Genomic DNA, 57671 nt, shown 5'->3' on the forward strand with positions numbered 1-57671 from the left:
CCCGCCCAGGTCGAATCGGGCTTCGACGTCGTCATCGAGTGCGTGGGCAAGCCGGGGATGATCGCCACTGCGCTGGACGCGGTCGCGACTCACGGCACCGTCGTCATCGCGGGCGTCTGCTTGAGCGACGACTCGTTCATGCCGGTCGCCGGGGTCGTGAAAGAGACCACGATGCACTTTGTCTCGTACTACACGGCGAGCGAGTTCCGCACCGCCGCAGCCGAGTTGAGCAAAGGCGCGATCGGGTCGTCGACGCTGGTCAGCGAGATCGTCGGGCTCGGCGAGGTGGACCGTGTCGTCCGGGAGCTCGCCGCGCCCAACGACCACCGGAAGGTGCTCATCGCGCCGGCGATGCCGGGCGTCCGCTGATCGGGACTCGCGGCCGGCGCCACACCCGGCGTACGGTCTCTGGGGTGAACAGTGCCGTTCCCGTGACCCCCGAGCCGTTCAGTACCGACGAGGCGCAGCGGGTGCGCGCGATCTGGTCAGACCTCGACCTGCCCGGCATCGTCGACGTGCACACCCACTTCATGCCGCGCCCGGTCATGGACAAGGTCTGGGCCTACTTCGACTCGGTCGGGCCACTGGTCGGACGCGAGTGGCCGATCACCTACCGCGCCGACGAGGACGTCCGGGTGTCCACGCTGCGGGACTTCGGGGTGCGGGCCTACTCGTCACTGGTGTACCCCCACAAACCGAACATGGCCGAGTGGCTGAACGGCTGGGCGCACGACTTCGCCGCGGGCCATGACGACTGCCTGCACACAGCGACGTTCTATCCGGAGGAGTCCGCCCACACCTATGTCTCCCGCGCCATCCAAGCGGGAACCCAGGTGTTCAAGTGCCACATCCAGGTCGGCGACTTCTCCCCCACCGATTCGCTTCTCGACGGCGTGTGGTCCCAGATCGCCGATTCGCAGGTCCCGGTCATCATCCACTGCGGGTCGGGGCCCGCGCCCGGCACCTTCACCGGACCCGAACCGATCCGCGAACTGCTGCACCGGTTTCCGTCGTTGCCGCTGATCGTCGCGCACATGGGGATGCCCGAGTACACCGCATTCCTCGACCTCGCGCTCGAGTACCCGAACGTGCACCTGGACACCACGATGGCGTTCACCGATTTCGCCGAGGAAGACGCCCCGTTCCCGGCGGACTACCTGCCGCGACTGGCCGACGCCGGCGAGAAGATCCTGTTCGGCAGCGACTTCCCGAACATCCCCTACGGCTATACCCACGCCCTCGAGGCGCTCATCCGCCTCGACCTCGGGGCCGACTGGCTCCGAGACGTGTTCTACCGCAACGGCTCCAGGCTCTTCGGGATCGGCTGACCCAGGCGGCCGGCGAGCGCTTACAGGACCTGGGACAGGAAGGTCCGCAGGCGGTCGGACTTCGCGTCGTCGAAGACTTGTTCCGGCCGGCCTGTCTCGACGACGGCTCCGTGATCCATGAACAGCACGTTGTCGGAGACGTTGCGCGCGAAGCCCATCTCGTGGGTGACGACCACCATGGTCATCCCCTGGGTGGCCAGGTCGGCCATCAGCGCGAGGACACCCTTGACGAGTTCGGGGTCGAGGGCGGACGTCGCCTCGTCGAAGAACATGACCTCGGGGGTCATGGCGAGCGCACGCGCGATGGCCACCCGCTGCTGCTGGCCGCCCGAAAGGCGTGCCGGGCGCACGTCGGCCTTGTTCGTCAGCCCGACGATCTCGAGCTGCCGCAGGGCGACCTCACGGGCCTCGTCCTTGCTCAGGCCCTTCAGCTTCCGCGGTCCGAGTGCGACGTTGTCGACGACGCTCTTGTGGGGGAAGAGGTTGAAGTGCTGGAACACCATGCCGATCCGGCGTCGGAGCTCGTCCGGGTTGTCCTTGAGCACGGACCTACCGTCGAGCAGGATGTCCCCCTGATCGGGTTCGTGTAGCCGGTTCAGCACCCGCAGGAGGGTCGACTTGCCCGATCCCGACGGCCCGATGACGGTCGTGGTGGTGCCGGCATCGACCTGGATGCCGACGCCCCGCAGCACGTGCTGCTTGCCGAACGACAGGTGCAGATCGGTGCCGGTCAGCGAGACGGCCTTCCGCGGGGTGGGCGCGGGCGAACCCGACGACGAGGCATTCGAGGCCTGGGAGTCGGACTTGTGGAGATCAGGCACGGGCCTATCCCTTCTCGACGACGGTCGGGGGCAGCGGGTCGTCCTGGACGTCGGCCGGTCGTCCGGTGCGCAGACGCCGGTCGATGTAGTTGACCAGGTGCGTCAGCGGGATGGTCAGGATCAGGTACATGATGCCCGCGGCGACGAGCGGCGAGAGATTGCCCGTCTGCGCGTTCAGATCGCGGCCCACGGCGAACAGCTCGCGCTGACTCGCCAGCAACCCGAGGAAGTACACCAGCGAGCTGTCCTTGATCAGACTGATGAACTGGTTCATCAGTGCCGGCAGCACCCGTCGGACGCCCTGCGGCACGACGACGAGCCGCATCGACTCGCGATAACTGAAGCCGATGGCCCGCGAGGCCTCGAGCTGACCGTCGTCGACGCTCTGGATCCCGGACCGGAAGATCTCACCGATGTAGGCCGCGGCCAGCAGGGCCAGCGCGACGGCACCCAGCCAGTACGGGTTGTTGCCGGTGATGCCCTTGACGACCGGGCCCACGCCGAGACCGACGATCAGGATGACGACCACCGCGGGCAATCCGCGGAAGATGTCTGTGTAGACCCGCGCCGGCCAGCGCAGCCAGCGCGAGCGCGAGATGCCGCAGATCGCCAGGATCATGCCGAGGATGGTGCCGAGGACTCCCGATACCAGCGACAGGATCAGGGTGTTGACCAGACCGGTCTTGATCAGCTCCGGGAATGACTCCTTGTAGAGATCCCAGTTGAAGAACGTGTCGCCGAGCTGCTGGAGCGTGCTCTTGGGCGCGGTCTCCTCTGCGGGCCCGGCCTTCTCGGCGTTCTCGGCCGCGATCGCGGCGATGTCGGGGAGCTCGGGCGTGGGAGCGGCCTTGCTGCCGGGCTTCCAGCCCTCGGGCAGTTCGCGGGGCACCCAGTCGACGTAGAGCTTCGCGTACGTGCCGTCGGCGATGATGGCGTCGAGTCCGGAGTTGAGGGCCTCGGTGAGCCGCGGCTTGTTCTTGCCGACCGCCCAGGCGACGAAGTTGTTGACGCTGAACGTGTTCTCGACGATCGCGGTGCCATCGCCTTCACGAACCGCACCCTCGGCCTGCTGAGACGGCGCGACCCAGGCGTCGACCTGGCCGCTCTTGAGGTTCGCGTAGGCGGTGGCGTAGTCGGGGAACTTGACCGGGTCGAGTCCGAGCGTGTTGACGACGTAGTCGTCCTGCACGGTGCCCTGGACGACGGCGATACGTGTGGACGCCGACAGGTCACCGAAGCTCTTGATGGAACCACTGGTCGGCGCGACGAGGGAGAAGTAGCCGAAGTCGTAACCGTTGGTGAAGTCGACGGTCTTGCGACGGTCGTCGGTGGTGGTGATCGAGGACGATCCGACGTCGAAGCGGTTGTTGGCCACCTGCGACAGCAGCCCCGCGAACTCGGTGCCGTTGAACTCGATCTGCAGACCCAGCTTCGCGGCGACGGCCTTGAGGAGTTCGTTGTCGAAGCCGGTGAAGTTGCCCGCGCTGTTCACGCAGATGCTCGGGCCCGCGTCCGACAGAGTGCCGACGGAGATCTTGCCGGGCGACAGCAGCTCCAGTTGGCCGACGTCGATCTGGTCGAGCGGTGTGGTCGACGCCGTGGTGTAGCGGTCTTCCCCGCCCTGATCCGCGGCGGCGAGGTTGACCGGAGCCGCCGACGCCGACGCGAGGCCGGCCGGTGCGCAGCTGTCGGCCGGAGCGGCCTGCGCACGGGGTGCGGGTCCGCCGAGGATGGTCAGCAGTCCGACGATGGCGGCCGCGAGGGCCAGCGCGACGACGCGGACGGCGCGCGGCGCGTCCCGTCGGGCGCTACGGGATCTGTGGTTGGACACCGTGTCGACACTATCCGCACGCGCAAGAGGTGTCCCAAATTTTTGCCCGCCGGTGAGTTTAACCCGGTTGACCAGGGGGTCGTCGTCGTAGCGGCGCCTGCGAGGCGTGCGTCGAGCGCGACCGTCGGCCACGTCCGCCCACGCCGATCGTCGAGGACGCCGTGCGGAGTGACCCCCGAGGATTCTCTATCCGGATGTACGAATTGCTTGTCGGAAAGCGGTGCTCGTGCTACCAATGATACAGGGATTCGGGATTTGTAACATCATTCTTCGCCGCGCCGGAAATCAACCCCCTCTTGAATCTCTGGCGCCCATCCCGCTATCCCACAGGCCGTCGACGTGCGGTTTTGTTGCGGCCTGCGTCCACTGTCGAATTCGAAGTGAAAGCGGGAAAAATCATGCTGTCTGCACTCTTCTACGCAATCGAGGCTTTCGACAACCTCTTGTGGGACATCGCCGAAACAATTGTCACCGGGAGCGACGAAGCCGCCGGCTCGTAGTCCCCCATCCAGTCAGGACGAGTTCAGCAGCGGGTATCGCCGGGCGATACCCACTGCTGAACCTATGTATGGACCGCTTAGACGCCGGCGCCCGACCACCCGGGGTACGACGGCCCAGGTGCCGTCAGGTCACCCATGTCGCCGCAGATACTGACGTCGGGCGAGGGCTCACCAGGACGCCCACCTGCGTCAAGAGCGAGGACTCTCCAGTCACCAAACACGTTGAACCCCGGGAACAGGCTGTCACCGGCCTCCGACCCGGGCGGCGCGGTCCCTCCGCTCTCAATGGTCAGCGACACCATGCCGACGCGCCCGAAGGCGCCTTGCGGCGGAAAATCCGCAGAGAAGTAGGGCGGGAAGGACGTCTCGCTGCTACTTGCTCGACCGAGATCGCAGACCTCAACCACCGTCTGATCGCCTGATAACGGCCGCACACTCGCGATTCGGAGAATCTTGTCCGCGGTGTTGTAGGGATCGTTGCTCGGCGCTGGGTCGAGGATGTCGGGTATCGGCACTGCCTCGCGAACCCCCGGGAACTCACCCTCGACGTCCCAATCGAAAAGCACGAGTAGATGGGACTCAGTGACCGCACGGACAAACGTACCCAGCGACGAATCAAGATCGACAACGCTGTCGTCCCGCCACCTCATTCTCCACTGCAAACCCTGTTCTGCTCGAGCCACCGATGGAGAAATGGCGGGGTTCGCCACCGATGCTTTCGCGCGTTCGTCCGGCCCCTCGGACGATTCGTTCATGCTGCACCCGAGTAACAACATGACGCACAGGGCGAGGATTGAAACTGCGCTAACGCGGCGCACTGTCTGAGACCTCAACTTCGTCTTTTGTTTCATCGATCGTCGGATCTTCAGCGGATTCATCGAAATGGTCGTTGTAGCGGTGCCGGATCGTTTCAGCACCAATGTCCCGCGAAAACTCTCGGAAGGCATCTCTGTTTTCTCGAACCATGTCCGTATCGATCGTTCCGTCCTCCAGCACGAAGGAGAACGTCGACCCGACTCGATTGGTCCACGGATTGCCCCAGAGATCGGGCCGGTCCTCGACGACACCAGAAGTCACTTGCACGACCCGGTCTGTGCCCGTAGTCATTTTGTCCAATCGCGTCTCCATGTCACGAATCTCGGTCCGCCAGGTGTTTTCGTCCTGCTGTGGGTCCGCAGTCGGAAGGCTGATCTCTTCGGCCTTCACGAGCGGCACCGTGAGTCCGGCGGCCTCGGAGAGACCCGGGATCCACAATCCACCCGCCCCCACCAGCGCACCCGCGGAGTCGATCAGGAACGTGTCCTCATTCCATTTGCGCAATCGTTCCCACTCGTCGTTGTCCGCCAGCGTCTCCAAGGCGTTGCTCAACCCGCCGCTCATCGAAGAATGGATCTTGCCCGCGGCAGTGGCGAGTTCGGTGTTGTCCGGGTCGCTCCCGAATTCATGGGCCAGGTAGTTCTCCCACTGGACGGCCGCAGTCAAGGCGATTCGGCCGGCCCCCGGATCCGTGGAAAGGACTCCGATCAGTTTCGAGAACTCGACGGTGTCTGCAAGCGGCCCGGCGGTGTGATTGGTCAAAACCTCGCTGGGCGCATCCGCGAAGTTGCCGAAGTAGGGGGCGAGATTCGCAGCGAGCACCTGTGAGAGATGGGGATTTCGCTCGCCGAGAGTCTCGTATTCGGTATTTCCGCTGTGGTCCTTGTCGACGTAAAGGGCGTCAAGCGTCTTTTCGTTCTCGATGAGCACACGCGCAAGCGCATCCGCCGACTTACCTCCGAGCTCACCCTCGTAGCCAGGCGCCGCTGCCGCTTCGCCAATCCAGTCGAACAGGTCCGTCGGTCCGCGCTGATCATCGGGGCTACACAGCTTCGGATCGACTTCCGACCAGTTCTCGGTGAGGACGTTCAGCACGTGCGCGTCTGCGTCGTACCGATGCCCTTCAGCGACCGTGACACCCATCCGCTCACCAGTGAGGAAGTCTGTCACCGCTTGGTGGTCGTGACTCGCGGTACTGAGCATCGAGCTGGCGACCTGGCGGACCTCGTCGAAAGTCTGATTCTCGTCGTAGAACCCGAACGGCGTGTCCTCGTCGTGCGGGAGCGCTCCGACGATTTCCGAAGCCTGTTTCAGCATTCCCCGATCGACATCAGTTCCCAGCTGCAGACTGCGGTCGGTGCGGTCACTGAGGATCGTATTGAGTGTCTTGAAATCGTCCAGGCGATTCACGCCTGTGAGCGAGTACAGCCGGCCACCGGACCCAACCATCTCCTGCTTGATCTGGTTTTCCCGCAGCAATGAGACAACAGTGCCGGGAAGCTGGTCGAGCCCGCCGGCGGACCCCGCCTTCGTCCGCACGTTCGGCGACGACATCACCCGTAGCGCGTTGCCGAGCACACCCGGCGCTTGTTCGTGAACGCGCAGCAATTCGTTCATGTCGGCCGAGCCGACCTCGGTCATGAATGTTCGCAGGTAGTCGTACTGCCCTTGCGGAATCTCGGTTGGCCGCCCTTGACGGAGGGATTCAAGTTGTTGGGGGGAGAAGTGCGTCGCATGGTTCAGTCGCGCGAGACCCGCAGGTGAAATAGTCCCTTCTCGTAAGGCTCTGACGTCGAGCTCAGCTTGGCGTGAACTCAAGCCCGCGGTGACCGGCGCCAGTGCGCGAATCAATTCCTCGGCTTGCGCGATTGCGCGTTTGGTGTCGACATCGGCGTCGTGCAGCTCACGAGCGAGTCGCTGGAGCCGCACAGTCTCGGTCTTCGACTCGTTTCCTCGCTCGGTGCGATCTCTCGCAATCTGAGCCAGCGCGGTCTCGTCGCCCTCATGGACCCGGGCTTCCGCCTGATAGTCGCGGAGGTCTCGGACAGTCCAGTCATCCTCCACCGAGAATCGATCACCCTCGAGATTGGTGGCCGTGGTATTCAAGGCTTCTACCATCGGCGTCATCCTGTTGGCACCCGATTTGAAGGCGTCAGCGAGTTGCTCGACACCGTCGGCGACGCGGGTCATCTGCGTCTTCTCCCACTCCGCTCGGGAGACGGCTCCGTCGTACGACCTGCCCTTCCAGTCGAGACCGGTCACCTTCGCGTACAAGTCCCCGGCTTTGCGCTCGATGGCAGTCCACACCGGCTTTAACGAGTCCGCGGCCTGGTGGAGCACCTCGGGATGGGCGACTCGGACAATCCTGCGTGGTTTGTCGGTCATCACTCGGGTCGCTGGTTGAGGTTGCCCAGCGACTGCAGAAGCCGAGCCGCCACGTCGTCCACATTCACCAAAACAGACGCCGCCGAGTCGAGCGCATCACCGAACTGCTCATGTCGCCCGGCTATTGTCGTCAGGGCCTGCTTGACGGAGGCATTTACGCTGTCGACCACAGAAGCGACCTCGAAACCGGTCATCGACATCTTGACAGCGCCGAAGGTCGGGGACTCCATCGTCCGGAGAGACATTCCGTACGTCGCCAGGTGGCGAGACGCGTCCGTCAGACTGCTCGGAGTCACCTCAACAGGTTTTGGTGCCATCGAATCCCCCAACCACTCACCGCACCCCTCCCGCAGGGGCACAGGCAACCACGTCGAGTGATAGTAGCGGCACTCGTGCTTGCAGCCGCGCGTCACTACACAGGAGGCGGCCGACCGGTCGACACGTTCGGCGGTAGGTATCCCCTGGCGATACCTACCGCTGAACCCGAATCGAGGCTCCTCAGCCTCGGACGGCGATGCGCGCCTGGACTTCGGGACGCCGCAGCGGGGGCACTGTCTTCGGCGGTTGACGACGCTCCGGCAGGACGTCGAGCAGGGTCCGCGTCGCCGCGGTGACCGCGGTGACCGCCGCCTCGAACGCCTCGACGTTCGCCGCCGATGGATGGCGGACCCCACTCACCTTGCGCACGTACTGCCGAGCCGCGGCCTCGATCTCGTCCCCCGTCGCCGGCGGTTCCAGACCACGGAGTTCGGTGATGTTGCGGCACATGGCAGATCCCTTCGGTCGGATGCTGGTGAGGGTCGCCGCCGGGACCGAACCGAGGTGGGGACCTCAGTCACCGATCTTGACGACCGCTTTGCCCAGGATCCGCCCTTCGGCCAGATCGGTCAACGCCTCGGGCAGCTGATCGAGCGTGTAGGTCACATTCACCTGCGGGGACATGCCGTCGGCGATCATCTGGGACAGCTCCTCGTGCAGGGTCGCGGGGAGGTTCAGCTCCGGGTGCGTGCGCACGTATTCGCCCCACGCGGCACCCACGACCGCGATGTTGCGGAACAGGACGCGGTTGAGTTTGACGGTCGGGATACCGCCCGCCGCGAAGCCGACCACCACGTACCGGCCGTCGGGCGCCACCTGGCGCAACGCCTCGTCGAACACCTCGCCGCCGGACGGATCGATCATCACGTCGACGCCCTTGGGGAAGATCTCCTTGAGCGCGGTCCCCCAGCCCTCTTCGAGCTGGACGATCTCGTCCGCCCCGGCACTGCGCAGCAGTTCTTCGGCGCCTTTGCGGTGGACGATCGCGACGACCTTTGCGCCGAGTGCCTTGGCGACCATGATCGACGCGGTGCCGACCCCACCGGCAGCACCGAGCACTCCCACGACCTCACCTTTCTGGAGGTGGGCGCGGGTCTTCAACGCGAACAGGGCCGTCTGATAGTTGATGCCCATCGCCGAGCCCTGTTCGAAGCTCAGCCCCTCCGGCAGCGGGAGCAGCTGTTCGGGTGCGGCCGCGACCTGTTCGGCGAAGCCCCCCACGATCGACGCGACGAGGACCTTGTCGCCGACCTTCACCGTCGATCCCTCGGGCGCCGAGCGCACCACCCCGGCCACCTCGGTTCCGGGCGTGAACGGAGTGGGGACGCGGAGCTGATACTTGCCCTGGCTCATCAGGACATCGGGGAAACACACCCCGCATGACTTCACATCGACGAGGACCTGACCGTCGGCGGGTACAGGGTCCGGGACGTCTTTCAGTTCGAGTCCGGAGGGGCCTGTCTCTGCATTGAGTACCTGAGCTTTCATACGGCTCACCCTACGCGGCGGCGCTCACAGACCCGATAGGATCTGGTGCCATGTCACACCCCACGGCCCAGCTGCCGAGCGCACCGTCCCCCGAACGCCTCCGAGTCGCCGAGGAGGCCCCCGGCTTCATGCCGCTCGACGAGGCGCAGACACTGTTCGAGATCGCCGGAGATTATCTGTCGCAACCGGATTCGACGAAGGTCGGCGTCGAGATCGGTACGTACTGCGGCAAGTCGACGGTGTTCCTCGGTTCCGCGGGCGAGGCGCACGACGCCGTCATCGTGACCGTCGATCACCATCGCGGTTCCGAGGAGCACCAGCCCGGGTGGGAGTACCACGACGAATCGCTCGTCGACGCGCACACCGGCACGCTGGACACCTCGGCACGCTTCCGCCGCACCATGTTCGACGCCGGGCTCGACCAGACCGTGGTGGGGGTGCTGGCACCGTCGACGGTCGCGGCGAAGGTCTGGGGCAAGCCGGCCGACTTCGTGTTCATCGACGGCGGCCACAGCATGGAGGCCGCACAGAACGACCTCGACGGATGGGCGCCATGGGTTCGCATCGGCGGCGCCCTGCTCATCCACGACGTCTTCCCCGACCCGGCCGACGGCGGGCGGCCGCCGTACGAGATCTACTGCCAGGCACTGGAAACCGGACAGTTCACCGAGGTCAGGGTCGAGGGATCGCTGCGCGTCCTGCGTCGCGATTCGGGTGACGTCGGTGCGCCCTTCGAGACGCCCTCCGCAAGCTCCGGGCTCCTCAGGGAGCAGTAAAAGCACCCGCGAGCTCCGAGAGGAGCGGGGCCCGGCGGCGGCTACGAGTCGCCGGCGAGCGCCCGCACCTTGCCCAGCACGTCGGGATAGCGCTTCAGGTGCGCACCACCGTTGACGTCGAACGCGGCGCCGGTGATCCATCGCGTCTTGTCGGAGGCGAGAAATGCGATGGCGTCGGCGATCTCGGACGTCTCACCGCTGCGGCCCAGCGGGGTGTTGTCGAGATAGTCCTCGGTGAGTCCCGGGACGAAACCGATCCCCTCGGTCAGCGGGGTCATCACCAGTCCCGGTGACACCGCGTTGACCCGGACCCCACGCTCGGCGAGTTCGAGGGCGGCGACCTCGACGAGCATCAGCACACCGGCTTTCGAGGCGCAGTACGCGCCCATCCCCGCACCGGGTTGCCGACCGTTGAGCGAGGCGATGCAGGTGATCGACCCACCGTCGACGATCCGTCGGCCGGCGTGTTTGACCACCAGGAACGTTCCGGTGAGACAGACGTCGACGGTGTGGCGCCACGCACTCAATTCGAGGTCGGTGAGCGGTCCGGGGTCGGAGAGGCCGGCACAGTTCACCGCGGTGTCGAACTCGCCCGCATCCTCGAAAACGGCTGCGACCGAGTCCTCGTCGGTGACGTCCAGCCGGACCGCGCGCACCGCATCGCCTCGTTCGGCGGCGACCGCCTCGGCGCGCACGAGGTCGACGTCGGCGACGACCACCTCTGAACCGGCGTCGACCAACGCATCGACGGTGGCGAGGCCGATACCCGAGGCGCCGCCGACGACGATCGCCCGACTCATCGGGCCCCGGCCTCGACGGGGTGGCCCTTGGTGACCAGATGCCGTGTCAGGAAACCGATCTCGTGCTTGACGCAGGGTTCGAACCAGTCGTTCCCGGCGAACACGTCGAAGTGGTCGCACGGGTAGTGCCGCACCTCGGCGCGTGCCTTGAAGGCCGTCTTCGACGCGGCGTATGGCGGTGCGACGGAGTCGAAGTCGGCGATCTGGAACAGCACCGGAGCGGAGACCCGATGCGCATACTTGTCCGCGCGGAAGCCCCCGATCTCCAGGCCGACCGAGGCGTCGACCTCGTTGCGCCAGGACGGGCCGGCAATCGCCTGGTAGCTCTCCTGATAACCGGGCGCCGTCAGCGCGGCGCCGGTGTCGCCGGGTTGCCCCACGACTCGCATCATCCTCGGGGCACGTCCGAGGCGTCGCGACACCGCACTGGCCACCGCGGTCGCGGTCGACTTCGCGATCGCCGCCCCGCCGTTCTGCGCGTAGGCGACCCGGCCGGCGGCCGGCCCGTTCACGAAGGGGATGACGGAGATGACCGCGGCAACGTCATCGCGGTCCGCGGCCACGGTCAGTGCATGGCCACCGGACTGCGAGACACCCCACAGGATGATCCGACCGGGATCGACGCCCGGCTGTTTCTTCGCGGCCACGATCGCGGCACGGTAGTCATCGGCCTGACGTTCCAACGAGATCTGTTGCCGTGGTTCTCCTCCCGACAACCCGAAGCCGCGATAGTCGAACGCCAGCACCGCCAGGCCCGCCTCGGCGAAGCGCTGGGCGTAGGGGCCCAGACCGGAGTCCTTGGTCCCGGCGAAGCCATGGGCCATCACGACGACGGGCCGTGTGCCGTCGACCTCGAAGGGCGACTCGGCCGCGCCCGGGAAGAACCAGGCGTCGCACTCGGCGTCCGACGAGGAGAAGCGCACGGTGGTCGCACCGTCCGGTGTGTTCATGCCGAGGCTCCCTTCGAGACCAGTTCGGAAGCGACGCCGGCCCATTCGGTCGGCCCCTGCTGTTCGGCCCGGCGGATACCCGCCGGGATCTCCTTGGTCCGCATGTTGTGTTCGTACAGATAGTGATCGAGCTGCTGGGTGTGCCGCGGCCGATCGAGCATGTGGCCGGTGTAGTACTGCATGTCGGCCTCGATCGTCTGCCGCATCTCCGGCACCGACGGGAGCCGGTAGTGCCCCGTGGCGTAGGCCCCGATCAGACGGGCCTGACATTCCACGAACGGGAACAGCGTCGGGACCGCCTGCGCGAAACCGGCGAAGACGAGGTCGTCGATCCCCGGATAGAACATCCGCTTGTACAGATCGATGCGATTGTCCGGGGCGCTGATGAAGTCGGGATCGAAGAACGGGAAGGTGATGTTGTATCCCGTTGCGTAGATGATGATGTCGAAATCGTCGGAGGTGCCGTCGTCGAAGTGGACCGTCGAGCCGTCGAATCGGTTGATGTTGGGCTTGGGGATGACATCACCGGAGCCGAGCCGGAGCGGCAGCTCGACCGACTGGGTCGGATGCGCTTCGAAGAACTTGTGATTGGGCGTCGGTAGTCCGTAGTCCTCGGGACGCCCTGCCGTCACCGGTTGCATGACCTGGACGAACTTCCGCTGCCACGACGTGGGCAGGTACGGCGTCGACCGGTAGTACTTGTCGGCCGGCTTGCCGCCGAAGTACTTCGGGACGATCCATGCACCCGACCGCGTGGACAGGGTCAGCTTGTTGTCCAGTGCCTTCGACGACAGCTCGACGGCGATGTCGGCCGCGCTGTTGCCGAGTCCGACCACCAGGATGCGCTTGCCCATGAAGTCGTGCGGGGTGCGCGGGTCGATGTAGTGATGGGCGTGCATCTCGATGCCGTCGAACTCGCCCGGGAAGTCCGGCCACCGGGGGTCCCAGTGGTGCCCGTTGGCGACGACGAGCAGATCGAACCGGCGTCGCTCGCCCTGCTGGGTCTGCAGTTCCCAGCCGCCGCCGTCGAGTCGGGTCGCGTGTTCGATGCCGTTGGTGAACTCGATCGACGAGTAGAGGTCGAAGGCCTCCGCGTACGAGTCGAGATAGGCCTTCACCTGGGTGTGGTGCGGGAAGTCCGGGTACTCGTCGGGCATCGGGAAGTCCCGGAACGACAGTTGGTGCTTGGAGGTGTCGATGTGCAACGAGCGGTATGCGCTGCTGTGGCCGTTCGGATTGCCGAACGCCCAGTTCCCGCCGACCCGGTCGGAACTCTCGAAGCATGTGTACGGAACGCCGTAATCGGTGAGCATCTTGCCTGCGGTCAGACCGCTGATGCCGGCCCCGATGATCGCGGTGGTTGGTAAAGGCACACTGCCCCCTCGTCGGACACGTCGTTGGTTCGGTCGTATGGGTCTCGGTCATGCGTGTAGACACATTCTGGTTTGTGTCTACACGATGCGACGTATCGTGTACACAGAATCCGCGAACTGTCTACGACGCCGTCGTCCGTTCGCCGGAACCGCCGACGAGTACGCAGCAATGCGCGCAGACCGTGACCGCAGGAGTGTCCGTGACCGAAGCCCCGACCACCACGGTCCAGGACCGCCTACTCGATGCGACGGAGAAGCTGCTCGCCGACAAGGGGATTCGCGCGACGACGATGCAGCAGGTGGCCGAGACGGCCGGGGTCTCGCGCGCGTGGCTCTATCGGCACTATCCCGACAAACCGTCCATGATCGGTGCCACCATCGTGCGCCTCACCGAGTCCTTCTGGCGGGACGCACGCGCCGAACTCGACGGGATCGACGACTTCGCGGGCCGGCTCACTGCCGGTGTGCGGATCGGCCGCGGCGCGTACGACGACCCCGGAACCCTGCTCATGCGGCTGCGCACCGACGAACCGACCGAGTTCGCCGAATGCGCCGGCGTGGGCGTCGTCAAGCTCGTCCCCGACCTCGCCGCGTTCTGGTTCCCGTTCGTCGAGCACGCCGCGCACCGGGGCGAGATCCATCCGGGTCATGACCTGCGCGAGGTGTCCGAATGGGTTGCCCGCGTGCTGATCAGCCTGGGTACGTCGCCGGGTGAGACCGTCGACATCGACGACGCATCCCAGGTCCGACGACACCTCGAGGTCTTCATCCTCCCCGGGTTCCGCACCGATCCACGCCACTGACCGCGTCCGAGCCCCGGTCCTCCTCTGGTCTGAGTGACGCCGATCACCTAGACTGGTGTCCAGTCAACCGTCCGGCCGCCCCGGGCGGCCGAACGACGCCGTCGGAGGGCACCATGGATTTCGGGATAGTGCAGTTCACCAGTGATCGCGGATTGAAGCCGCACGTCCTCGCCCCACTCATCGAGGACGCGGGATTCGCTTCCTACTACGTTCCCGAACACGGGCACATCCCCACCAGGCGCGACGCGGCGCACCCGCGCACCGGTGACGAGACCCTGCCCGACGAGCGGTACATGCGCACGCTCGACCCGTGGACATCGCTGGCCGCCGCCGCCGCGGTCACCGAACGCATCCGTCTGGCCACGGCGGTCGCCCTTCCGGTGCAATCGGATCCGATCACGCTGGCCAAGACCATCGCGACCCTCGATCACCTCTCGAACGGACGGGTGACCCTCGGCGTCGGATTCGGCTGGAATCTCGACGAACTCGCGGACCACAACGTGCCGCCGAAGCGCCGGCGCACCATGCTGCGCGAGTACCTCGAGGCGATGTCGACGCTGTGGTCGGAGGAAGAAGCCGAATACGACGGCGAATTCGTGCAATTCGGTCCCAGCTGGGCGTGGCCCAAGTCGACCCAGGCGCACATCCCGGTCCAGGTGGGTGCGGCGGGCAACGAGAAGAACTTCAAGTGGATCGCGCGCAGCGCGGACGGCTGGATCACCACCCCGGGCGAGGAGGACATCGAGGGTTCGGTGTCGCTGCTCAAGCAGATCTGGGCCGACGCGGGCCGCACCGGCGATCCCGAGATCGTCGTCCTCGACTTCCGACCGGTTCCCGAGAAACTCGAGAAGTGGCGCGAGATCGGTGTCACGACAGTGCTGTACGGCCTGCCCGACGACTCGGTGGAGCGCGCGACCGGGTATCTCGTGAAACTCGCGGGAAAGTTGGGTATCGCTCCGGCAGTCGTGTAGAGGCCCGAATCCCTCTGCTAGCCTGGTTGCGTTCTGACACGGGGTGCTCCGCGACTGCGGGGCTGAGATGAGACCCGAGAACCTGTCCAGGTAATGCTGACGAAGGGATGTCATGTCTTTGCATGCGCACACGCCGGATCCCGGCCGCTTCACCGACCACCTGTGGGAACAGACGACAGCTCTGCGAGCGTCGATCGACGATCTCGAATTCCTGCACCGCCTCGGAGACGGCACGCTGCCCCTCGAGGTGTTCCGCACCTACCTGGAGCAGGACTCGCTGTACCTGGCCGGGTACTCGAAAGCGCTCGCGATCCTGGCGTCGAAGTCGCCCGATCCGCAGACCGCGGCGTTCTGGGCGGACTCGTCGTCGACGGCGGCCACCGTCGAGGTCGCCCTGCACGGCGACCTGCTCGGGGGCGGCCAGTTGCCGCCGCGGCAGGGTGAGCCCGAGCCGTCGACCGCGTGCCTGGCCTATGTGTCCTACCTGATCGCCACCGCAGCGACCGAGTCGTACGCGGTCGGCGCCGCCGCGGCGCTGCCCTGCTTCTGGATCTACGCCGACGTCGGCCGTGGACTGGCGGCGAGCGCCGCCGAGGTCCTCGCCGCCGACCCGAAGCACCCGTATGCCCAGTGGGTGACCACCTACGACGCCCCGGAGTTCCAGGAATCCGCCGCCCGGGCAAGGGAACTGGTGGATGCGGCCGCGGCGTCGGCCGGCGCGCCGGAACAGGCTGCGATGTCCGCGGCGTTCACCATCGCCACCCGGTATGAGCTCATGTTCTGGGACACCGCGCTGAACCCCTACGCATGGCCCGCCGCATGACCGGCCGCGTGCGCCGCGTCCTGGCCTGCCTCGTTGCCACCGTCGCGGTGTTGTCGACGGCCACCGCGTGCGGGTCGGACACCGCCTCCGACAACACCATCCGGTTCGCGCTCGACTGGACCCCGAACACCAATCACACGGGCCTTTTCGTGGCGCAACAGCGCGGATACTTCGCCGAGTCCGGCCTGGACGTCGAGATCCTGCCCTACAACAACACCTCCGTCGACACCGTCGTGGACGCGGGGAACGCCGAATTCGGGATCAGCACCCACAGTTCGTCCACCTTCTCTCGGGCATCGGGCGCGCACACGATCTCCGTGCTGGCACCACTGCAGCGGTGGGCGACAGGTATCGGTGTCCGCGCCGACCGCGACGACATCACGAGCCCGAAGGACCTCGACGGCAAGACCTATGCCGGGTTCGGTGACCCCGGTGAGGTGGAGACACTCAAGCGGGTGATCCGAAACGACGGCGGCACAGGTGAATTCACCTCGGTCACCCTCGGCACCTCCGCATACGAGGCCGTCTATTCCGGGAAGGCGGACTTCACCGTCTCGTATCTCGCCTGGGAGGGCATCGAGGCCGAGCACCACGGAACGCCGATGAGGTATTTCCACTATACGGACTTCGGTTTCCCGGAGGCCTACGCGATCGTCGTCGACGCCAACGAGGACTGGCTGAACGAGAACCCGGAGCGTGCGGCGACGTTCGTACGGGCACTGCAACGCGGCTACCAGGCTGCGGCCGATGACCCGGATGCCGCCGCCCGCGACCTCATCGCCGCCAATCCGGGCGCGTTCAACGATGAGAAGCTGGTCGTCGAGAGCCAGCGGATGCTTGCCGCCCAGTACATGAAAGACGCGAACGGCCGGGTGGGCGGGCAGACGCTCGAGCAGTGGGCCGGGAACTCCGGGTTCCTCTACCGCAGTGGGCTTCTCACGGGTCCGGACGGGTCCGCGCTCACGACCGAGCCGGACTGGTCGACCTACTTCACCAATGATTACCTCGACGCGTCTCGCTAGCACCGGCCTCCGGCGGGCCGCGCCCGCGATCGTGGCGGTGGTGGTACTCGTCGCGGCCTGGCAGGTCTATGTCGACCTCAGCGGGGTCCGACCGCAACTGCTGCCGTCGCCGTCCCGGGTCGCGGCACAGGGGTGGGCGCATCGGGACGAGATCGGGGTGCACGCCGGGGCGACGCTTCAGGTCACCCTGATCGGCTTCGCGGTGTCACTGGTCCTGGCATGGGTACTGGCGATCATCGTCGACTTCTCCCCCACCCTGCGGCGAGCCTTCGTGCCCCTGTTCGTCGCGTCGCAGACATTGCCGATCATCGCGATCGCCCCGCTGATGATCATCTGGTTCGGCTTCGGCGTGCTCCCGAAGGTCCTCGTCATCGCCCTTGTCACCTTCTTCCCGATGGCGATCGGGTTGATCGAGGGGTTCGCGGCCGCCGATCGCGAGGCCGGCGCACTCCTGCGGAGCATGGGCGCCACCCGCCGGCAGATCTTCCGCTACGTGCGCCTGCCGTCCGCGCTCCCCCGGTTCTTCACGGCGCTGCGGATCGGCATCACCTACGCGGTGGTGGGTGCCGTGTTCGCCGAGTACGTCGGCGCCAGCCAGGGGCTCGGCATCTACATGAGCCTCCAGAAGAACTCGTTCCGCACCGACCTCGTGCTCGCGGCCGTGCTGGTGACGGCCGTCATCAGCGTCGGGCTGTATCTGCTGACATTCGCAATCGAACGCGTCGTCGTGCCGTGGGCTCGCGCCGAGAAGACCGAGCCCTCATGACCGACGACGCTCGCCGGCTCGTCGTGGACCGGCTGACGAAATCCTTCCCCCGGAGCGGCCGCGAGCAACCTCCGCGTCACGTGCTCGACGCGGTCTCGTTCACGGCGGAGCCCGGCGAGTTCGTCTCCGTCATCGGACCGAGTGGCTGCGGCAAGAGCACCATCTTCAGCATGCTCGCCGGGCTCGACGTACCCGACTCCGGCAGCGTCACCGTCGGCGGCGACGCCGCGATCGCCGGACACTGCGCGTACATGCCGCAGAAGGATCTGCTGTTCCCCTGGCGCACGATCCTCGACAACACGATCCTCGGCCTGCAGGTACAGGGTGTGCCGGCAGCCGATGCCCGTCGCCGGGCGGCGGAGCTCTTCCCCACCTTCGGGTTGTCCGGGTTCGAGGACGCGCGCCCGTCTCAGCTGTCCGGGGGGATGCGACAGCGGGCCGCCCTGCTCCGCACGGTCGTGCAGAACCGCGATCTGCTGCTGCTCGACGAACCGTTCGGCGCCCTGGACTCGTTGACCCGGACGGAGATGCAGTCGTGGCTGCAGTCGGTCTGGCAACGCTACCGGTGGACGGTGCTGATGATCACCCACGACATCCGTGAGGCCATCTACCTCTCGGACCGGGTCATCGCGTTGTCCGCCCGACCGGCGACCGTCGTCCGCCAAGCGCGCGTCGAGCTCCCGCGGCCGCGGGAACTCGCGGTCCTCACCTCACCGGAATTCGTTGCGCTCGAGAAGGATCTGCGAGCAGTGCTGCACGACGAGGCCCGGCGCGCCCTTGCCGAGCAGAGCGACTCGGGCTCGACGCTCGCGGAATGACCGCCCGCCGGGTCACCGGTCAGGGTGTCGGTGCGACCAGACGCTGACGGACATCCCGGAAGATCCCGTTCGCGACGCTCGTCCGGCTCACCGCGTCGGCCGCGAGGACGACGGCGGCCGAAGTCCAGCAACTCTTCTCGACCGGCCAGCGCTTGCCGTCGGCGAACACCAGCCCGGTCCAATACGATCCGTCTGGATCACGGAGGTGTTGGATCGAGGCGATGAGCTCGATGGCGTCGGCGGTGTCGCCGAGCGAGTCCAGAGCAAGGGCCAGCTCACAGGTCTCGGCACCGGTCACCCAGGGCCGATGGTCCACGCATCGGACACCCTTGCCGGGGACGACGAACTGTTCCCAGCGGCGAGCGATCAGTTCCTGACCTTCGCGACCCCGCACTGCTCCGCCGAGGATCGGATAGTACCAGTCCATCGAATGCTCGGACGGCGGGGTGAAGATCTGCCACTCCTCGCGCCCGACATCGGACCGGATGGCATCCCCGAGCAGGCTGTGTGCGGCTGTCCAGGTCTCGTCGGGCTGGTCCATCTCGCCCGCGATGCGTATCGCACAGTCCAGAGCCTGGAAGATGCTGGCGTTGCCGGTGATCAGGGCCTCGCCGAACATCGCTCCGGTGCGGTGGTCGCCACCCCAGCGAAACGCCCCGTCCTCCCGCTGGAAACGCAGGACACAGTCGATTGCCGACCAGACGACCGGCCACATCTTCTGCAGGAACGCGTCGTCACCGGTGATCAGGTAGTGGTGCCACACCCCGACCGCGATGTACGCGCAGAAGTTGCTGTCGGTCCCGGCGTCCTCGACCTTGCCGCAGACCGTACGGATCGGCCAGGACCCGTCGTCGCGCTGCTTACGTCGCGACCAGTCGTAGGCGGCCTCGGCCTCGGCGTGAAAACCCGTGACCGACAGCGCCATCGCCGATTCGATGTGATCCCACGGATCGGTCTGCCCGCCGGGGAACCAGGGCAGCGCCCCCGACTCCTCCTGCATGCCGACGATCGCGGCGCCGGTGGCGTGCATCTGCTCACCCGTGACCACACCGGGGACCGCCGGAGCGGTCGTCATGCGACTCCCTTCCTGGAGGGCCTCGTCATGAAGACGCGGTGGCGGTCTCGGGCTTGCGCAGGTACAGGGCCACCGACTTGCCGATGAGCGGGTTGAGCACCTGCTCCCCGACGCGGGTGAGCCACGGCTTGCTCATCATGTCCCAGACGAGCAGCTGGTGATAACCCTTCACCAGGACATTGTCCTTGTTCTCAACGCCCACAGCACATTTCAGCCACCAGTACGGTGCGTGCAGTGCGTGCGCGTGGTCCGTGCCGGTGACCTCGAGTCCGGCGCGCTGCAGCTTGCCCGCGAGTTCGGATGCCTTGTAGATGCGGACGTGCCCGCCCTCGACCTCGTGGTACTCGTCGGACAGGGCCCAGCACACCTTCTCCGGCCAGTAGCGCGGCACGGTGACCGCGGCGACTCCCCCCGGCTTCAGGACACGCACCATCTCGGTGATCGCGCCTTCGTCGGTCGGGATGTGCTCGAGGATCTCGCTCATCAGGACCACATCGAAGCTGTTGTCCGAGTAGGGAAGCCGGAGCGCGTCCCCGACCTCGGCGCGGGCCTTGGCCGATGCCGGCACGTGCCCCTCGGCCATCATCGCGTCGAACATCTCGCCGACGTCCGACATGTCGCTCTCGGACATGTCGAAGGCGATGACCTCGGCGCCGCGACGGAACATCTCGAACGAGTGCCTACCCTGCCCCGCCCCGATGTCGATCGCCTTGGTGCCCGGTCCAACGCCAAGCCGGTCGAAATCAACTGTGAGCACTCGTCGTCCCTTCTGTTGCCCGCCGGTGTCCGGCGAACACGGTTTCATAGTGAGCCGCCGTCTTCGCGGCCACCGCTGCCCAGCTGTAGTTCTCCTCGGCTCGACGACGGCCGCCGTCGCCGAGACGTGCCCGCAGGTCCGCGTCGTCGAGCAGACGGCCGATCGCCTGCGCGAGGCGCCCGGAATCCCTCGGCGGCACCAACAGTGCGGCCTCTTCGGCGGTTCCGACGACCTCCGGGATCGCGCCCGCCCGGGTGGCGACCAGCGGTGTACCGCAACTCATCGCCTCGACCGCGGGTAGGGAGAAACCCTCGTAGAGCGAGGGCACACACGCGACCTCGGCCGAGGCGAGCAGACCGGCGATCTCCTCGTCCTCGAGTCCGGACACCACCGAGACGCGGTCGGCGATCGCCAGATCGTCGATCATCTTCGCGGACGGGCCGTTCGGGTCCAACTTGGACACCAGTACCAATTCGACGTCCCGCTCGGAGGACAGCTTCGCAACCGCCTCCAACAGGTACGACACCCCCTTCAACGGCGCATCGGCACTGGCGACGCACACGATGCGACCGGGCACCCGGGTTGCGGCCGGCGTGAAGATCTCGGTGTCGACGCCCAACGGGATCGTCGTGATGCGACCCGACGGGATGTCGAACGCCTTGCGGATGTCGACCTCACTGCTCCGGGAAACGGTGAGCAGCTCCGGAATCCGCCGCGAGACCCGACCCTGCATACGCAGGAACGAATGCCACCGCCACGCGCTGATCTTTCGCCATCCCTTTGCCGCCTTCACCGCGAGCGTGCGGTCGCGCGTGATGGGGTGATGGATCGTCGCGATCAGCGGGAAGCCCGCCTTCTGGATGTCGAGCAATCCGTAACCGAGACACTGGTTGTCGTGGACGATGTCGAAGTCGTCGCGCCTCTCCTTGAGGAGCCTGGCCACTCGGAGGCTGAACGTCAGCGGTTCGCCGAAGCTCGCCGTCCACATCGAGCCCACCTCGAGAACGTCGATCCAGTCGCGGTATTCGCCCGGGCGAGGCGTGCGAAACGGATCCGGCTCGTCGTAGAGGCCCAGGCTCGGCACCTTGGTGACGGTGACGCCGGCGTCGATCGCGACCTGGTCGAGCTCGGGATAGGGCTGCCCCGAGAAGATCTCGACGCTGTGGCCGAGGAGGGCGAGTTCGCGGGACAGATGACGGACGTAGACGCCCTGTCCGCCGCAGTGGGGCTTGCTGCGGTAGGACAGCAGTGCGATCCGCATCACTGAGCTCCGGCGGTGGCAGCCGCCTCGAACTCGGCGACATTGACGAACTTCGCGCGGACCCGGCCGGCGGCCTTGCCCGCGGACTTCTCAGCGGCGTCGATCGCCTTCCACCCGGTGAGATCGATGCGGTTGGCGCCGCGATCGGCCACCAGGGCGGCGACGTCGTCCCGGGAGGTCGACGGATCGTCGAAGGCCGCGGCGACGAAGTCGGCGATGACGGCCTGCGCGGTCTCCTGGCCACAGATGCGGTTCATGCCGATACCCCCCGTTGCTCCGCGTTTGATCCAACCCGTCACATAGAGGCCCGGCATCACGTCACCACCGGCGGCGGTCTGGACGCGTCCCTCGGTGTTGGGGACGACGCCGTGTCCCTCGTCGAACGGCAGGTCGGTGACGGGCACGCCGCGGTAACCGATGGCCCGCAGGACCAGGCCGGTCTCGAGGTCGAAACGCTCGTCGGTGGGTGTCACCGCAACTTTCCCGGTCGCGTCGGAGTAGGCATTGCGCACGCACGTAAGCGTAGCCACTTCGCCGTCCCCGGCAATTTCGACCGGAGAGGTGAGGAACCGGAACACGATGCGCTTGTTGCCCTCGGTCTGCGGGCGCTCGGCGAATTCGCGGGCGAGTCGGATCTTGGTGGCGATGGTTGAGTCGAGCGTGTCGTCGGACAGTGCCGCCTCGGTGGCCGGATCGAGGACCAGCTCGTCGGGATCGATGATCACATCCACACCCTCGACGTCGCCGAGAGCCAGGAACTCGCTGTTGGTGTAGGCCGCTTGCGCGATGCCACGGCGACCCAGGAGGACGACCTCGGAGATGTTCGACTCCCGCAGTGTCGCGAGCGCGTGATCGGCGATGTCGGTCTTGGCGAGCTCGTCGGGATCGGTGACCAGGATCCGCGCGACGTCGAGCGCGACGTTGCCGTTGCCGACGACGACCGCCCGGTCGCCGGACAGATCGACGGCGAGGTCGGCGAAGTCGGGATGGCCGTTGTACCAGGCGACGAACTGCGTCGCGGCGACCGAGTTGGACAGATCCTCGCCCTCGATGCCCAGCCGTTTGTCGGTCGAGGCGCCCACCGCATAGATGACCGCGTGGTACCGCGCCACGAGTTCGTCATGGCTGATGTGCTTGCCGACCTCGACATTGAGGTAGTAGGAGAAGTTCTTCTTCGCCGCGACCGAGGCGAAGGTCTTCTCGACTCCCTTGGTGGCACTGTGGTCGGGTGCGACCCCGGCGCGCACGAGTCCGTAGGGCGTCGGCAGCCGGTCGAACATGTCGACCTTGATGCTCGGCTTGCGGACGAGCTCCTCCGCGGCGTAGAACGCCGCGGGTCCGGCACCGACGACGGCCACGTGCAGTTCCTTGTCGGGCAGCGGGGGCGCCTTGCGCGGCGGGACGAGCCCGCCCTCGACGTCGTGGTCCTTGTAGTAGTCCGCGTTGATCTGGAGATACGGTTCGTCGCGTTCCTCCAGCTGATCATCGGGGATGATCGCTTCCACCGGGCACTCGTCGATGCAGGCACCGCAGTCGATGCACGTCTCCGGATCGATGTAGAGGGCCTCCGCCGTGAGGAACTCCGGCTCGTCGGGCGTGGGGTGGATGCAGTTCACCGGACACACGCTCACGCAACTGGCATCGTTGCAACATGGGCGGGTAATCACATGCGCCATCTGCTGTTTCCTCGTAATCCGACACGTAGAACGTGTTCTATTTTTCCGGTTGGATGTATCTTAGCTGCAAAGATACCGGCGACCTATCGGAGGGACTCGAGTGAGCCAGGTTACGCCAGCAGTGTCCGGTGCATCACTCCCGGACCGCAAGCCTGGATCCCAGTTCTACGAGGTGGGTTATCGCATCCGCACCGGCGACGTCGATCAGGACATGCGGGTGCGGCTCGACGCCGTGGCCCGGTACCTCCAGGACGTCGCCAACGACAATCTCGAGGCCACCGAGTTCAGCGCGACGGACCCGTTCTGGATCGTCCGCCGCACCATCATCGATGTCATCGAGCCGCTGACCTGGCCGGGCGCGGTCACCGCGCAACGCTGGTGCGGGGCGTTGTCCACGCGCTGGACCAACATGCGCGTGCGCCTCACGGCAGAGCACGAGACGAACCGGTTCAACCCACGGCCCCGCCCCCCGGGGTTGATCGAGACCGAGGCGTTCTGGATCAACGTCAACGAGAAGGGCGTGCCGTCACGGCTGTCCGACGAGGCGTTCACGATGCTGTCGGCGATGACCGACGAGCACCGCCTCCGCTGGCGGTCGATGAATCCGGAGAAGGCCCCCGATCCGGCCGAGATCGACTTCCCGGACCGCGAACACGTCCTCCGGATCACCGACTTCGACCCGTTCAAGCACCTGAACAACGCCGCCTATCTCGAGGCGATCGAAGACGAGCTCGTCGAACACCCCGACCTCGTCGACGGTCCGCACCGGGTCGTCATCGAATACCTGCGGCCCATCGTGCCGGGCACCCGGCTGATCCTGCGGCGGGTGCGCGAGGGCGACCGCCTGACCGTGTGGCTGCTGATGCCGGGCACCGGCGACGAACTCGTGGTCGCGGCCACCGTCGTCGTCGGGCCGATCCCGGAGTAGTGGTTTCGACAAGCTCAACCAGCGGTACCCGGAGCTCAACCAGCGGTACCCGCAGCTCAACCAGCGGTACCCGGAGCTCAACCACCCGCTGGCCCAGCAGCGTCGACCGAGCGCAGCGAGGCCGCCGCGCCCGTCGAGGTCACCAGGTGCCACACGAGCCGCACACTGACACCGGCAGGCTCACTGACCGCCCTGCAGCAGCAGCTCCATCAGTTTGATCGGTGCCGCGCAGGGGTCGCCCGGAGGCGCACTGCGGGGTTCGACGAACCAGGTGAAGATGCCGCGGCTCGGCGCCCTCGCGGTCACCCCGCACACTCCCGGACGGTCGGGGCTGCGCTGGGTGAACGCCGACTGACTGGCGACCTTGATGTTCTCGGTCTCGAAGCCGAGCTTTTTCGCGGTCTCCTTCTCGACGTTGATGCTGCCCCACTCGAACCAGTTGAAGGTCACGCTCACCACGTCGGTCGTACCGGAGACCAGCCAGCGACAGATGGCGCCGCTGAACGACCGCTCGGCGAATCCGCCGCCGGCGACGACGTCGGCGATCATGGCGTCGGGCAACACATCGCATTCGAGCAGCAGGCGGTCGAACTGGTCGGTGTCGATGTCGCTGCTCCCGGACTGTCCCGCAGCCCCGAGCGGCACCGGCTCACCCTCGACCGTGCGTGCACACCCGGCGAGGGCGGCCAGGCCCACCAGCACGGCCGCCAGCAGGACGAGGACCCGCTTCACGACGCACGCTCGATCGACATCGTCGCCAACTCGCGAGCGGCGTCGCAGATCTCCTCGATCGGTCGTGGGGTGGCGGCGTCCCCGCGGATCGACCACTCGAAGAAGTCCGCCCCGAAACCGATGCCGACCTCACAGATCTGACCTGACTGGGTGTAGCCGATGAACCCCTGGTGACCGTCGATCTCGAGTCTGTTGGTCACGTCGCGCGACAGCTTCACGTTCGCTTCCTCACGGCCGATCGGCGAGCCGCGATACCAGTTGAACGACGCGACGGCCCCCGTCCGGGAACCGGTGGTGTCCCACTCGCACACCGAGGTGTTGTTCACGGTCTCGGTGAGCCCGGCGAACCCGGTGATCCGGACGACGTCCTCGAGGGATACGCCGCCACACTTGCCGAAGAACGGACCGGAACCGGCCTGGGCGGGCGCCTCGGGCGTGTTCGGCTTGTTCGGGTCGGACGTCGGCTCGTCGCCGGAGCAGGCGCCGACGAGAAGTGCGACCGCGGCCAGCGCGGCGATGAGGAAGGTGCTGTCGCGGAGCCGGTCCAGTTGCCGCCGTTCACGTTTGGTGGGCCGCCCGGCCCCCCGGTCGCGCCGTGGCTGACTGGCGAGGATCTCCTTGGGTGGCGGTGGCGGCGACCGGTCGACGAAGCACTCGGCGGCCATCGGCGCGGACACCCGCTTGCTGATCGTCCTGGTGACCTCGACGATGCGCTCCCGCCCGGCGAGCCGAACCCGGATCTCGTCACCCGGCACCACCGGCTGCGCGGGCTTGGCCGTCACCCCGTTGACCCGGACGTGGCCGCCGCGGCAGGCGGCGCCCGCGGCCGACCGGGTCTTGGTCAGACGGATGGCCCAGATGTAGGCGTCGACACGGGTGGACATGTCAGCTGCCCAGCCGACTCGTCCCGAACGCGAGAACACGTCCGGTGCGAACGCCTCGACCCGGTTCAGCGACCACGACGCCGACTCCCTTCAACCCGTTCACCGCGCGGTTCAGCGTCGGCGGACACTCATTGCGCACCACTGTAGCCGCGGACAAATCCTCGGTGCGGGATCGCAACGGACGCCACCGTCAGCGCTTGCGCGTGAGCAGGTATGCGCCACCGCCGACGGCGAGGATGAGGAACAGGATCGCCAGAAGGGTCTGGTCGAGCAGCAGCAGGGTCACGAACACGGCGATGCCGGGCGAGACCGCGACGAGACTCATCGCCGGGTGCTGACGCACGACCTCCGACACCGCTCTGCTCTTGTCTCGATCGATCGCCATGAGGCCCTCCCTGGTCGGTTACCCGGCCCGGCCCGTCAGCCGTCCCGGGGTCGTGTGCCCAGCGTAGTCGCGTCTTGCGACGGAACAGTTGCGCTGAAGCATGTCGCCCGGTTTCCGCCCCTGCGGCGGGAGCGACGCGAGCCACGAAGATTCTCCCGGATCAGGGAGCGGTGGTTGCGAGGTTCGTTCGGACCAGGAGCAGGGGTCCGCGGCCGATCAGGCTGCGGCCGATCAGGCTGCGGCCGATCAGGCTGCGGCCGATCAGGCTGCGGCCGATCCGGATTCACTGCCCGAGTCGGTGTCACCGGCGTCCACACCGTCATCGTCGGCGCTGTCGGCGTCTGCGTGTGCGTCGTTGTCGACCGCATCCACGCTGTCCTCATCGGTGTCGTGGGCGTCCGGGCTCTCGGATTCCGGAACGTCCGATCCGCCGCCGTCCGATCCCTCGGAGCCGCTGTCGTCGGAGGGTTCCGGTGCCCGATGCCTGCCGACGTAGGAGTCCTCCGCCGAGCGGTGCTTGCCGACGTAGCTCTGGGCCTCGCCGGTACCGTCATCGGCCGTCACCTGCCCCGTCGACACATCGTCGAACGAGAGGGTCGTGGTCGCCGAGCTCGTCGACACCCCGGTGTCGATCGGGTCGGTCGCCGGCAGACCGAACGGCAACTTGTATTCCGGGATACGGATGACCGGGATGAGCTCACCGGTGTCGAGCTGCCCGAACTCGATGACCGGCAACCCGAGACGGTTCGGCCGCAGCTCACCGTTGACCTCGACCAGCGGGCGGAAGGTGACCTTCGAACCCAGCCAGTCGACCGTGATCGGACCGGTGAAACCGTAATCGCTCGTCAGCCGGAGGAAGTTGCCGCTGAACAGGTCGTGATCACCCCCGATGCTCAGGCGGGCGAAGTCCTTCGACAGGGACATCCAGTCACTGTCGAAGTCGAGACCGGAGCCACTCAGGATGCCGGCGAGCAGACCCTCGAGAACCTCGGCGCCGAGGCCGCCGAGAACCCCGCCGGGATCGGCGATCAGTGCGGTTGGATCGGTGAGCGCGAACTGAAGTTCGCCGTTGGGTTGTTGCCAGCGGAAGTCGAAGGTGCCCAGCACATTTGCGCAGGCTCCGACGCCATCGGCGTAGGCGCCGGTGAGTCCGCCGTAGCAGCCGACCCCCTGGACACCCGGGACGGTTCCGATCGTCTCCCCGAGGACCGTGACATCGAGCGGTCCGGTGTTCCACGCATGGGCCATCCCGATCAGCGCGAACGATTTCGCGGTCCGCCCGTCGCTCGCGCCCGCGGTCGCGATGCTCAGAGGTAGATACGATGTCGCGCTTGCGTCGCCCCCGCGGTAGGCGAGAGCGAACTGGAAGCCGTTCCCGGCGACCGTCGACGAACCCTCGGTGGCGGGGCCGTCCGTCATCGTCTTCGGCAGGTCGACGCCGAGCCAGCGGATGATGTCTCCGAGAACCGAACCGGACAGCGTGTCGAAGACACCCTTCACCGGGTCGTAGACCGCGATCGGCACGACCTCGATGCGGTCGGGCAGGACGACGGCGAGTCCGATACCGCCGTACTCGGTGCTCGACTGCGAGCAGTCGGCTCCATCCCGGACGCCGCCGGACATGCAGCTCTGGATGCGCCACTGCTCCGCGATGTCGGCGAGCGCGCCGTTCCCGATCGTGGTCACCAGACCTCCGAGCGGGTTGGTCTTGTCGAAACCCTTCGACCAGTTCCGCAGATCGTCGATCTCGGACGGGATACCCGGGAGCAGCGCCGCGTCGGCCACTGCCGGTTCCGCCGCCTGCCCCGCGCCGATCGCGGCGACGGTCGCCAACGCGGCCGCCCCCGCGATCGCGCGGTGCTGCCGCCGCTGTTTCCGGTTCTCGCGTCGAGCGACCTTGTCCGATCGCTGAATCTCGCTGCGCCCCACCCTGGTCATCCGCCCAACTCTCTTCTCTCCGACCTCCCGAGCTGAGTAAGTGAATCACCACGGTCGGCGAATCGGTAGTCGATCGGTGGAAACGGCACGAATCGGCCGTTCTGGTCAGACGTCCAGGACCGGACGTGAGATGAGTTCCGGTACAGGCGACCTCAGCTGAACGACTCCGCGATGTCGAATCCGGTTCGTGCGGCGGTGGTTCCTGGGAGCGCGGCGCCGCTGCCCGCATCTACCAGCGGTCGCGGTCGAGGATCTGCCCCGACGCGCCGGCGTCGGCAGCACACCCGAACCCGACGATCCAGCGGGCCGGCCCGGTCTCGCCGGCGGCGATCTCGACCTTGCCCAGCATCATCGGCGCGGGAAGAGCGGCCAAGAAGTCCCCGAGCGCTGCCGGGGACAGCGTCCACACCTCGCCACGGATCTCGCGACCGGCGGCCGGATCGCGGATCAGACCCGGCTTGGGCGGGGTCGTGTCCAGGGCCACGAGGCGGTAGGACGCGGTCGTGGTGACCTCACCGGCCCATCGGGCGCCGCGATCGCCGAGTTCGTGGGTCAGCGGCCCGCCCCGCATGTGCGCCCCGAAGACCGCGAGCTCGATCGCCTCGTCATCTTCCGCCCAGGACGGCGCCACCGAGTCGTCGCCGAGGAATCGGCGTGCCACGTCGACGAGCACGGCGTCGGCATGTCCGCGGCCCAGGAACGTGATGCCGAACTGTGCTGTGCTGCCGCCCTCGTCGACGACCGTCCCGGCCGGCACGGCGAGTCCACACAGATCGAAGAGGTTGCAGAAGTTGGTGTACGTGCCCATCCGCGAGTTCACGCCCACCGGATCGGCGGCCACCTCGGCGAGCGTGGGGTGTGCCGGGGCGGTCGGCACCATCAGGACCGTGGCGTCGCCCCACTGCTGCATCGCCGTGGCGCGCAGGTCGGCGAGCCGACGACGAGCCCGTAACAGGTCGACGGCCGAGAACCTTTGCGCCGCATCGATGATCGCCGACACGGTCGGGTCGAGTCCGGCGACATCGGGGTCGGGGACCGAATCGAGGTAGTCCCCCACCGCGTCGTAGCGTTCGGCGACGAGCGCGTCGTCGTAGAGGAGCCGGGCGGCCTCGAGAAACGGTGACAGATCGATGGTCTTGACCATCAGACCCGCGGATTCGGCACGCAGCACGGCGTCGTCGAAGGCGGCCCGCCAGCGCTCGTCGAGGCCGGGCAGTTCGGTGGGCACGGCGATCACCGGGCGTTCCGGGGCGGCGTACGGGATCGACTGCGGGAAGGGCCGGGTGCCGGCGGCTTCGGCCATCACCGACATGGACCGGTCGGCCAGCGCCAGGTCGGCGGCGAAGACGGTGACGACGTCGTAACTCGCACAGGCGGGCACGACTCCGGCAGTGGAGACCACCCCGACGGTCGGCTTGATGCCGACGATGCCCTGCAGGCCGGCCGGCACCCGGCCCGACCCGGCGGTGTCGGTGCCGATCGCGATGTCGGCGAACCCGAGGGCGACGGCCACCGCCGAGCCGGAGCTCGATCCGCCCGAGATGCGGTCCGGTCGCCGCGAATCCCGCACCGCCCCATATGGGCTGCGGGTCCCCACCAGGCCGGTGGCGAACTGGTCGAGGTTGGTCTTGCCCACGACCACCGCTCCTGCCGCGCGCAAGGCGGCGACCGCTGGGGCGTCGACTTCGGGGGTGTAGGCGAACCCGGGGCACCCTGCGGTGGTCGGCACGCCTGCGACATCGACGTTGTCCTTGACGGCGAGGAGCACGCCGGCGAGCGGACCGCCGGCGGCGACGGACCGCTCGTACTCGGCCGCGACCTCATCCTCGGATCGCAGCGTGATGAACACCTCCGGCCGGTCCGCCTCGGCGATCCGCGCATACAGCTCGTCGATCCTGCTCATGCCACCCGCTCCTTGTCGTCTGCGATCCCCGAGGCACCGGCGCGGCCCACTCCCGCCGCCTTCGCGGCGAATTCGCCCTGCATCGACCACCGTTCACGCTCTTCCGCACGAGCGGTCTCCATCGTGTTCCGCCGGATCGCGATGTCGGCGGCGTGCTCGTCGAGGAAGCTCTGGTGCGCGGCCAGCGAGAACTCACCGTCGACGATCTTCGTGCTGTCCCCGCGCCCGGCGGCGACGTCGGCCCGCATGTCGAGGAGTTCCGCCGCACTCACCGGGTACCAGTGGATTCGGTCGAAGAACCGGAGGAGCCACGGATGTTCGGGATCGAATCCCGGTGCCGGCAACGGATGCCGGTGATTCCACACCTGCGTCGTCCGGCCGACGAACTGATAACCGCCCGGGCCTTCCATGCCGTAGATGCAGAGGTAGGCGCCGCCGATCCCCACCGCGTTCTCCGGCGTCCACGTGCGGGCCGGGTTGTACTTGGTGGTGACGAGACGATGCCGGGGGTCGAGTGGAACAGCCACCGGCGCACCGAGATAGACGTCACCCAGGCCGAGCACGAGGTAGCTCGCGTCGAAAACGGTGCGGTACACGTCGTCGACCGAATCCAGGCCGTTCATCCGTCGGATGAACTCGATGTTCCACGGGCACCACGGCGCATCCGATCGCACGCCCAGCATGTACCGTTCGATGGCCTCCCTGGTCGCGGGATCGTCCCACGACAAGGGCAGGTGCACGGTGCGGCTCGGCACCACGAGGTCCTCGGCGGCCGGCAACTGGCTCTCGCATTCGGTCAGCCACTCCAGCATCTGCGCCTGCGACCACACGTCCGGGTCGGCCTTCACCTGCAGCGAACGGATACCCGGTGTGAGATCGACGAGCCCGCGCGGCTTCTCGGCGGCGATCCGCTCGGCCAGCGCATGCACCCGGGCGCGCAGGGCCAGGTCGAGGTGCATCTCGCCGTACTCGACGAGCACATTGTCGTCACCGGACCGCCGGTATGTCACCGAGGTCGCTCCATCGGCTGTCGTGGTGGATCCGAGGATTCCGTTGTCGGTGTCCCCACCCGACGACAGGACGTCGACGAAGCAGGCCCGCCGACCCAGCCCGAGTTCGGTGGGCGAGGCCGCCCGGTCGCCGCGTACCGCGATGAACCGGATCGTGTCCCCCGGCTTCAGCTGGCCGAGCTTCCACCGTTGCGCGGTCGTCACCGTCACCGGGCACACGAATCCGCCGAGACTCGGCCCGTCCGGACCGAGCAGGATGGGTGTGTCGCCGGTGAAGTCGAGCGCACCGACGGAGTACGCGGTGTCGTGGATGTTCGACGGGTGCAGGCCGGCCTCGCCACCGTCGTCGCGTGCCCACCGGGGTCGGGGGCCGATCAGTCGGATGCCGGTCCGGTCGGAGTTGAAGTGCACCTCGTAGTCGGTCGCGAACAGATCGGCGATGTCCTCCTCGGTGAAGAACTCCGGTGCGCCGTGGGGTCCCACGGTCACCGCCAGTTGCCAGGAGTTGGTGAAGGCCGGTTGCTCGTCACCGAGGATTCGACGCGGCGCGCCGACCGGCCCGTCCAGCAGCTCCAGACGGTCGTCGGCGGCCAGCGCCCGGCCGTTGAGTCCGCCGAACCGTCCCATGGTGAAAGTCGACCGGCTCCCGAGATGATCCGCCGCGTCGAGCCCACCCGACACCGCGAGATATGCCCGCATACCCAGGGCGCCGATCGAACCGATGTCGAGGACGTCACCCTCCTCGACCGTGAGCGGAACCCACTGCGGCACAGGAGTTCCGTTCACCGTCGCGGTCACCGGCGCGCCGGTGACCGCGACGACCGCGGACCGGTCGAACCGAAGGGCGGGACCCATGAGGGTGATCTCCAGACCGGCGGCGGTCTCCGGGTTGCCGACGGCGAGGTTGGCGAGCCGGAAGGACAGGTCGTCCATCGGACCGGACGGCGGTACGCCGACCTTCCAGTACCCGACCCGGCCGGGCCAGTCCTGGATGGTGGTGAGCGGACCGGACCGGAGAACGGTCACGGCACCCGGGGTGGTGGCAGTCATGATGGTGAATTCCTCGTCGGGCTCGGTCGGCGCCCGGGGGCGCGGCGGAAAGAGATTCTCAGAACGGCCGGGTGACGATGACGCGCACCGCGGTGGGGTCGAAGCCGTTGCAGGGGTTGTTGATCTGCGGACAGTTCGAGATGAGGACCAGGGTGTCGACCTCGGCCCGCAGCGCCAGTCGCTTACCGGGTGCGGACAACCCGTCGACGATGCCGAGCGAGCCGTCGGGGTCGACGGGCACGTTCATGAAGAAGTTCACGTTCCCGACGAGGTCGGCCTTGCCCAGTCCGTGGCGGCTGCCCTCGATGAGGAAGTTCTCCACGCATGCGTGCTGATGCTTGGTGTGGTGGCCGTACCGCAGCGTGTTCGACTCCTGCGAGCACGCGCCGCCGAGGGTGTCGTGGTTGCCGACCTCGTCGGCGACGATCGTCATCAGCGGTGCGGAGTCGTGATCGCGGATGACGCTGCCGGTGGTCAGGAAGATGTTGCCCTGCGCGGTGATCGTCGCCTGTGCCGAATACCGCCGCGTGGTGTCGTCGGCGGCGTAGAACAGCGTGTCGACGGCCTGATTGCCGTGCAGGTCGACGATGGTGAGCACGTCGCCGGCGGCGACGACACCCGACCACGGTGCCCGCTCGCCCACCTGCGCGTCGTCGACGACGGTGCCGGGGACGAGGGCGAGTCCGGCGGCGGGTTCCGTCGCGACATCGGGGATGACTGCGGAGTGTGTCTCGGTCACGATGGGTGGTCCTCTCTACTGGACGGCTCGGTGATGAGCCGCGGCCCAGACGTCTTCGGAGTTGGCGACGGCCCGCTGGTACTCGGGGTCGGTTCCGGCGACCTCGGCCAGCAGGGTGTCGAGATCGTTCTGCGCCTGCCACGCCAGCACTTCCAGCGAGGTGGTGCCGAAATCGGGCGACGGATCCAGGGGGTGAGCAGTGTTGGCGATCGCCACGGTGCACGGCAGATGCAGGATCAGATCCACGGTCCGGCCGGGCCCGGCGCTCCCGGTCGAGCGCAGCGCCCCGTCGGCGTCGACGGTGACGCCGTGGAAGAACGACAACGACGGGGCGACGTCGGTCGGTGTCAGACCGTGTTTCGCCGCGGCGAGCGTGAACAGTTCGCGACCGGCGGGACTCGTCGAATACACCTCGCCCGCGCCGTATTTCGCTGCATTCCCGGCAAGGGTGGACGTGCCGCACAGCGCGTCGTGATGCCCGGAGTCGTCGGCGACGACGGTGGCCAGCACCCGGCCCTGGTCACTGAGCAGCGGATGGCCCGCGCCCAGGTAGGCCTGCCACGGGACCTTGACGGTGTCGGCGACGTTCAGACGTTCCCACGGCGCGTCGGCGCGCCACAGCAGCACGTGTGCGCACGCCGCCCCGGCGACGTCGGCGAACCGCAGGCGGGTCCCCCGAGCCAACACCTTGCTGGTGTAGCGACCGCCGGAAACCGTCTCCGCCCAGGTCAACGAGGCCGCCGGCACGTCGTCGGGCGGAGCGGGCCAGTTCGACGCGGGCACCACCGGCATGCTGTCGGTGATCGCGCCGGCCTGCGCGCGGGCGTGTTCGCGTGCACCGGTGGTGGTGCCGGTACCCGCCGCGGTGATCGTGCTCATTCGGAACTCCTTGTCGTGGTGATTGTGTGCGGCGCGCTCAGGCGGACGGATCGGTGTTCACCGGCCGGGGGTGTTCCTTGCCGCGGGGATAGCAGGCGATCCCGACGAGGACGGTCGCCACGATGCAGATGGGACCGGCCCACCGCAGGATCGGCATCTCACCCGCCGGGTCGAAGACCTCGGCCCGCGGCCATGCCAGGTTGATCACCATCAGGGCGCCGTAGAGCACCGCGAGGGCGTTCACCGCGATCCCGAAACGACCCAGGCTGAACAGCTTTCGGCCACCGGCATCGACGGTCGGGTTGCCCCGGCCGCCACGATGCGGCCAGCCCTGGAACCGTCGGTAGAGCATCGGACCGGTGACCGCGAGATAGGCCAGGTAGATCAGGATGATGCACACACTGGCGAGGGTCGCGAAGATCGCGGAGTTGCCGACGTTCACGAGCAGGATACCGATGCAGAGCACACCGATCAGGATCGAGGGCAGGATCGGGGTCCCGGTGCGGCTGTTGACATGTGACAGTTGCGCGGAGAACGGGAGCCGGCCGTCGCGGGCCATCGAGAACATCAGACGCGAGCAGGCGGTCTGGATGGCGAGGGTGCAGATGAAGATGGCCACCGCCACGTCGGCGAGCAGGACCTTGCCCCAGAAGCTGCCGAGTACCGAATCGAGAACGTACGGCAGACCGCCGGTCGCGAGTTGCTCGTCGAGGGTGGGCGCCGCCATGAGGGTGCCGAGCAGCATCAGTCCGCCGCCGATGGCCGACACGGTCAGCGCCATCCGGATCGTACGAGGTGCGACGCGGCGCGGGTCGCGGGTCTCCTCGGCCAGCTCACCCGCCGACCCGAAACCGACCATGACGTAGGCGGCCATCAGACCGGACACGATGAACGCCCAGATGTAGCCGGGTTGCTGACCGGGAACGCCGGTGTCGAAGACGACGTCGGGGCCGCGCTGGGCGTGGGTGAACAGTGCCAGGATCACCGCGACGACACCGACGAGTTCGCAGACGACGCCGATGCTGTTGACCCGGCTCATCCACCGGACGCCGACACAGTTGATCGCGGTCACGACCACGAGCAGGACCGAACCGAGCAGCACCGCGTTCGCCGCACCGCTGGTGGTGGTCAGAGTCGGGTCGTCGCCGATGATCTGGAATCCGATCCAGATCGACGGCAGGACGACCTGCAGGGCGATGGCGGCCGCAGCGGCGGTGACCACCTGCGCGATCATCATGAACCAGCCGCCGAACCAGCCGACGACCTCGCCCCCCATCCGGCGGGACCACTGGTAGATCGCGCCCGAGATCGGGTACCGCGCAGCGATTTCGGCGAAGCACAGGGCGACCAGGAACTGGCCGGCGTAGACGATCGGCCAGGTCCAGAAGAAGGCCGGACCGCCGAAACCGAACCCGAGGCCGAACAGCTGGAAGATGGTGGTCAGGATCGAGACGAAGGAGAACCCGGCGGCGAAGGACGCGAACTTGCCGAGCGAGCGATGGAGTTGCTGGTCGTAACCGAGCGCCGAGAGGTCGTGTGCGTCGGCGTCTCCGGCGGGCGAGGAGGGCGTCGTCGCGGGAGCCACTTCGGGGGTGGAGGTCATGCGCGGTCTTCCTTTCGGAGAAGAAGCTCCACGTTGAGCAACGGTGTGAGTCAGGCACTGTTTCCTGTCACCTGATAGATAAGCCCGCTCGGATTTCTATCGATTGACAGGATTGTTCCGGTCGTGAAAACTCCGGTTACGTCCCCGTTACGCGCCTGGGGTTACCCCGACCTGCGGGTTCGTGTGCGGCAGAAGAGCGTAATCCGTCGGCTAGGGTCGGGAAATCGCACCGACCCTATAAAGGAGACGAGCATGCCGACCGGCTCGAGCGCGGCCCCGACTCCGATCGGTCGCGGCCGTCCGCGCCTGGTGCCGGCACGGCGACGCGGGCAGACCGCACGCGAGGAGATCCTCGACGCCGCCGCCGAATTGTTCACCCGTCATGGGTACACCGGGACATCGACGCGGATGATCGCCGAGGCGGTGGGCATCCGGCAGGCGTCGATGTACCACTACTTCGCCACCAAGGACGACATCCTGGCGACGCTGCTGGAGACGACCGTCGTCGCCTCACTCGAACGCGCACGGGAACTCCTCGACGGCGACGAGCCCGCGCTGACCCGGCTGCTGGAACTCGCACGTTTCGACGTCGACCAGCTGGCGCAATCGCGCTGGAACCTCGGGGCGCTGTATCTGCTGCCCGAGGTCGCCGACCAGCGCTTCGCCGAATTCCGTTCGGATCGACAGGAATTGGCCCACTCCTACGCGGCGCTGGCAGCCGCTGCGCTCGGCGATGACACCGACCAGCGCACGCTGCTCCCCTTCCGGCTGGTGGAGTCGGTCATCATGATGCGTGCCGACGAGCAGCGCGGCGAACTCGGCGAGCACACCGCCGCCGGACTCGCCGCCACCGTGGTCGGCGCCATCCAGATGCTCCTCGAGCACCGGAGCGGGTCGAGTTCGTAGCCGCGGAACCGCAGCGGCACAACAGATATACCCAAGATGATCCAAGACTGGAGCATGCCCCGACACACCCTGGTTCGGGTCGCCAGTGGAGCTGCTGAACCGGACTCGCGCCGTCGACCGTGCGCCCATCTCCGTCGACCATGCGCCCCGCTCACGTCGCCCTTTTGCAATACCCGACCGTAGGACGAGACCCCCTTCAGCAGGACGTACCAGGTCGACGCCGATGGCCGGACCTTGATGAGCAGATCGTCCGGCCACCGACAGCGCGAACCACCCGCAGGGCCGGTCCCGGCGTTCCACTGCGCGCAGAAACTGTCACCGCAGATCCACCACTCTTGCGCCGAATCCCTAACGAGTGAGGCTGGAATTGACGGCAGTCAACGATGGAAGCACAGTCGACGAAATATGTTGCAAGGTAAACTATTTCGCGATTCTGAGCCTGTGGAAAGTCCTCGAAATCGAACGAATGTTCCCGTATAGTGGAGACATGCCAGAGCCCGCCACTCTCCTCGACCACCTCATCGAGACCACCCCACCCACCGACGACCTCACCGGCGCAGCAACATTCGACGCACTGAACACACTTCGACTCATACGCAATATCGCTGACCACCAGATCGTCACCCACACAGCACAACTCGACGAACTCGGCGTCGCACAAAAGGTCGGGAGCACCACCAAGAAGATGCTGATCGAATCAGGGCACGCACCGAGCTCGGCCCACCGCGTCATGCGCAGCGTCGACGCCCTACCCGAACTTCCGACGCTTGCTCGTCACGCCGCCGACGGGCGACTCACCGGCGAGATCATCGACGCCATCATCCGCGGAATGAACCACATTGAAAAGCGGTGCTCGGCACCTCTTTCCGACGAAGACAAGACGGCGCACGAAATCGAGCTCCTCGGCCAAGCACTCTCCGGGGCAACGCCGACACAAGTCCTCGAACACGCCCGCACCATCGGCAACACCCTCACCGACGCCGACGACACCGGCATCCCCACCGCCGACGACTCATCCTTGAACTCGGTCAGCGCCCACACCACCGACGACGGACGCATCGACATCCGCGCCGATCTCACCCAAGTCGTTGGCGAAAAGTTCCAGGCGATGATCGACTAACGATCCTGCCCGCGACCCGAACCCGACGGCGCCCAGGATCGGCGCACCGCCGAGCAGCGCCGCGCCGACGCCTTCGAGCTGATCCTCGACCAAGCAGCACTCGGAGCCACCCTCGACACCGTTGGTTCCCCACGGACACAACTCATGCTCACGATCCCCGCCACCGGCGCCGACCCAGCCACCCTGCCCTGGACCGGATCCGTCAGCCATGCAACAGCGAAACAGCTGTCGTGCGACGGGTCGCTGACCGAAATCGTCCTCGATACTGAAGGCGTACCCCTGCAGATGGGCCACACCCACCGCCTGTTCCCACCACACCTACGACGAGCGATGATCGTGCGAGACCAATGCTGCATCAAATGCGGTGCACCACCGTCACACACCCAGGTGCACCACATCGCACACGTGCGCCCTGAGGCGCGTTGTTACCGATCGGGGGTGAGAGACCCCCGGACTCGGGTCGTCACAGCGGCCTGAGGAAGCTGGGAGGCAGCGCGGATCTCGTTGGGAGTGTGTGAGGTTCGGGTGGCAAGCGGCCTCCGACAAAGTTGGGTCGTGTCAGTACTGCCAGATGGCACGGGCCTGGTGAGCAAGACGAGAAGGTGTACGTGAGGAACCAGTGTCAGAGGCCTCGTTATGTGGAACCGACTGCAATCTGGCGGATTGGTCGGGATATGGTGCGCGCGAAGGGAAGTGTAACCAGACGCGTCCGCCGGTCACCGCAGCCGCGGGGACCGGTAGCCGGTGGAGAAGTGCTGTGGGGTATCTGCCGGGGCCATCGGGGTAAAGCTGGGCACCTCCCTCGTCGATCGGGAACATCGTGAACAGGGGAACCCATCGGGTGTTCCCGCCGGGTCAGGTCGCGGCCAGCGGCAACCGGGCGGGTAGATGCACTGCCCATCAACGGCATCGGGTGGGGGCGGAGCGGTCGTAGTACTCCGAGGACGGGAAAGCCGGCCACATGGGGAAGGACCGCAGTAGGACGCGCAACGATTGGACTGTAATGACAGAAGATGCACCGATGAATATCGGTGCCGCGCTGACCAGGCCGTTCACGGCACGTCAGCGGGTACTGGGGATGCAGACGAAGTTGCATCGCTGGGCGGCGGCCGATCGTGGTCGTCGGTTTGAGGATCTGTACAACCTTGTGGCCGACCCGTGTTTCCTCGTCGAGGCGTGGACACGGGTTCGGGGTAACCAGGGAGCAAAGACCTTCGGGATCGATCGCCGTACCGCGGCCTCGATCGAGGCATCCGCACAGGGTGTGACCGGGTTTCTGGAGGACGTTCGTGCTCAGTTGAAGGCGCGGACGTTTCGTCCGGTCCCGGTACGGCAGGTGATGATTCCCAAAGCCAATGGCAAGAAACGAGGATTGGGAATCCCGACCGTCACCGACCGGGTCGTGCAGGCCTCCCTGAAGCTGGTGTTGGAACCGATCTTCGAGGCCGATTTCTCGTCTTCGAGTTACGGATTCCGACCCGGCAGGCGAGCACAGGACGCGATCGAGGATATCCGGTTTCATGCGGCCCGAGGTTATGACTGGGTGTTTGAAGCCGATATCGCCTCGTGTTTCGACGAGATCGACCATCCCGCGCTACTGGCGCGGATACGGGCACGAATCGCCGATAAACGAGTTCTGGCACTGATCAAGGCCTTCCTCAAAGCAGGAATCCTCGATGAGGACAAAGCCTTCCGGGACACACACACCGGCACCCCGCAGGGCGGTATTCTTTCGCCCCTGCTGGCCAACATCGCCCTCTCGGTCCTCGATGACCACATCGATGACTGGTGGGCGGCCCACAACAACAGCAGCGCACGCGCTGCGCACCGCAACCGCGGAGGAGCGACCTATCGGCTCGTCCGATACGCCGACGACTTCGTGATTCTGGTGCACGGATCGCACGCACACGCCGAACAGTTGTGGGATCAGGTGGGCGAGATCCTGGCGCCGATGGGGCTGCGTTTCGCCCCAGAGAAAACCAGGATTGTCTCCACCGCACAAGGGTTCGACTTCCTGGGGTTCCGCATCCAGCGGCACACCCAGAAAGGCAGCACCCGGTCCTACATCTACAGCTACCCGTCACAGAAGTCAGTCGCTTCGATCCGACGCAAGCTCAAGAGTATGACCCGACAGATCACCCACCAAGCCCCGGACCAGTTGTTCCTGCGGCTGGGCAGGACCGTCCGTGGTTGGGCGCAATATTTCCGGCACAGCTCGGCCAGCGCCACCTACTCGGCACTACGGCACTATCTGTGGTGGCGGGCGTGGAGCTGGATCAAGAACAAACACCCCCACACCAGTCGGAGGGCTTTGTTCGCCAGATACAACCGACACCGGTGGCCGGAATACAACGGAGTCAGGCTCTATGACCCGGCAACGATGACCATCCAGCGTTATCGCTACCGCGGCAACAAGATCCCGACCCCGTGGGACACCTCACACGCCATCCCAGCGTGACCTACGGAGAGCCGGATGCGGTGAAAGCCGCACGTCCGGTTCGGTGGTGCGGCCCCGGGAAATAGCCTGCGAGCAATCGCAGACACTACGCCCGGGGCCGACACCAACTGGGCCGACGGCGGACCCACCGACCTCGACAACGGCTGCCTGCTCTGCCAACGCTGCCACACCCAAGTCCACCACCACGGGTGGGACATCGTCATGGGCTTCGACCGCCACCCCTGGCTGGTGCCACCCGCCTCGATCGACCCACAACGCCGACCACGACCCGCCCACAACCGACGCACCATGCGACTCGACAACGCCGCCTGACCGCAACACACCTATAGCGCAGCACCTTCCGCACCCGGGCCTTACTCGGGACCGCGCTCGTACCTTGACAACTCCACAGTGAAACGGGCCCGATCCGCGTTCCCGCTCGCACCATCGAGCGGGAACGCAGATCGTTGCGGCGCAGTCCTTCGGCGTGGTCGTTGTCGCGCCGGTCACCCTGCCTGACAGGTTCCGATCGCACCGCCCTGCAGCGCCACCTCCACCTTGCGCACGATCGAGCAGTCCGCCGGACCACTCCCGACGGTCCGCATGGGTTCGACCCGCTTCACCGCAGGTGTCGGGGCCACCTGCCGGACGACGGGTGCGGCGACCTCGGGGACAACGGCCGGCGCGGGTGCCGCATGCTTCGCCTGATGTGGGACGACGACCCGTTCGGCCGACACCTCGGTGGTGTCCGCGCGCAGGTGCCGAGGCCCGCCGACCGGGACCTTCCAGCCCTTGTCGTAGCCGTGCGCGGCGCCGATCGCGACACCCGCCGCGACCGCGGGCAGCGCGACCAGGGTGGCGACCAAGGCCGTCCCCACCACTGGCCCGACGACGAGTCCGGTGGGCAGGAACGGGATTCCGAAGAGCAGACCGAGTCCACCGCCCACCACGCCACCGACCGCGAGGGCGAGGGGCGCGGCCACCCCGGCGCCGATGACGCCGCCCACTGCGGCGTCACCAACCATCTGTTCGGCCACCCGGTCCGCGCGGGCAGCCGGAACACCGTTGCTCCGCAACACATCCGAGATGCCCCGGACGATCTCACCGGACCCCGCCGTGATCTGGGCCGCCAGCTCCGGCGACAACGCGCTCGGCCGGGTCAGATCGAGGTTGCCGACCCGGACCCGGTCACCGGCATCGGCCGCGACCGGCACCCTCACCTGACCGAGCGGCCGTAGGTGCCGCGGCGACGGGACGACCGAGGGCGCCTCCGGCCACTGGCCGACCACGACCGGGCCGGCGTCCGACACCAACGCGGCGTCGACGTGCGCGATCCGGAAGGCGTTGCCGGGCAGCGCCTCTCCTCCCGACGTCGACGACGACGGAACCACCGGGACCGGTAGGGCGACACCGGGCGCGGCCGCCTGGGCGACGGCCGGGGCCGTCACGGTGAGCGATGCGGCCAATGCGCAGCCGAGCAAGGCCCCGGCCGGGCGGCGACCGCGCGGGCGTGGGCACCGGTGTGCGCCGGATTTGCCGATCTTGTCCATGGACGACCTCATTTCTTGATGGTGAACCGATCATCGTGAGAAAACGCTAACCCCGAACGGGCCTGCTGCGAGGCACTTTCGGACGTCAGATGGTCGTCGAGGACGGCTGCGACCCGCGCGATCGCCTCGTCTTCGGTCATCCCCAGATGGTGGGTGTCGACGTCGACATTCGTGATGCTCCCCCGGACGTATCGACCCCACCCGTCGGCACCCACCGCGTCCGGCCGCCGATCGCGCACGGCGGTGAAGTAGAGCACGTCGGTCTCGACGACCGGCGGATGCCAATCACCGGTCGCACGGATGAGCAGGTTGTAGGCGTCGGTCAGCCGCTCGATCGTCGCGACGTCGATGCCGAACCGGTCCCCGAGACGCTCGGCGATCTGTTCGGCAGCGCGTTCGGCGGTCGCGTCCGAACTCACGAAGTCGATGCCGAGCACCGGTCCGAGATTGCTGATCAGCTCGCCCGCCGTGACCGTGGTGATCGCCGAGGTGTCGACGCCGTCGGCCTCCGTGTCGAGCATCGCCAGCAGGGCGACCTCGTGACCGGCCGCCCGCATCTCGGCCGCGACCGCATGTGCGATCACCCCACCCAGCGACCAGCCCAGCAGGTGGTACGGGCCCTCGGGCTGCACCGACCGGATCTCGTCGTAGTACCTGCGTGCGATCTCGGACATCGTGGCCGGACCGGGCACCTCGCCGCCGATCTGGGGCGCCTGCAGTCCATAGACCGGCCGGCCGGCCGGGATCTGCCGGCTCAACGTCTGGTAGCACCAGGACAGTCCGGATGCGGGATGGATGCAGAACAGCGGCGCCTGCTCGCCCTCCGGACGGATCGGGAGCAGGACATCGAGCCCCACGCCGCGTGACCCCGGGCCACCCGGCCCGGGCGCGGCAGCGTTTTCGGCATCGAACCCGTTGCGCATACCGGCCTCGATCCGCCGGGCCAGGTCGGCCGGGCTCGAATCGGACAGCATCCACCGGATCGGGATCTCGACGTGCAACTCGGTCTCCAGATCGTTGACCACCTGCACCGACCTCAGCGAATTGCCCCCGAGGGCGTAGAAGTCGTCGTCGGCCCCGACCCTGGGCACGCCGAGCACGTGCTCGAACGTCCGCGCGATCTCGGTCTCGAGCCACGACGAGGGTGCGCGGAACCCGGAGGCGTCGCGGGGCGGCTCCGGCAACCGCGCGCGGTCGAGCTTGCCCGACGCGGTGAACGGCAGCGAGTCGAGCACCATCACCGCGTTCGGCATCATGTATCCCGGTAGCGCCGCCGACGCGAAGGCGACGACCTCGGCGGTGTCCACCGAACCCGCCCCGTCCCGGTCCGACCCGACCGGCACCAGGTAGACGGTGAGATAGTCGACCGTGTCCGTCGAGGTGACCGCGGCCGCGGCGCGGGCGACATCCGGATGCCCGGCGAACACCGCCTCGATCTCGCCGAGTTCGATCCGGAGCCCACGTAGCTTGACCTGGAAGTCGCTGCGTCCCAGATACTCGAGCTCACCGGTTCGGCGTCGACGCACCAGGTCGCCGGCGCGATACATCCGGGCGCCGTCGACGAACGGGTCGGCCACGAAACGGTCGGCGGTGAGACCCGGGCGTCCGTGGTAACCCCGAGCCACCTGTGTCCCGGACAGATACAGGTCGCCGGTCACTCCCGCCGGCACCGGGCGCATCCGCGAATCCAGCACGTACGCGCGGGAATTCCACACCGGTACCCCCATCGGCACCGCCCCGTCGGCGGCCGTCCCCACCACGGACGACGTCGCGTGCACGGTGAACTCCGTCGGTCCGTAGAGGTTGTACATCTCCACTCCCGGCAGCGCGCGGCGGGCGGCGTCCACCACGTCGGGCCCGAACGCCTCGCCCGCCACGAGCAGGGTCCGCAGCGACGTCGCCCAACCGACGGGCAGGGCATCGGCGAACACCGCCAGCATCGACGGCACGAACGAGGTGATCGTGACCCGATGGGCGGACATGACCTCGGCCAGATATCGCGGATCGGTGTGGCCGTCCGGTCGCGCGATGACCAGACGGGCACCCACGGCCAATGTCGCGAACAGTTCCCACACCGACACATCGAAGGTCGCGGGAGTCTTCTGCAGCACCACGTCCGCCGTATTCAGCCCGTACTCGGCACTGATCCAGCGCACCTGGTTGACCACCGAGCGATGCGACACCGCAACGCCTTTGGGACGCCCCGTGGAGCCGGACGTGAACAGGACATAGGCAAGGGCATCCGGGTTCAGTGGTCCGGTCCGCATGTCGTCCGTCAGCGGCGAGTCGTCGAACCCCGTCAGGTCCACGGAGTCGAGTGACGACAGGACCAACACCGGCTGGGCGCACTCGATCATGTAGTCGATCCGTTCGGCCGGATGATCCGGGTCGATCGGCACGTAACCACCGCCCGCGGCGTGCACCGCGTACATCGCCGTCACCTGGTCGAGCGAGCGCCGCATGCGGAGGGCGACCAGCGAATCCGGGCCCACTCCCTGTGCGATCATCCAGCGGGCCAGTCGATTCACCCGACCGGCGAACTCGGCGTAGCTCTGCGTGACCGCCCCCGAGATCACCGCGGTCTCGTCGGCGTGTGCCGCCGCAGCCGCCGCGAACATCGAGGCGAGGTTCTCGGCGGAATCCACATCGTGCGCCGACGCATTCGAACCCTGGAGTGCGGCATGTCGTTCGGCGTCGTCGAGCAGGTCGACGTCGTGTACGGCGCGGTCGGGGTCGGTCGTCATCGCCTCGAGCATCCCCACCAACCGGTCGACGAAGCGCTCCACGGTCGACCGGTCGAAGAGGTCGGACGCGAAGGTGACCCCCCCGGCGATGCCCGCAGGCGTGCCGTCCGGGTCATAGGCGTCGGCCACCGTCACCTGCAGGTCGAACAGGGCCAGCCCGGTGTCCGGCTCGACGGCCCGCACCGACAGTTCGGGCAGTTCGATGTCGGTGGTCGAGATGTTCTGGAACGCGAGCATCACCTGGAACAGCGGGTTGTGGGCGTCGGAGCGGACCGGATTGAGTTCGGAGACGAGCCGCTCGAACGGGACGTCGGCGTGACCGAATGCCGCGAGGTCGGTATCGCGCACGTCATCGATCAACTGCGCGAACGACATCCCGCTCCACACCCTCGTGCGCAGCACGAGGGTGTTGACGAACATCCCGATCAGGTCGTCGAGATCGCGTTCCCCGCGGCCGGCGTACGGGGTGCCGACGGCGACGTCGTCGGTCGCGGCGAGTCGGGCGAGCAGGGCGGCCAGCGCGGCGTGGACGACCATGAACAGGGTCGTGTTGTGCGCGCGGGCCACCCGTTGCAGCCCGGCGTGCAGTTCGGCGTCGACGGTCAGACCGACGGAATCCCCGGCGTAGGACTGGGTGGCCGGGCGGGGCCGGTCGGTGGGTAGTTCGAGCAGCGGGGGCGTGTCGGCCAACTGTTCCGCCCAGTAGTCGATCTGCGCACGCAACAACGAGTCCGGGTCCGACTCCGAGCCCAGGACCGCCCGCTGCCAGATCGCGTAGTCGGCATATTGCACCGGGAGCGGCACCCATCCGGGCGCCTCCCCCTGCACTCGCGCGGCATAGGCCGACATGATGTCGCGCGCCAGGGGCGTCAACGACGAGCCGTCGCCGCCGATGTGGTGCAGCACGACGGCGAGCACCCACTCGTCGGCGCCGAGTTCGAAGAGCACGATCCGCGTCGACGCCTGGACGGTCAGGTCGAACGGCGTCCCGATCAGGTCCGCGATCGCCTGGTCCACCTCGGTTTCGGCGACCCGGGCGACCTCCATCGGTACGATGTCGGCCTCGGCCGGCAGGATCACCTGGACTGGTTCCCCCTCGACGAAGGGGTAGACGGTGCGCAGGATCTCGTGACGGTCGATGACGTCGCCGATCGCCCGGTGGAGCGCGTCGACGTCGAGATCGCCGGACAGCCGCACCACGATGGGGATGCTGTACGCCGACGAGTCGGGTTCGATCCGATTGAGGAACCACATGCGTTGCTGGGCGTAGGACAGCGGAACCCGTTCCGGACGAGCGTGTGCCACCAGGCCGACCCGGCCCGTGTCGGCGTGGGATTCGGCGCGCGCCGCCAGTCGCGTCACCGTGGATGCCTCGAAGATCAGTGAGACCGGGATCGTCGTGTCCAGCGCCGCACCGATTCTCGCCACGACGCGGGTCGCGGCCAGACTGTTCCCACCCAGGTCGAAGAAGTCGTCATCGGCACCGACCGCGGCGTCGATGGACAGGACGTCGGCGTACACCCCTGCGACGATCTCCTCGACCGGTGTGGCGGGTGCGCGGAAGGTCCGGGTGGTGACGATGGGCGCGGGAAGGGCACGCCGGTCGAGTTTCCCGCTCGGCGTCAACGGGATCTCGTCGAGGACCACCACCGCGGCCGGGACCATGTACGACGGCAGGACCTCGCCGAGCCCGGCTCGCAACTTCTCGCCGGTCAGGGCGACACCGGGCGCAGGCACCACATAGGACACCAGGCGCATGCCGATACCGGCGTCGTGTCGGGGAACGGTGACGGCGAAGGCCACCGCGGCCAGTTCGGCCAAGGCGGTGTCGATCTCCCCGAGCTCGACCCGGAAGCCGTGGACCTTCACCTGGAAGTCGTTGCGTCCCAAGAACTCGAGCATCCCCTCGCGGTTCCGGCGAACGAGGTCGCCGGTCCGGTACGCGCGTTCTCCCGTCCGTCCGAAGGGATGGGCGACGAACCGCGCCGCCGACACCCCGGGACGGTTCAGGTAGCCGCGCGCCAGCGCGGGTCCGGACAGGTACAGTTCCCCGGCGACCCCGTCCGGCACGGGCTGCAGACGCGGGTCGAGTACGAGTGTCTGCATGCCGGCAAGTGCCGAGCCGATCGTCGAACGCTCCCCCACCTGCAATCCGGCCGTGGCGGTGGCCACGATGGTGGTCTCGGTCGGGCCGTACAGCACGCGGAACTGTCGGCCGCCGGCACGATCGGCACCCACCCACCGGCTCACCAGATCGGTGGGCACCTCGTCACCGCCCGAGAACACGACCCGCAGATCATCGAGACCGTCCGGGTCCACCGATGCCAGCGCGGCCGGCGTGACGAACGCGTGCGAGACGCGATGCCGACGGAGGAGATCCGCCAGTTCGCGACCGCCACGCATCCCGGTGGGCGCGACCACCAGCGCGGCCGCGGCACTCACTGCGAGCAGGATCTCCAGCAGCGAGGCGTCGAACGACGGGGAGGCGAAATGCAGGACCCGCGAGGAGGTTCCGGCCGCTCGGTCCACGTGCAGCGTGGCGAGATAGTCCGCGACGCCGGCGTGTGAGACGGCGACACCCTTCGGCACGCCGGTCGAGCCGGAGGTGAAGACCACCCACGCGATGTTCGCCGGTCGGACCGGGCACACCCGGTCGGACTGCGCGATCGGCGAGGACGGCAGTTCCTCGATCTCGGCGGCGGTCGCGGGGTCGTCGAGCACCACCCACTCGAGCGCATCGGGCAGTGCAGTGCGCGACTCGCGCGTCGTGATACCGAGTGGCGCAACCGAATCGGTCACCATCTGGTCGATCCGTGCAGCCGGGTAGTGGGGATCCACCGGGACGTAGGGGGCACCCGACTTCACGACCGCCCACCATGCCACCACTGAGTCGACCGACCGCTCGACGGCCACCACCACCGGTCGTTCCGGTGCCGCTCCGCTCCGGATCAGCTGCCTGGCCAGTCGACTCGAGCGGCGATCGAGCTCACCGTAGGACACCTCGACGTCGCCGGCGATCACCGCCGCGCCGTCGGGATCGGCGTCGACGGCGGCCGCGAAGACCTCCGGCAGCAGGGTCGGCTCCGCCGCCGCACCCGATCCGACGACCGTGAGCAGTTCGGTGCGCTCGTCGTCACCGAGCCAGTCGATGTCACCGACGGGCGTCGACGCGTCGGTGACGATCGCGTCGAGCACGAACTCGAGCCGACGAACGAATCCCGCGACGGTCGCGGGGTCGAAGAGGTCGCGGGCGAACATCATCGTGCCGGCGATCCCCTGTGCCGCACCGTTGTCCGAGTACGACTCGGCCACGACCAGCTGGAGGTCGAACTGACAGATACCGGTGTCGGCCCGCGCGCGGGACACGTGTAGGTCCGGCAGTTCGACGTCGACGCCGGACAGGTTCTGGAACGCCAGGGCGACCTGGAACAGCGGATGGTGGGCGGTGGACCGTTGCGGATTGAGCTCGGACACGATCCGCTCGAACGGGACGTCGGAGTGCTCGAAGGCGTCCAGGTCGACGTCACGCACACGGTCGAGCAACCCGGCGAACGACTCCGCCGCGTCGAGATCGGTCCGGAGCGCGAGCGTGTTCACGAACATGCCGACGAGCGGCTCCAGATCCGGTTCGCCGCGCCCGGCCACAGGTGCGCCGATCACGACGTCGTCGACCCCGCTCAACCGGCCGAGGACCGTCGCGAGCGCGGCATGCAGGACCATGAACAACGACGCGCCGTGTGAGCGGGCGAGGGCCAGCAGTTGCTCGTGGAGCCGAGCATCGATCGCCACCGGCACCTGACCGCCGGCCAGGGTCGCCACCGGCGGGCGCGGCCGGTCGGTGGGCAGATCGAGGACGTCCGGGGCACCGGCCATGGTCGTGCGCCAGAAGTCCAGCTGGGCGTGCATCATCGATGCCGGGTCATCGTCGCGTCCCAGCATCTGGCGTTGCCACAGGGCGTAATCGGCGTACTGGACCGCGAGCGGTTCCCAGGCCGGTTCCGCGCCGCCGAGCCGAGCGGCGTAGGACGTCATCACATCCTGCGCCAGCGGCGCCATCGACTGTCCGTCACCGGCGATGTGATGGACCACGAGTACGAGCAGGAAGCGTCCGTCGGTCGTCCGCCGGTGGTCTCGACCCCGCTCGTCCGGATCCACCGCGACCACTGCCACGCGCATCGGCACCGACGTGGTCACGTCGAACCCGCGGCGCACGAATCCGGCGACGACGTCCTCGACCTCGGTCGCCGGCACCCGGCGGGTCTCCACGGTCACCGGGGCCTCGTCGAGGATGAGTTGCCACGGATCACCGTCGATCTCGGGATAGATCGTCCGCAGTACCTCGTGCCGTCGGACCACGTCCCCGAGCGCCTGCTCGAGTGCGGCGAGGTCCAGTCGCCCCGTCAGTTCGAGGACCACCGGGATGTTGTAGGCCGGTGACTCGGGATCCATCCGGTTCAGGAACCACATCCGCTGTTGCGCGAGCGACAACGGAAGCCGTTCCGGGCGTTCGGAAGCCGCCAGCGGTGCGCGCCGGTCGGCGCCCAGCGATCCGACCGACTCCGCCAGGGCCGCAACGCCGGGCGATCGGAACACCGATCGGAGTGGGATCCGCACCCCGAGGACAGCTCCCAGCCGCGCGGTCACCACCGATGCGCTCAGCGAGTCACCGCCCAGGGCGAAGAAGTCGTCGTCGGCGCCCACCCGCGGCACTCCGAGGACCTCCTCGAACACGGCGGCCACCGCCGACTCGGCTCGGTTGGACGGTGCGCGGAACTCCCGAGCGGCGAAGACCGGTTCGGGCAGCCGACGCCGATCGAGCTTGCCGGTCGGGGTGAGCGGGATCTCGTCGAGGACGACGACCGCGGCGGGAACCATGTACGCGGGCAGCGTCTGCTCCAGGGATGCGCGGAGTTCGTCCCCGGACAGCGACACCCCCGGCGCGGCGGTCACGTACGACACCAGGCACTGCGGCGTTCCGTTCCCCCCATGCGGGACGGTCACCGCGTAGGCGACGTCCACGCGGGACCCGAGGCGCGCGTCGATCTCGCCCACCTCGACTCGTGTACCGCGCACCTTCACCTGGAAGTCGTTGCGTCCCAGATATTCCAGTTCACCGGATCGGGTGACCCGGACGAGATCGCCGGTCCGGTACATCCGGGCGCCGGGCACGTCGGCCGGGCAGGGCACGAAACGCACGGCCGTCGTCGCGGCACGTCCGACGTAGCCGTCGGCCAACCCGGGGCCGACGAGGTACAACTCGCCGACAACGCCCTGCGGGACCGGGCGCATCCACGAGTCGAGCACGACCGTGCCGACGGGTCCCACCGCGGTTCCGATCGTGATCGGGCCGGCCACACCCAACGGTGCGCTCGCGGTGGCCCAGATCGTGGACTCGGTCGGTCCGTAGAGGTTGACCATGCTCCGGCCCCCGGCCCAACGCCACACCAACTCGTGCCCCACGGGCTCACCCGCGGTGGCCAGCACACGAAGGCTGTCGAGACCTTCGGACGGCACGGTGGCCAGGGCCGACGGTGTCAGCACCGCATGTGAGATGTCCTCGCGCCGGATCAGATTCGCGAGGTCGGGCCCGCCGTAGACCTCGGGCGGCGACACGGCCAGCCGCCCGCCGGATCCGTGCGCCATCAACAGTTCGAACACGAAGGCGTCGAAGCTGGGCGATGCCACCTGGAGCACGGTCGACCGGTGGTCGACGCCGAGGACCGCGCGCTGGGCCGCGACGACCTGTGCCAGTCCGCGATGGGACACCACCACGCCCTTGGGCGTACCGGTGGACCCCGACGTGTAGATCACGTAGGCGGTGTCGGCGACCCGGATCGGGCCGCTCCGTTCGTCATCGGTGATCGGGTCGGCGGGTCTGACGCGCGCGCGAGGAGACGAGTGCGGCCCGTCGAGAACGATCCAGTCGATGCTGTCGGGCAGCCCCGCCCGGCATGCGCCGATCGTGATCCCCAGCCCGGCGCGCGAATCGGCCAGCACGAACTCGATGCGTTCGGCGGGCAGGTTCGGATCCAGCGGCAGGAACGGTACTCCCGCCTTCGCCGCCGCCCAGATCGCGATCGCCGCCTCGACGGATCGTGGCAGAGCGCACGCCACGAGGCGATCCGTCGTGCGCCGCAGGATCTGTCGGGCCACCCGGTCGGACTCCGCGTCGAGCGCTCGATACGACATCGACCTCTGCCCACAGGTCACCGCGATCGCATCCGGATTCTGCCCGGTCGCGGCGGTGAGGATGTCGAGAAGGGTTGCCGGTGGCGCCAACTCGTCGGTCCGACCGACACCGGCCGGCCCCGCATGACGGAGGTCGCCGAGCCGTACACCGGGCTCGTCGGCGATCCGGGCCAGGCATTCCACGAAGTGGTCGGCGATCTCACGCGCGCGGGTCTCGTCGAACTCGTCGCGATGGAACCGCACCGTGACGCTGAGTCCCGGCTCGCCCTCGCCGCTGTCGATCTTCGGCGCCACGACGACGCTCAGCGGGTACGGCGTGGCGTCGAGTCCGGTGATGCCGTCGACGTGCAGACCGGCCGAGGTGACGAGTTGTTGCAGCGCCTCCTCGCGCAGTGGGAACGACTGGAAGGCCAGCGCGGTGTCGAACAGATCCGACCGTCCCACCGCGCGGTGGATGGCCGGGAGTCCGACATAGTGGTGGTCGAGAACCAGCGCGTTCGCGTCCTGCACGTGAACCAGCAGGTCACGCAACGACATCGACGGATCGAGACGGACCCGGATCGGCACGGTGCTGAGGAACATGCCCAACGCCCGTTCGACGCCGGGCAGCTCCGGCGGTCGCCCGGCCACGGCGGAGCCCAGCACCACGTCGGTGTCACCGGTGAGGGTCCGCAGGACGAGGGCCCAGGCCGCCGAGAGGGCGGTGCCGACGGTCACGGCGGAATCCGCGACCGCCGACCGCAGGCGCGCGTACTCCTGCTCGGGGAGTTCGGCGATGATCTCGCCGGCCGCGACCCCACTCATCGCGAGGCCGCCCCTGGTCACCCGGGTGGGTCCGTCGACGTCGGCGTAGGCATGCGCCCACGCGGCCGTCGAGGCGTCGTGATCCTGCTCGTCGAGCCACGCGAGGTAGTTCCGGTACGACGACGCCGGGCCGGCCACGCCGATCTGCGCCGGATCTCCGTAGTACTGCAGGAGTTCGCCGAGCAACAGCGGCATCGACCAGCCGTCGAGGATCACGTGGTGGTTGGTGACATGGACCGCGTAGCGGTCGGTGTCGAGTCGCACGACGGTGAATCGGATGAGGGACGGCTCGGCGAGATCGAAACCCGCTCCGGCCTCGTCGGCGGCGATCCGACGCGCCGCTCCCCGGTCCTCGACCGCGGTGAGATCGACGCTCCGGAAACGAACCCCGACATCGCCGACGACGATCTGCCGGGGGCCCTGCGACGTCTGGACGAAAGCCGTCCGCAGGATGTCGTGCCGGTCCACGACGGCCTGAGCGGCGCGGCGCAGCAACTCCACGTCGAGCCGACCGGACAGGGCGATCGTCGATTGCACGGTGTAGTCGTCCACGGAGTCGGGATCAAGCGTCGAGTGGAAGTGGATTCCCGACTGCGTCGGCGACAGCGGCCACACATCCGTGAGCGCCGGGAACCGCCGTCGCAGGACCTCGAGGTCGCCGTGTGGCAGCTGCTCGAGGTGCGACCCCGATTCTGCGACATCGACTTCGGCGCCCACACCCGTCGACAGGACGTCGGTGTCCGGCCCGTTTGCCTCGCTCCCCGTGCCGGTGTCGCCGATTCCGGTCGCGACGGCGGCAAGGGCGGCGACGGTCTTCGCCTCGAAGACCGCACGGGGGGTGATGGACAGGCCGGCCGCCTTCGCCGCCGCGACCAGCTGCATCGAGACGATGCTGTCGCCGCCGAGCGTGAAGAAATTGTCGTCGGCGGTGACGTCCTCGAGCTGCAACACCTCGGCGAACAGAGCGGCGATGATCCGCTCCGTCGGTGTCCCCGGCGCTCGCCCGCCCCCGCTCTCGGCGCGGAAGTCACACTGCCGCAGCGCTTTCGTGTCGACCTTGCCGGATCGGGTGACGGGCATCGACTCCAGTTCGATGATCGCCGCGGGAACCATGTACTGCGGCAACGTGTTCGCGAGATCGTCGTGCAGTCCGTGCACGTCCAGCGTCTCGTCGGGCGTCCCGACGACGTAGGACACGATGACCGGACGGCCCGAATGTCCGCGCTGGAGCACCGTGGCTGCCTGGGCGACACCGGCGTTGCGCACGAGGTGGGCGTCGATGTCCCCGGTCTCGATCCGCAGGCCGTGGACCTTCACCTGCTGGTCGTTGCGGCCCAGGTACTCCAGCCGCAAGGCGTCGTCCACGCGCACCCACCGCACGGCATCGCCGGTGCGATACAGGCGTTCTCCCGGGGCCCGCAGTGGGTCGGCGACGAACCGCGCCGCGCTGACGCCCGGGCGGTCGAAGTAACCGCGCGCGAGTCCGGGACCACCGAGATAGAGTTCGCCGACCACACCGACGGGCACCGGACGCAACCAGGTGTCGAGCACGAACGCCGAGACGCCTCGGATCGGCTCCCCGATCGTCACCGGCTCACCGGGCCGGAGGTCGTCGGCGCCGGTCGCCCAGATCGTGCTCTCGGTGGGGCCGTAGTGATTCATCAGCCGACGCCCCGGCGACCACCGGTTCACGATGTCCGCACCCGTCGCCTCGCCGACCACCGCGATGATCCGCAGCGCCGGCAGTCGGGACGGGTCCATCGTGTTGAGCACCGTCGGCGTGATGATCGCGTGGGAGACCTGCTCGATCCGCAGCAGGTCCTCGAGATCGGAGCCGCCGTAGACCTCGGGCGGCGCGACCACCAGGCACGCGCCGGCACTGTGCGCGACCAGCACTTCCGAGACACAGGCGTCGAACCCCGGCGAGGCGACCTGCAGGATCGTCGAATCCCGGTGCACCGCGAACGATTCCGCGTATTCGACGACCCGATCGGCGAGACCGCGATGGGTGATGTGGACGGCCTTGGGCCGGCCGGTGGAGCCGGAGGTGAAGATGAGGTAGGCCGCATTGTCCGGCCGGAGCGGGCGGGGGTCGACCGGCCGGTCCGGCAGTGCGGTGTCGTCACCCAGCGGGAGCGAGCCGGGGCCGACGAGGGTCAGCCACTCGACCGTGTCCGGGAGGTTCGGCACGACGGCGTCGACGGTCACCCCGATGGTGGATCGCGCATCGGCGAGCAGTTCGGCGATGCGATAGGCGGGATTGCCCGGGTCGACGGCGACGAAGGCCGCCCCGGTCCGCGCGACCGCCCAGATCGCCACGATGAGCGCGGCCGACCGCGGGACCGCCAGCGCCACCGAGTTTTCCGGGCCGGCGCCGCGGGCGGCGAGGTCGGCGGCGAGTCGGTCGCTGCGGTCCGCGAGTTCGCGGTAGGTCATGGTCGCGCCGTCGGCGCGCACGGCGGGCGCCTCGGGGTGCCGGCGTGCGGTGTCGGCGAGGATGTCCCGGAGCACGCGCGCTGACACCGGGGGTGGCCCCTCGATCGGACACAGGGCGGCGCGTTCGGTGTCCCAGCACGAGGCCAGCGCGGCGACCGTGCGGCCGGGTTCGGCGACGATCTGCCGCAGCAGGAGCACGAACCGCTCGAGCAGCACGTCTGCGGACTCCGCGTCGAGCCGGTCCACGGCGTACTTCAGCAGAAGTTCATAGGTACCGGGCTGATCGGTGGCCGAACGGTCCGAGCTGCCCGTCCGGGGCGGTGTGACCTGAAGGCTCACCGGATACGGGGTGGCGTCGTGCGCGGCGAGACCGTTCCATCGCAGGCCCGCGTCGGCGAGCATGCGGTTGATCTCGTCCGGATCGAGAGGGTAGGACTCCAGCACCGTGGCGGTGTCGAACATGTCGGCCACCCCGGTCACCCGCTGGAGCTCGGCCAGGCCGATGTCGCGGTGGTCGAGCATCGCCGCCTGCTCGGACTGCGCCCGCGTCAGGAGATCGACGACGCGCTCGTCCGGGCGGAGCCGGATCCGCACCGGCAGGGTGTTGATGAACAGTCCGATCATCTGCTCGATGCCCGGGATCGAGGCGGGACGATCGGACACCGTGTTGCCGAACACGACGTCGGACCGGCCGGTCATGATCGAGAGCAGCAGGGCCCACGCCACCTGGATCGAGGTGTTGGCGGTGACGCCGTGGGCGCGTGCGAGTCCCGCGATCGCCTCCGTCGTCGCCCTGTCGAGTTCGAGGCCGGTCTCGCCGATCTCGCCGGTGGCGCCCCGTTCCGGCACTCCGGTGAGTCGCGTCGGACTCTCGATGCCGGCGAGGGTCTCCTGCCACGCGCGCGTCGTCGCATCGTGGTCGCGGGTGTGCAGCCACTGCAGGTAGTCCCGGAACGTCCGAGGACCCGGGAGTCCGACGTCGCCGGCCTTCCCGCCGTCGGTGAGGTACAGGCGCAACAGCTCGGAGATGAGCACCGGCATCGACCAGCCGTCGAGCACGATGTGGTGGTTGGTGATCGACAGCACGTACTCGTCGGTGTCTGATGTGCCGACGGTGTCGCCACATGCGACCCGCGCGAGCCGGAAACGCAGCAGGGGCGGGTGTGTCAGGTCGAAGGGCCCGGCCGACTCGGCGATGAGCCTCCGCAGTGCACGGTCTCGGTCGTCGGCGTCGACGATGCCGGTGAGGTCGGAGTCCGACCAGTCGACGGCCACGTCGTCGAGGAGGATCTGGCGTGGCCCGGCGCCGGTCTCGACGAACGCGACGCGGAGACTGTCGTGCCGATCGATCAACGCCTGCGCGGCCCGTCGCATCCGTTCGGGTCGCAGGCGCCCGCCCAGTCGTAGTTCGGCCTGCACGGTGTAGCCGTCGGCGGCGTCGTCGTAGGTCGCGTGGAACAACAGGCCGGACTGCAGCGCGGTGAGCGGCCACACGTCGACCATCGACGGGTGGGCCACCGCCCAGCGATCGATGTCGGCCTGGCTGACCGAGACCAAGGGGAAGTCCGACGGCGTGTGACCGCCGGCCGTCCCGGACCGGACGTGTTGGGCGAGACCCTTGAGCGCCTGCGCCCACAGCGCGGCCAGTTCTTCGACGTCGACCCGGTCGAGCACCAGCGATGCGTACTCCCAGCCGACGTCGAGTTCGGCGCCGGCCGGGCCCGGTTCGGCGATCGCGTTGATGTCGATGAGGGCGGGCAACGCCATCCACGGGTCGCCGGTACCTGCCAGCGCGTCGAATCCGCGCGCCGGCATCCACGGGCCGGTGTGTTCGCCGGTCCCCATCCGGCCCAGATAGTTGAGGCTGATCTGGGGTTCGGGCCGGTCTCCCAAGACGTCGCGGCCGGTCGGATCGAGGTACCGGACCAGTCCGTAACCGATCCCGTGATCGGGCGCGGCCCGGAGCTGTTCCTTGATCTGCTTGATCGCCAGCCCCGCCGACGCACCGCCGGTGAAGGCGTCCTCGAGGTCGACGCCCTGCAGCTCGAGCCGGACCGGGAAGCGTGCGGTGAACCAGCCCACCGTCGAGGTGAGGTCCGCGCCGGGTACCGCGGCCTCTTCGCGACCGTGACCTTCGAGGGCGATCAGTTCGCTGCCGTCGGTCTGGCCATGCCTGCGGCGCCACTGCGCGAGCGCGAGGGCGAGGGCCGCCAGCAGTGGATCGTTGGCACCGCCGTGGAACCGCGCGGGGATGGTGGTGAGGACCGCCTCGGTCACATCCGCCGGAATCCGCATCCGGAGCCGGCCGGCGGTGGCGACGATGTCGCGATCCGGGTCGAGTGCGCGACGACCGAGCAACCGGTCCGCCGGTTCGACGACCTCCGTCCATCGGTCGAGTTCGGCCGCGGCACGCGACGGAGCCTGCTCGACGAGGCCGTGGACCCAGCGCCGCACCGAGGTCGTCGGCAGGCCGAGGTTCGGCACGACCCCCTCCCGGATCTGATTCCAGGCCGTGACCAGGTCGGCGAGGATGATGCGCCAGGAGACGCCGTCGACGGCCAGGTGGTGGATGACCAGCCACATCAGGTCGGGCGCGGAGTGCTCGCGGTCTTGCAACCAGACGAACCTCACCAGCACGCCGGCACGCGGGTCGAGCCGGTCGGCCGCGGCCTGGAGGTGCCGGTCGATCTCCTCGGCATCCCGCTGTTCGAGCCATGTGTGCTCCAACACCTCGTCCGCGTCGACCACGCCGGGCGGCCGGACGACCAGGTGCGGCTGGTCCGCCAGATCGTCGACGAGTACGGCGCGAAAGATGTCGTGCCGATCCAGGACGGCGCTCAGGGTGCGGACCAGCTCGTCGCGCCCGACGGCGTCCGGGAGTTCGACCAGCGCCGCCTGTCCGAAGCGGTCGATGGGACCACGGTCGAGCATCGCGTGCATGATCGGCGACAGCGGCAGAGACCCGATGGCACCGCCGGGCAGCTCGCGCAACCCGGCGTCGTCGGCGACCTCGGACGCCATCGCGGCAAGTGCCGCAACGGTTTTGTGCTCGAACACGTCCTGGGTCGTGAACGCCAGGCCGCTCGCCTTCGCCCGCGCCACGAGCTGGATCGAGAGGATGCTGTCACCACCGAGAACGAAGAAGCTGTCGTCGGCACCCACCCCCGCAACTCCCAGGACGTCCGAGAAGAGCTGCGCCAGTTGATATTCCCTGGGCGTGGACGGCGGTCGCCCAGACCGGGCGGCGGCGAACACCGGTGCGGGGAGGGCACGCCGGTCGACCTTGCCGAACGGGTTCAGCGGCAGGGCGTCGAGCGTCGTGATCACGGCCGGGACCAGGTGCGGTGGCAGACAGTCACGCGCGAACCGCTCCAGCTCCGCCGGCTCGGGCCGCGGCCCCGCCGCCGGCACCACATACGACGCCAGCACGGTCGTGCCCGCATGATTGCGCACCGGCACGGTGACGGACTGTTCCACCTGGGCGTGGCCGGTGAGGGCGGCATCGATCTCGCCGGGCTCGATCCGGTACCCACGGATCTTCAGCTGGAAGTCGGTGCGACCCAGCAACTCCAGCGACGGCGACGCCGACGCACCGACCCAACGCGCGAGATCGCCGGTCCGGTACATCCGTTCGCCCGGGGCGCCATTCGGATGGGCGACGAAACGAGCCGCGGTCTGACCGGAGAGGTGCGCGTATCCGCGCGCCAGACCGGGGCCGGCGAGGTACAGCTCGCCCGCCGTCCCCACCGGCACCGGCTGGAGCGCGTGGTCGAGGACCATCACCGAGGTCCCGCGGATGGGGCCCCCGACGGTGACATCGCCGTCGGTTTCGACCACCGAGCTCGCGGCCGTGATCGTCGCCTCGGTCGGCCCGTACTCGTTGATCATCGTCGCCGATCGCGTCCACCGTTCGACGACATGCGGCGCGCATCTGTCGCCCCCGACGACGACCGTCTGCAGTCCCGCCAGCGGCTCCGGCTCGACGGTCGCCAGCATCGCCGGGGTCAGGGTCAGGTGGGTCACGCGCTCGTCGGAAAGCAGCCGTGTGAGCCGCTCCCCGCCGATGACCTCCGGCG

37 protein-coding genes, 2 pseudogenes and 1 riboswitch (2 of these 40 running past the window's edge) are annotated in these 57671 nt (G+C 67.9%); of the genes and pseudogenes, 14 read left to right on the forward strand and 25 right to left on the reverse strand.

Translation table 11 applies throughout. The annotated features are described in order from the left end of the window. Positions 1-369 carry the final stretch of an alcohol dehydrogenase catalytic domain-containing protein gene (locus BCM27_RS19905; RefSeq protein ID WP_004022618.1) on the forward strand. The gene continues 672 nt to the left of window position 1, outside the view, so 369 of the gene's 1041 nt are visible here — the last part of the coding sequence; its start codon lies off the left edge, out of view; the stop codon is at positions 367-369. Between the two features lie 44 nt (positions 370-413). Next, positions 414-1328, forward strand: a complete 915-nt coding sequence (locus tag BCM27_RS19910; RefSeq protein WP_004022617.1) for an amidohydrolase family protein — start codon at positions 414-416, stop codon at positions 1326-1328. A 20-nt stretch (positions 1329-1348) separates the two neighbouring features. Here BCM27_RS19910 and BCM27_RS19915 read toward each other — a convergent pair whose 3' ends face one another. From BCM27_RS19915 to BCM27_RS19945, 7 genes are all read right to left on the reverse strand, one after another. Continuing rightward, on the reverse strand, positions 1349-2062 hold the full coding sequence (locus BCM27_RS19915; RefSeq protein ID WP_172622116.1) for an amino acid ABC transporter ATP-binding protein: 714 nt from the start codon (positions 2060-2062) through the stop codon (positions 1349-1351). 91 nt (positions 2063-2153) lie between these two features. Continuing rightward, positions 2154-3980, reverse strand: a complete 1827-nt coding sequence (locus tag BCM27_RS19920; RefSeq protein WP_004022615.1) for an ABC transporter substrate-binding protein/permease — start codon at positions 3978-3980, stop codon at positions 2154-2156. A gap of 577 nt (positions 3981-4557) precedes the next feature. Continuing rightward, on the reverse strand, positions 4558-5235 hold the full coding sequence (locus BCM27_RS19925) for a hypothetical protein (protein ID WP_239450620.1): 678 nt from the start codon (positions 5233-5235) through the stop codon (positions 4558-4560). 49 nt (positions 5236-5284) lie between these two features. Beyond that, positions 5285-7681, reverse strand: coding sequence for a TPR repeat domain-containing protein (locus BCM27_RS19930; protein ID WP_004022613.1), 2397 nt, complete (start codon positions 7679-7681; stop codon positions 5285-5287). Further along, the gene (locus BCM27_RS19935; protein WP_239450621.1) at positions 7681-7911 is read right to left on the reverse strand and encodes a hypothetical protein; all 231 of its coding nucleotides are present in this window, start codon (positions 7909-7911) and stop codon (positions 7681-7683) included. The genes BCM27_RS19930 and BCM27_RS19935 overlap by 1 nt, the downstream gene beginning before the upstream one ends. A gap of 268 nt (positions 7912-8179) precedes the next feature. Next, positions 8180-8449, reverse strand: coding sequence for a DUF2277 domain-containing protein (locus BCM27_RS19940; protein WP_004022611.1), 270 nt, complete (start codon positions 8447-8449; stop codon positions 8180-8182). A 63-nt stretch (positions 8450-8512) separates the two neighbouring features. After that, positions 8513-9487: an NADPH:quinone oxidoreductase family protein gene (locus BCM27_RS19945; RefSeq protein ID WP_004022610.1), complete on the reverse strand. Its 975-nt coding sequence runs from the start codon at positions 9485-9487 to the stop codon at positions 8513-8515. A 50-nt stretch (positions 9488-9537) separates the two neighbouring features. On the opposite strand from BCM27_RS19945, the gene BCM27_RS19950 reads away from it, so the two are divergent. After that, positions 9538-10263, forward strand: coding sequence for a class I SAM-dependent methyltransferase (locus BCM27_RS19950; protein ID WP_004022609.1), 726 nt, complete (start codon positions 9538-9540; stop codon positions 10261-10263). A gap of 41 nt (positions 10264-10304) precedes the next feature. Here BCM27_RS19950 and BCM27_RS19955 read toward each other — a convergent pair whose 3' ends face one another. The 3 genes from BCM27_RS19955 to BCM27_RS19965 are packed head-to-tail and all read right to left on the reverse strand — an operon-like array spanning position 10305 to position 13386. Then, on the reverse strand, positions 10305-11063 hold the full coding sequence (locus tag BCM27_RS19955; protein WP_004022608.1) for an SDR family NAD(P)-dependent oxidoreductase: 759 nt from the start codon (positions 11061-11063) through the stop codon (positions 10305-10307). Then, positions 11060-12013, reverse strand: a complete 954-nt coding sequence (locus BCM27_RS19960) for an alpha/beta hydrolase (RefSeq protein WP_004022607.1) — start codon at positions 12011-12013, stop codon at positions 11060-11062. The genes BCM27_RS19955 and BCM27_RS19960 overlap by 4 nt, the downstream gene beginning before the upstream one ends. Continuing rightward, positions 12010-13386 carry a flavin-containing monooxygenase gene (locus BCM27_RS19965; protein ID WP_004022606.1) on the reverse strand — a complete coding sequence of 459 codons (1377 nt, stop codon included), beginning with the start codon at positions 13384-13386 and terminating at the stop codon, positions 12010-12012. The genes BCM27_RS19960 and BCM27_RS19965 overlap by 4 nt, the downstream gene beginning before the upstream one ends. A gap of 194 nt (positions 13387-13580) precedes the next feature. On the opposite strand from BCM27_RS19965, the gene BCM27_RS19970 reads away from it, so the two are divergent. The 6 genes from BCM27_RS19970 (at position 13581) to BCM27_RS19995 (ending at position 18589) form a co-directional block, all read left to right on the forward strand. Next, positions 13581-14189, forward strand: a complete 609-nt coding sequence (locus tag BCM27_RS19970; RefSeq protein WP_033206310.1) for a TetR/AcrR family transcriptional regulator — start codon at positions 13581-13583, stop codon at positions 14187-14189. Positions 14190-14302: 113 nt separating this feature from the next. Continuing rightward, complete coding sequence (locus BCM27_RS19975) at positions 14303-15160, forward strand: LLM class F420-dependent oxidoreductase (protein WP_004022604.1); 858 nt, start codon at positions 14303-14305, stop codon at positions 15158-15160. A 29-nt stretch (positions 15161-15189) separates the two neighbouring features. Continuing rightward, positions 15190-15285: riboswitch (TPP riboswitch) on the forward strand. Beyond that, positions 15273-15983 carry a TenA family protein gene (locus BCM27_RS19980; RefSeq protein WP_004022603.1) on the forward strand — a complete coding sequence of 237 codons (711 nt, stop codon included), beginning with the start codon at positions 15273-15275 and terminating at the stop codon, positions 15981-15983. (Overlaps the previous riboswitch by 13 nt.) Then, a complete protein-coding gene (locus BCM27_RS19985) occupies positions 15968-17005 on the forward strand; it encodes an ABC transporter substrate-binding protein (protein ID WP_033206313.1) in 1038 nt (345 codons plus the stop codon). Before BCM27_RS19980 ends, BCM27_RS19985 begins: the two co-directional genes overlap by 16 nt. Next, positions 16980-17771 carry an ABC transporter permease gene (locus tag BCM27_RS19990; RefSeq protein WP_033206314.1) on the forward strand — a complete coding sequence of 264 codons (792 nt, stop codon included), beginning with the start codon at positions 16980-16982 and terminating at the stop codon, positions 17769-17771. Before BCM27_RS19985 ends, BCM27_RS19990 begins: the two co-directional genes overlap by 26 nt. After that, positions 17768-18589 (forward strand): ABC transporter ATP-binding protein, encoded by an 822-nt coding sequence (locus tag BCM27_RS19995; RefSeq protein ID WP_004022600.1) that lies wholly within the window; start codon positions 17768-17770, stop codon positions 18587-18589. The genes BCM27_RS19990 and BCM27_RS19995 overlap by 4 nt, the downstream gene beginning before the upstream one ends. 19 nt (positions 18590-18608) lie before the next feature. On the opposite strand, the gene BCM27_RS20000 is transcribed toward BCM27_RS19995, so the two are convergent. Genes BCM27_RS20000 through BCM27_RS20015 form a run of 4 tightly spaced genes read right to left on the reverse strand, consistent with a single transcriptional unit; the run spans position 18609 to position 23358 of the window. Beyond that, positions 18609-19664 (reverse strand): prenyltransferase/squalene oxidase repeat-containing protein, encoded by a 1056-nt coding sequence (locus BCM27_RS20000; protein ID WP_004022599.1) that lies wholly within the window; start codon positions 19662-19664, stop codon positions 18609-18611. A 25-nt stretch (positions 19665-19689) separates the two neighbouring features. Next, positions 19690-20421, reverse strand: a complete 732-nt coding sequence (locus BCM27_RS20005; protein ID WP_004022598.1) for a class I SAM-dependent methyltransferase — start codon at positions 20419-20421, stop codon at positions 19690-19692. Further along, the gene (locus tag BCM27_RS20010; RefSeq protein ID WP_004022597.1) at positions 20408-21682 is read right to left on the reverse strand and encodes a glycosyltransferase family 4 protein; all 1275 of its coding nucleotides are present in this window, start codon (positions 21680-21682) and stop codon (positions 20408-20410) included. Before BCM27_RS20010 ends, BCM27_RS20005 begins: the two co-directional genes overlap by 14 nt. After that, the gene (locus BCM27_RS20015; protein ID WP_081487034.1) at positions 21682-23358 is read right to left on the reverse strand and encodes an FAD-dependent oxidoreductase; all 1677 of its coding nucleotides are present in this window, start codon (positions 23356-23358) and stop codon (positions 21682-21684) included. The genes BCM27_RS20010 and BCM27_RS20015 overlap by 1 nt, the downstream gene beginning before the upstream one ends. A 100-nt stretch (positions 23359-23458) precedes the next feature. Here BCM27_RS20015 and BCM27_RS20020 point away from each other — a divergent pair, with 100 nt between their 5' ends. Continuing rightward, positions 23459-24286 carry an acyl-[acyl-carrier-protein] thioesterase gene (locus BCM27_RS20020; protein ID WP_004022595.1) on the forward strand — a complete coding sequence of 276 codons (828 nt, stop codon included), beginning with the start codon at positions 23459-23461 and terminating at the stop codon, positions 24284-24286. Between the two features lie 180 nt (positions 24287-24466). Here BCM27_RS20020 and BCM27_RS20025 read toward each other — a convergent pair whose 3' ends face one another. The 9 genes from BCM27_RS20025 to BCM27_RS20065 all read right to left on the reverse strand — a co-directional run bounded on the left by BCM27_RS20025 (position 24467) and on the right by BCM27_RS20065 (position 35409). After that, the gene (locus BCM27_RS20025; RefSeq protein ID WP_004022594.1) at positions 24467-25018 is read right to left on the reverse strand and encodes a DUF3558 domain-containing protein; all 552 of its coding nucleotides are present in this window, start codon (positions 25016-25018) and stop codon (positions 24467-24469) included. Next, a complete protein-coding gene (locus BCM27_RS20030; protein WP_004022593.1) occupies positions 25015-25902 on the reverse strand; it encodes a DUF3558 family protein in 888 nt (295 codons plus the stop codon). The genes BCM27_RS20025 and BCM27_RS20030 overlap by 4 nt, the downstream gene beginning before the upstream one ends. A gap of 190 nt (positions 25903-26092) precedes the next feature. After that, entirely contained in the window at positions 26093-26287 is a 195-nt protein-coding gene (locus tag BCM27_RS20035; protein ID WP_004022592.1) for a hypothetical protein, read from the reverse strand. A gap of 261 nt (positions 26288-26548) precedes the next feature. Then, positions 26549-28225, reverse strand: coding sequence for a hypothetical protein (locus BCM27_RS20040; RefSeq protein WP_004022591.1), 1677 nt, complete (start codon positions 28223-28225; stop codon positions 26549-26551). A gap of 229 nt (positions 28226-28454) precedes the next feature. Next, positions 28455-30128, reverse strand: a complete 1674-nt coding sequence (gene atzF / locus BCM27_RS20045) for an allophanate hydrolase (RefSeq protein ID WP_033206320.1) — start codon at positions 30126-30128, stop codon at positions 28455-28457. After that, the gene (locus BCM27_RS20050) at positions 30125-32188 is read right to left on the reverse strand and encodes a 5-oxoprolinase/urea amidolyase family protein (protein WP_004022479.1); all 2064 of its coding nucleotides are present in this window, start codon (positions 32186-32188) and stop codon (positions 30125-30127) included. The genes atzF and BCM27_RS20050 overlap by 4 nt, the downstream gene beginning before the upstream one ends. A 58-nt stretch (positions 32189-32246) precedes the next feature. Further along, on the reverse strand, positions 32247-32927 hold the full coding sequence (locus BCM27_RS20055) for an urea amidolyase associated protein UAAP2 (protein WP_004022480.1): 681 nt from the start codon (positions 32925-32927) through the stop codon (positions 32247-32249). A 15-nt stretch (positions 32928-32942) separates the two neighbouring features. Beyond that, positions 32943-33806, reverse strand: a complete 864-nt coding sequence (locus BCM27_RS20060) for an urea amidolyase associated protein UAAP1 (protein WP_004022481.1) — start codon at positions 33804-33806, stop codon at positions 32943-32945. Positions 33807-33843: 37 nt separating this feature from the next. After that, entirely contained in the window at positions 33844-35409 is a 1566-nt protein-coding gene (locus tag BCM27_RS20065) for an amino acid permease (protein WP_004022482.1), read from the reverse strand. A gap of 252 nt (positions 35410-35661) precedes the next feature. On the opposite strand from BCM27_RS20065, the gene BCM27_RS20070 reads away from it, so the two are divergent. From BCM27_RS20070 to BCM27_RS25555, 4 genes and pseudogenes are all read left to right on the forward strand, one after another. Then, complete coding sequence (locus BCM27_RS20070) at positions 35662-36315, forward strand: TetR/AcrR family transcriptional regulator (protein WP_004022483.1); 654 nt, start codon at positions 35662-35664, stop codon at positions 36313-36315. Between the two features lie 466 nt (positions 36316-36781). Next, positions 36782-37840 (forward strand): annotated as a pseudogene (locus BCM27_RS20075) (DUF222 domain-containing protein); the annotation flags it as partial. Positions 37841-38438: 598 nt separating this feature from the next. After that, entirely contained in the window at positions 38439-39893 is a 1455-nt protein-coding gene (ltrA, locus tag BCM27_RS20080) for a group II intron reverse transcriptase/maturase (protein ID WP_306304215.1), read from the forward strand. Positions 39894-39998: 105 nt separating this feature from the next. After that, positions 39999-40205: pseudogene (locus tag BCM27_RS25555) on the forward strand (HNH endonuclease); the annotation flags it as partial. Between the two features lie 173 nt (positions 40206-40378). Here BCM27_RS25555 and BCM27_RS20085 read toward each other — a convergent pair. Together BCM27_RS20085 and BCM27_RS20090 are read right to left on the reverse strand one after the other, a co-directional pair. Then, positions 40379-41434, reverse strand: coding sequence for a hypothetical protein (locus tag BCM27_RS20085; RefSeq protein WP_239450622.1), 1056 nt, complete (start codon positions 41432-41434; stop codon positions 40379-40381). Next, positions 41431-57671: the 3' portion of an amino acid adenylation domain-containing protein gene (locus tag BCM27_RS20090; protein ID WP_004022488.1), read on the reverse strand. 2092 nt of this gene lie beyond the right edge of the window; only the last 16241 of its 18333 coding nucleotides appear in the window; the start codon falls outside the window, past its right edge; it ends in the stop codon at positions 41431-41433. The genes BCM27_RS20085 and BCM27_RS20090 overlap by 4 nt, the downstream gene beginning before the upstream one ends.

It is taken from the genome of Gordonia terrae (genome assembly GCF_001698225.1).
In the GTDB taxonomy this organism is placed as follows: Bacteria; Actinomycetota; Actinomycetes; order Mycobacteriales; family Mycobacteriaceae; genus Gordonia; species Gordonia terrae.

What these genes read in the sequence shown, in the direction of transcription:
- BCM27_RS19925 (WP_239450620.1), bottom strand. Translation starts at nt 5,235, where the DNA reads ATGAACGAATCGTCCGAGGGGCCGGACGAACGCGCGAAAGCATCGGTG.
- BCM27_RS19930 (WP_004022613.1), bottom strand. Translation starts at nt 7,681, where the DNA reads ATGACCGACAAACCACGCAGGATTGTCCGAGTCGCCCATCCCGAGGTG.
- BCM27_RS19935 (WP_239450621.1), bottom strand. Translation starts at nt 7,911, where the DNA reads ATGGAGTCCCCGACCTTCGGCGCTGTCAAGATGTCGATGACCGGTTTC.
- BCM27_RS19940 (WP_004022611.1), bottom strand. Translation starts at nt 8,449, where the DNA reads ATGTGCCGCAACATCACCGAACTCCGTGGTCTGGAACCGCCGGCGACG.
- BCM27_RS19945 (WP_004022610.1), bottom strand. Translation starts at nt 9,487, where the DNA reads ATGAAAGCTCAGGTACTCAATGCAGAGACAGGCCCCTCCGGACTCGAA.
- BCM27_RS19950 (WP_004022609.1), top strand. Translation starts at nt 9,538, where the DNA reads ATGTCACACCCCACGGCCCAGCTGCCGAGCGCACCGTCCCCCGAACGC.
- BCM27_RS19955 (WP_004022608.1), bottom strand. Translation starts at nt 11,063, where the DNA reads ATGAGTCGGGCGATCGTCGTCGGCGGCGCCTCGGGTATCGGCCTCGCC.
- BCM27_RS19960 (WP_004022607.1), bottom strand. Translation starts at nt 12,013, where the DNA reads ATGAACACACCGGACGGTGCGACCACCGTGCGCTTCTCCTCGTCGGAC.
- BCM27_RS19975 (WP_004022604.1), top strand. Translation starts at nt 14,303, where the DNA reads ATGGATTTCGGGATAGTGCAGTTCACCAGTGATCGCGGATTGAAGCCG.
- BCM27_RS19980 (WP_004022603.1), top strand. Translation starts at nt 15,273, where the DNA reads ATGTCTTTGCATGCGCACACGCCGGATCCCGGCCGCTTCACCGACCAC.
- BCM27_RS19985 (WP_033206313.1), top strand. Translation starts at nt 15,968, where the DNA reads ATGGCCCGCCGCATGACCGGCCGCGTGCGCCGCGTCCTGGCCTGCCTC.
- BCM27_RS19990 (WP_033206314.1), top strand. Translation starts at nt 16,980, where the DNA reads ATGATTACCTCGACGCGTCTCGCTAGCACCGGCCTCCGGCGGGCCGCG.
- BCM27_RS19995 (WP_004022600.1), top strand. Translation starts at nt 17,768, where the DNA reads ATGACCGACGACGCTCGCCGGCTCGTCGTGGACCGGCTGACGAAATCC.
- BCM27_RS20000 (WP_004022599.1), bottom strand. Translation starts at nt 19,664, where the DNA reads ATGACGACCGCTCCGGCGGTCCCCGGTGTGGTCACGGGTGAGCAGATG.
- BCM27_RS20010 (WP_004022597.1), bottom strand. Translation starts at nt 21,682, where the DNA reads ATGCGGATCGCACTGCTGTCCTACCGCAGCAAGCCCCACTGCGGCGGA.
- BCM27_RS20015 (WP_081487034.1), bottom strand. Translation starts at nt 23,358, where the DNA reads ATGGCGCATGTGATTACCCGCCCATGTTGCAACGATGCCAGTTGCGTG.
- BCM27_RS20030 (WP_004022593.1), bottom strand. Translation starts at nt 25,902, where the DNA reads ATGTCCACCCGTGTCGACGCCTACATCTGGGCCATCCGTCTGACCAAG.
- BCM27_RS20035 (WP_004022592.1), bottom strand. Translation starts at nt 26,287, where the DNA reads ATGGCGATCGATCGAGACAAGAGCAGAGCGGTGTCGGAGGTCGTGCGT.
- BCM27_RS20040 (WP_004022591.1), bottom strand. Translation starts at nt 28,225, where the DNA reads ATGACCAGGGTGGGGCGCAGCGAGATTCAGCGATCGGACAAGGTCGCT.
- atzF (WP_033206320.1), bottom strand. Translation starts at nt 30,128, where the DNA reads ATGAGCAGGATCGACGAGCTGTATGCGCGGATCGCCGAGGCGGACCGG.
- BCM27_RS20050 (WP_004022479.1), bottom strand. Translation starts at nt 32,188, where the DNA reads ATGACTGCCACCACCCCGGGTGCCGTGACCGTTCTCCGGTCCGGTCCG.
- BCM27_RS20060 (WP_004022481.1), bottom strand. Translation starts at nt 33,806, where the DNA reads ATGAGCACGATCACCGCGGCGGGTACCGGCACCACCACCGGTGCACGC.
- BCM27_RS20065 (WP_004022482.1), bottom strand. Translation starts at nt 35,409, where the DNA reads ATGACCTCCACCCCCGAAGTGGCTCCCGCGACGACGCCCTCCTCGCCC.
- BCM27_RS20070 (WP_004022483.1), top strand. Translation starts at nt 35,662, where the DNA reads ATGCCGACCGGCTCGAGCGCGGCCCCGACTCCGATCGGTCGCGGCCGT.
- ltrA (WP_306304215.1), top strand. Translation starts at nt 38,439, where the DNA reads ATGACAGAAGATGCACCGATGAATATCGGTGCCGCGCTGACCAGGCCG.
- BCM27_RS20085 (WP_239450622.1), bottom strand. Translation starts at nt 41,434, where the DNA reads ATGAGGTCGTCCATGGACAAGATCGGCAAATCCGGCGCACACCGGTGC.